General features: G+C 40.3%; 48 protein-coding genes and 2 pseudogenes. 10 read left to right on the forward strand and 40 right to left on the reverse strand.

The window, feature by feature from the left end; genetic code table 11:
• Window positions 1-85: 85 nt before the first annotated feature.
• From ACOV1R_RS10355 to ACOV1R_RS10395, 9 genes and pseudogenes are all read right to left on the reverse strand, one after another.
• A complete protein-coding gene (locus ACOV1R_RS10355; RefSeq protein WP_015641116.1) occupies window positions 86-1546 on the reverse strand; it encodes a glycoside hydrolase family 1 protein in 1461 nt (486 codons plus the stop codon).
• Window positions 1539-3413, reverse strand: a complete 1875-nt coding sequence (locus tag ACOV1R_RS10360; RefSeq protein WP_003645677.1) for a beta-glucoside-specific PTS transporter subunit IIABC — start codon at window positions 3411-3413, stop codon at window positions 1539-1541. The genes ACOV1R_RS10355 and ACOV1R_RS10360 overlap by 8 nt, the downstream gene beginning before the upstream one ends.
• A 124-nt stretch (window positions 3414-3537) precedes the next feature.
• The gene (licT, locus tag ACOV1R_RS10365) at window positions 3538-4383 is read right to left on the reverse strand and encodes a BglG family transcription antiterminator LicT (RefSeq protein WP_003643570.1); all 846 of its coding nucleotides are present in this window, start codon (window positions 4381-4383) and stop codon (window positions 3538-3540) included.
• A gap of 246 nt (window positions 4384-4629) precedes the next feature.
• A complete protein-coding gene (locus ACOV1R_RS10370; RefSeq protein WP_217203231.1) occupies window positions 4630-6078 on the reverse strand; it encodes a glycoside hydrolase family 1 protein in 1449 nt (482 codons plus the stop codon).
• Window positions 6079-6166: 88 nt separating this feature from the next.
• Entirely contained in the window at window positions 6167-7630 is a 1464-nt protein-coding gene (locus ACOV1R_RS10375) for a glycoside hydrolase family 1 protein (protein WP_003642890.1), read from the reverse strand.
• Between the two features lie 20 nt (window positions 7631-7650).
• Entirely contained in the window at window positions 7651-9648 is a 1998-nt protein-coding gene (locus ACOV1R_RS10380) for a beta-glucoside-specific PTS transporter subunit IIABC (RefSeq protein ID WP_015826132.1), read from the reverse strand.
• 170 nt (window positions 9649-9818) lie between these two features.
• Window positions 9819-10668, reverse strand: a pseudogene (locus ACOV1R_RS10385) (PRD domain-containing protein).
• A 219-nt stretch (window positions 10669-10887) separates the two neighbouring features.
• On the reverse strand, window positions 10888-13092 hold the full coding sequence (locus ACOV1R_RS10390; protein ID WP_064578529.1) for a glycoside hydrolase family 65 protein: 2205 nt from the start codon (window positions 13090-13092) through the stop codon (window positions 10888-10890).
• 247 nt (window positions 13093-13339) lie between these two features.
• Complete coding sequence (locus tag ACOV1R_RS10395; protein WP_003643574.1) at window positions 13340-14317, reverse strand: LacI family DNA-binding transcriptional regulator; 978 nt, start codon at window positions 14315-14317, stop codon at window positions 13340-13342.
• Window positions 14318-14486: 169 nt separating this feature from the next.
• Here ACOV1R_RS10395 and ACOV1R_RS10400 point away from each other — a divergent pair, with 169 nt between their 5' ends.
• The gene (locus ACOV1R_RS10400; RefSeq protein ID WP_003645671.1) at window positions 14487-15908 is read left to right on the forward strand and encodes an SLC45 family MFS transporter; all 1422 of its coding nucleotides are present in this window, start codon (window positions 14487-14489) and stop codon (window positions 15906-15908) included.
• Between the two features lie 30 nt (window positions 15909-15938).
• A complete protein-coding gene (locus ACOV1R_RS10405) occupies window positions 15939-18239 on the forward strand; it encodes a glycoside hydrolase family 31 protein (protein WP_217203229.1) in 2301 nt (766 codons plus the stop codon).
• Window positions 18240-18330: 91 nt separating this feature from the next.
• Here ACOV1R_RS10405 and ACOV1R_RS10410 read toward each other — a convergent pair whose 3' ends face one another.
• The 8 genes and pseudogenes from ACOV1R_RS10410 to ACOV1R_RS10445 all read right to left on the reverse strand — a co-directional run bounded on the left by ACOV1R_RS10410 (window position 18331) and on the right by ACOV1R_RS10445 (window position 25638).
• A complete protein-coding gene (locus ACOV1R_RS10410; protein WP_016511065.1) occupies window positions 18331-18567 on the reverse strand; it encodes a hypothetical protein in 237 nt (78 codons plus the stop codon).
• A gap of 100 nt (window positions 18568-18667) precedes the next feature.
• Window positions 18668-19642 carry a choloylglycine hydrolase gene (gene bsh, locus ACOV1R_RS10415; RefSeq protein WP_015379561.1) on the reverse strand — a complete coding sequence of 325 codons (975 nt, stop codon included), beginning with the start codon at window positions 19640-19642 and terminating at the stop codon, window positions 18668-18670.
• A 207-nt stretch (window positions 19643-19849) separates the two neighbouring features.
• A complete protein-coding gene (gene yidA / locus ACOV1R_RS10420) occupies window positions 19850-20665 on the reverse strand; it encodes a sugar-phosphatase (RefSeq protein WP_003646199.1) in 816 nt (271 codons plus the stop codon).
• A 72-nt stretch (window positions 20666-20737) separates the two neighbouring features.
• A pseudogene (tkt, locus tag ACOV1R_RS10425) lies at window positions 20738-22727 on the reverse strand (transketolase).
• A 29-nt stretch (window positions 22728-22756) separates the two neighbouring features.
• Complete coding sequence (gene fsa, locus ACOV1R_RS10430) at window positions 22757-23410, reverse strand: fructose-6-phosphate aldolase (RefSeq protein WP_016511066.1); 654 nt, start codon at window positions 23408-23410, stop codon at window positions 22757-22759.
• 66 nt (window positions 23411-23476) lie between these two features.
• Window positions 23477-24847, reverse strand: a complete 1371-nt coding sequence (locus ACOV1R_RS10435; protein WP_128484946.1) for a PTS ascorbate transporter subunit IIC — start codon at window positions 24845-24847, stop codon at window positions 23477-23479.
• A gap of 23 nt (window positions 24848-24870) precedes the next feature.
• The gene (locus ACOV1R_RS10440; RefSeq protein WP_003642903.1) at window positions 24871-25167 is read right to left on the reverse strand and encodes a PTS sugar transporter subunit IIB; all 297 of its coding nucleotides are present in this window, start codon (window positions 25165-25167) and stop codon (window positions 24871-24873) included.
• A gap of 12 nt (window positions 25168-25179) precedes the next feature.
• A complete protein-coding gene (locus ACOV1R_RS10445) occupies window positions 25180-25638 on the reverse strand; it encodes a PTS sugar transporter subunit IIA (RefSeq protein ID WP_003646203.1) in 459 nt (152 codons plus the stop codon).
• Between the two features lie 170 nt (window positions 25639-25808).
• On the opposite strand from ACOV1R_RS10445, the gene ACOV1R_RS10450 reads away from it, so the two are divergent.
• Window positions 25809-27860 carry a BglG family transcription antiterminator gene (locus tag ACOV1R_RS10450; RefSeq protein WP_217203227.1) on the forward strand — a complete coding sequence of 684 codons (2052 nt, stop codon included), beginning with the start codon at window positions 25809-25811 and terminating at the stop codon, window positions 27858-27860.
• A 139-nt stretch (window positions 27861-27999) separates the two neighbouring features.
• On the opposite strand, the gene ACOV1R_RS10455 is transcribed toward ACOV1R_RS10450, so the two are convergent.
• The 5 genes from ACOV1R_RS10455 to ACOV1R_RS10475 form a co-directional block, all read right to left on the reverse strand.
• The gene (locus tag ACOV1R_RS10455; protein WP_003646204.1) at window positions 28000-28623 is read right to left on the reverse strand and encodes an HAD family hydrolase; all 624 of its coding nucleotides are present in this window, start codon (window positions 28621-28623) and stop codon (window positions 28000-28002) included.
• Between the two features lie 104 nt (window positions 28624-28727).
• The gene (locus ACOV1R_RS10460) at window positions 28728-29837 is read right to left on the reverse strand and encodes a zinc-binding dehydrogenase (RefSeq protein ID WP_003642907.1); all 1110 of its coding nucleotides are present in this window, start codon (window positions 29835-29837) and stop codon (window positions 28728-28730) included.
• A 29-nt stretch (window positions 29838-29866) separates the two neighbouring features.
• On the reverse strand, window positions 29867-31138 hold the full coding sequence (locus ACOV1R_RS10465) for a PTS galactitol transporter subunit IIC (protein ID WP_003642908.1): 1272 nt from the start codon (window positions 31136-31138) through the stop codon (window positions 29867-29869).
• 34 nt (window positions 31139-31172) lie between these two features.
• On the reverse strand, window positions 31173-31469 hold the full coding sequence (locus ACOV1R_RS10470; RefSeq protein WP_003642909.1) for a PTS sugar transporter subunit IIB: 297 nt from the start codon (window positions 31467-31469) through the stop codon (window positions 31173-31175).
• Window positions 31470-31503: 34 nt separating this feature from the next.
• A complete protein-coding gene (locus tag ACOV1R_RS10475; RefSeq protein WP_003642910.1) occupies window positions 31504-31974 on the reverse strand; it encodes a PTS sugar transporter subunit IIA in 471 nt (156 codons plus the stop codon).
• A gap of 326 nt (window positions 31975-32300) precedes the next feature.
• On the opposite strand from ACOV1R_RS10475, the gene ACOV1R_RS10480 reads away from it, so the two are divergent.
• The 3 genes from ACOV1R_RS10480 to ACOV1R_RS10490 all read left to right on the forward strand — a co-directional run bounded on the left by ACOV1R_RS10480 (window position 32301) and on the right by ACOV1R_RS10490 (window position 36604).
• On the forward strand, window positions 32301-33068 hold the full coding sequence (locus ACOV1R_RS10480; RefSeq protein ID WP_003646205.1) for a DeoR/GlpR family DNA-binding transcription regulator: 768 nt from the start codon (window positions 32301-32303) through the stop codon (window positions 33066-33068).
• A 166-nt stretch (window positions 33069-33234) separates the two neighbouring features.
• The gene (locus ACOV1R_RS10485) at window positions 33235-35625 is read left to right on the forward strand and encodes a phosphoketolase family protein (RefSeq protein WP_015379565.1); all 2391 of its coding nucleotides are present in this window, start codon (window positions 33235-33237) and stop codon (window positions 35623-35625) included.
• 157 nt (window positions 35626-35782) lie between these two features.
• Window positions 35783-36604, forward strand: coding sequence for a MurR/RpiR family transcriptional regulator (locus tag ACOV1R_RS10490; RefSeq protein WP_003646207.1), 822 nt, complete (start codon window positions 35783-35785; stop codon window positions 36602-36604).
• 48 nt (window positions 36605-36652) lie between these two features.
• Here the strand turns inward: ACOV1R_RS10490 and ACOV1R_RS10495 are convergent, their stop codons facing one another.
• The 7 genes from ACOV1R_RS10495 to ACOV1R_RS10525 all read right to left on the reverse strand — a co-directional run bounded on the left by ACOV1R_RS10495 (window position 36653) and on the right by ACOV1R_RS10525 (window position 43450).
• Entirely contained in the window at window positions 36653-37060 is a 408-nt protein-coding gene (locus tag ACOV1R_RS10495) for a YueI family protein (protein ID WP_003646208.1), read from the reverse strand.
• Between the two features lie 9 nt (window positions 37061-37069).
• Complete coding sequence (locus tag ACOV1R_RS10500) at window positions 37070-37948, reverse strand: alpha/beta hydrolase (protein WP_306822925.1); 879 nt, start codon at window positions 37946-37948, stop codon at window positions 37070-37072.
• Window positions 37920-38756, reverse strand: coding sequence for an alpha/beta hydrolase (locus ACOV1R_RS10505; protein WP_003646210.1), 837 nt, complete (start codon window positions 38754-38756; stop codon window positions 37920-37922). The genes ACOV1R_RS10500 and ACOV1R_RS10505 overlap by 29 nt, the downstream gene beginning before the upstream one ends.
• A 177-nt stretch (window positions 38757-38933) precedes the next feature.
• Entirely contained in the window at window positions 38934-40442 is a 1509-nt protein-coding gene (locus tag ACOV1R_RS10510) for a sodium:solute symporter (RefSeq protein WP_003646211.1), read from the reverse strand.
• Window positions 40439-41635 carry a cation:proton antiporter gene (locus ACOV1R_RS10515; protein WP_003646212.1) on the reverse strand — a complete coding sequence of 399 codons (1197 nt, stop codon included), beginning with the start codon at window positions 41633-41635 and terminating at the stop codon, window positions 40439-40441. Before ACOV1R_RS10515 ends, ACOV1R_RS10510 begins: the two co-directional genes overlap by 4 nt.
• 14 nt (window positions 41636-41649) lie before the next feature.
• The gene (locus ACOV1R_RS10520; RefSeq protein ID WP_003646213.1) at window positions 41650-42381 is read right to left on the reverse strand and encodes a sugar phosphate isomerase/epimerase family protein; all 732 of its coding nucleotides are present in this window, start codon (window positions 42379-42381) and stop codon (window positions 41650-41652) included.
• Window positions 42382-42586: 205 nt separating this feature from the next.
• The gene (locus ACOV1R_RS10525; RefSeq protein ID WP_003646214.1) at window positions 42587-43450 is read right to left on the reverse strand and encodes an ROK family protein; all 864 of its coding nucleotides are present in this window, start codon (window positions 43448-43450) and stop codon (window positions 42587-42589) included.
• Between the two features lie 272 nt (window positions 43451-43722).
• Between ACOV1R_RS10525 and ACOV1R_RS10530 the strand changes: the two genes are divergently transcribed.
• Window positions 43723-44601: an N-acetylneuraminate lyase gene (locus tag ACOV1R_RS10530; protein WP_003646215.1), complete on the forward strand. Its 879-nt coding sequence runs from the start codon at window positions 43723-43725 to the stop codon at window positions 44599-44601.
• Between the two features lie 33 nt (window positions 44602-44634).
• On the forward strand, window positions 44635-45321 hold the full coding sequence (locus ACOV1R_RS10535) for an N-acetylmannosamine-6-phosphate 2-epimerase (RefSeq protein ID WP_015641133.1): 687 nt from the start codon (window positions 44635-44637) through the stop codon (window positions 45319-45321).
• 138 nt (window positions 45322-45459) lie between these two features.
• Here ACOV1R_RS10535 and ACOV1R_RS10540 read toward each other — a convergent pair whose 3' ends face one another.
• Window positions 45460-46665 carry an NAD(P)/FAD-dependent oxidoreductase gene (locus ACOV1R_RS10540; protein ID WP_054519201.1) on the reverse strand — a complete coding sequence of 402 codons (1206 nt, stop codon included), beginning with the start codon at window positions 46663-46665 and terminating at the stop codon, window positions 45460-45462.
• Window positions 46666-47131: 466 nt separating this feature from the next.
• Between ACOV1R_RS10540 and ACOV1R_RS10545 the strand changes: the two genes are divergently transcribed.
• Window positions 47132-47503: a TIGR02328 family protein gene (locus tag ACOV1R_RS10545; RefSeq protein ID WP_003642922.1), complete on the forward strand. Its 372-nt coding sequence runs from the start codon at window positions 47132-47134 to the stop codon at window positions 47501-47503.
• Between the two features lie 195 nt (window positions 47504-47698).
• On the opposite strand, the gene ACOV1R_RS10550 is transcribed toward ACOV1R_RS10545, so the two are convergent.
• The 3 genes from ACOV1R_RS10550 to ACOV1R_RS10560 all read right to left on the reverse strand — a co-directional run bounded on the left by ACOV1R_RS10550 (window position 47699) and on the right by ACOV1R_RS10560 (window position 48838).
• Window positions 47699-48247 carry a folate family ECF transporter S component gene (locus ACOV1R_RS10550; protein WP_003646218.1) on the reverse strand — a complete coding sequence of 183 codons (549 nt, stop codon included), beginning with the start codon at window positions 48245-48247 and terminating at the stop codon, window positions 47699-47701.
• Window positions 48248-48441: 194 nt separating this feature from the next.
• Entirely contained in the window at window positions 48442-48576 is a 135-nt protein-coding gene (locus ACOV1R_RS10555; RefSeq protein WP_003643581.1) for a hypothetical protein, read from the reverse strand.
• 16 nt (window positions 48577-48592) lie between these two features.
• Entirely contained in the window at window positions 48593-48838 is a 246-nt protein-coding gene (locus tag ACOV1R_RS10560; RefSeq protein ID WP_003643582.1) for a GlsB/YeaQ/YmgE family stress response membrane protein, read from the reverse strand.
• Between the two features lie 345 nt (window positions 48839-49183).
• On the opposite strand from ACOV1R_RS10560, the gene ACOV1R_RS10565 reads away from it, so the two are divergent.
• Window positions 49184-50638, forward strand: coding sequence for a catalase (locus ACOV1R_RS10565; RefSeq protein ID WP_021357059.1), 1455 nt, complete (start codon window positions 49184-49186; stop codon window positions 50636-50638).
• A gap of 157 nt (window positions 50639-50795) precedes the next feature.
• Here the strand turns inward: ACOV1R_RS10565 and ACOV1R_RS10570 are convergent, their stop codons facing one another.
• The 7 genes from ACOV1R_RS10570 to ACOV1R_RS10600 form a co-directional block, all read right to left on the reverse strand.
• Window positions 50796-51233: a Spx/MgsR family RNA polymerase-binding regulatory protein gene (locus ACOV1R_RS10570; protein WP_003642927.1), complete on the reverse strand. Its 438-nt coding sequence runs from the start codon at window positions 51231-51233 to the stop codon at window positions 50796-50798.
• Between the two features lie 355 nt (window positions 51234-51588).
• Window positions 51589-52332: a LytR/AlgR family response regulator transcription factor gene (locus ACOV1R_RS10575; protein WP_003646220.1), complete on the reverse strand. Its 744-nt coding sequence runs from the start codon at window positions 52330-52332 to the stop codon at window positions 51589-51591.
• A complete protein-coding gene (locus ACOV1R_RS10580; RefSeq protein WP_054519202.1) occupies window positions 52325-53587 on the reverse strand; it encodes a sensor histidine kinase in 1263 nt (420 codons plus the stop codon). The genes ACOV1R_RS10575 and ACOV1R_RS10580 overlap by 8 nt, the downstream gene beginning before the upstream one ends.
• Window positions 53588-53596: 9 nt before the next feature.
• The gene (locus ACOV1R_RS10585; protein ID WP_003643585.1) at window positions 53597-53725 is read right to left on the reverse strand and encodes a cyclic lactone autoinducer peptide; all 129 of its coding nucleotides are present in this window, start codon (window positions 53723-53725) and stop codon (window positions 53597-53599) included.
• The gene (locus ACOV1R_RS10590) at window positions 53706-54302 is read right to left on the reverse strand and encodes an accessory gene regulator AgrB (RefSeq protein WP_003642930.1); all 597 of its coding nucleotides are present in this window, start codon (window positions 54300-54302) and stop codon (window positions 53706-53708) included. Before ACOV1R_RS10590 ends, ACOV1R_RS10585 begins: the two co-directional genes overlap by 20 nt.
• 367 nt (window positions 54303-54669) lie before the next feature.
• Entirely contained in the window at window positions 54670-56784 is a 2115-nt protein-coding gene (gene clpL / locus ACOV1R_RS10595; protein WP_054519203.1) for an ATP-dependent protease ClpL, read from the reverse strand.
• A gap of 390 nt (window positions 56785-57174) precedes the next feature.
• Window positions 57175-57408 carry a hypothetical protein gene (locus tag ACOV1R_RS10600; protein ID WP_003642932.1) on the reverse strand — a complete coding sequence of 78 codons (234 nt, stop codon included), beginning with the start codon at window positions 57406-57408 and terminating at the stop codon, window positions 57175-57177.
• Window positions 57409-57671 lie beyond the last annotated feature (263 nt).

The following is a 57671-nucleotide window of genomic DNA, read 5'->3' on the forward strand; positions in this document are numbered from 1 at the left end:
TATCGTTTAGGTGTTGTCATCGGAATGCCTCGATTCGTTTTTCCTCAGATTATACCTGAATTTTTAGTTTTCAGACAGTCCCTAATTAAGCTAGATCTTCACCGTTAGATTTAATGACCTTCTGGTACCAGTAAAATGAATCTTTCTTATAACGTTTCAGACTTCCTTTACCAGCATCATCCTGGTCAACATAAATAAAACCATATCGCTTGGACATCTCTGAGGTAGAAAAACTAATCAAATCGATTGGCCCCCACATCGTATAGCCCATTAGTTGTACGCCATCCTGAACTGCAGCTTTCATTTGCGCAATATGTTTACGTAAATAGTCAATCCGATACGTATCATGCACTTGTTGATCAGTTGTTAATTGATCTAGAGCGCCTAGCCCATTTTCAACAACAAATAATGGCTTACGATAGCGATCCCACATCTCATTCAGTGTCACTCGCAACCCCACCGGATCAATTTGCCAACCCCAATCGGATTCCTCAAGGTAAGGATTACGACCACCAGTAGCCATATTACCGTTCACTTGTTCAGGCGCATCAGCTTGAGTTACTGTTGTCATATAGTAACTAAAACTAATAAAGTCAACCGGATACTTCGCTAAAATCGTCTGATCATCTGGTGCCATTTGCAGTTGAATATCATTCTCTGCAAAAAAACGGTTCATGAATTCTGGATATTCTCCCCGAGCTTGAACATCCGTGAAAAATAAGTTCTTATCGTCTTCCACTTGAGCAGCCTGAACATCTGCAGGATTAGGTGTGGCTGGGTAAGTTTGCATTCTTGCCAGCATTGACCCAATCTTAGCATCCGGGTCAATAGCATGTAATTGTTTGGTAGCCAGTGCACTAGCGATAAATTGATGGTGCAGCGCTTGGTAACGTAACTGCATCTGATCATGCGCCGAATTCTCAGTATCAACAGCTCCAGTGGCATGAAACCCCCAAGTTCCGGTATTAATTTCATTAAAAGTTAAATAATACGGAACGCGACCTTTAAAATGTTTAAAAACGACTTCAGTAAACCGATTAAAATCGGCAATGGTTGCCCGGCTGGCCCATCCATTTTGCTTAAGCGTTAATCCAATGGGCATTTCATAATGTGACAGCGTAACTAATGGTTGAATGTGATAGCGTCGCAATTCATCAATGACTCGATCATAGAAAGCAAGTCCATCTGAATTTGGCTTGAGTTCATCACCTTTTGGAAATAATCGCGACCAAGCAATAGAGAAACGATAAACTTTAAATCCCATCTCAGCAAATAGTTTGATATCTTCTTTGTAATGATGATAAAAATCAACACCTCGACGCTTAGGATACATTGTATCAGTTTGATCATCTAGCGCCGTTTGAATTGAAGATATCGTTACATCATCCATTGACATATGCTTGCGATCCGTCGTTTTTTTCACTACTTCTGCCGTTGTCAGGCCTTTACCTGCTTCATTCCAGGCACCTTCAACTTGATTAGCTGCTGTCGCTCCGCCCCACAAAAAGTCTTTAGGGAACGTTTTAGGATAAGTTGGTTTATACATTAGCTGGTGCTCCTTCCATGATCTCCTTAGGTTGTAATTCTAAAATCCAATTATCACTAGCCTCCGTCGCATCAGTTGGCTTGACCATTTGATAGTCAGCCGTATTCGTAATAATGACCATGACAGTTGTATCGTAACCAGCCGTTTTGATCTTATCCACATCAAATTTAGTTAATAAATCACCACGTTTGACTACTTGGTTTTGCTTAACCATTGTTTCGAAGTATTGACCATTTAATTGAACCGTATTAATACCAATGTGAATCAGAATTTCAGCACCACTATTGGCCGTAATTCCAATCGCATGACCAGTGGGATATACTGCCGTGATTGTCCCATCAACAGGCGCTGTGACCGTCCCTTTATTTGGAACAATGGCTAATCCTTTGCCCATTGCTTCAGACGCAAATACTTCGTCATGAACGCTAGTCAATGGAATAATTGTCCCTTCAACCGGAGCCATTACTGTGTTATCACTTTGATCACTTACTACTGAGTGATCAGCCTGCTGTTGACGAGCGAATCCAAAGAAGTACGTTAAGATCGCACCACCTAAGAATGCTACAATCAATCCAATGACTTCACCCATAAACCCATGTCCTAGAAAAGTTGGTACCGCTAATAAGCTAGGGAGTGTAAATGAGCTAGCGTGCGTACCAGCGGCGCCAATAATTGCACCACCAAGGGCACCACCCACAACGGCACAATAGAATGGTCGTTTTAACTTAAGCGTTACCCCGTAAATCGTCGGTTCGGTAATTCCAAACAATGCTGTGACAAAAGAAGACCCTGCTAATGCTTTCATTTTTTGATCTCGTGACTTCAAAAAAACAGCTAACGCAGCACCAGCCTGTGATAATACGGCCGCACTAAGAATTGGTAACAACGGGTCATAACCCATCTTAGCAATATTATTCATCATCAATGGTACGAACGTCCAATGTACACCAAAGATAACAAAGACTTGCCAGAAGGCACCCATGATAACACCAGCACCAATTGGCATGAAGTTATAAATTGCCATAACACCACTTGCTAATCCATTACCAATGAGTCCCCCAATTGGGCCGACAACTAACAGCGTCAATGGCACCATAATAATTAATGAAAAGAGGGGCGTGAAAATATTCCGAATTGCCGCTGGAAATAGCTTGTCCAGCACTGGCTCCAAATACGACAATACCCAAACTGCCAGTAGAATTGGGATAACCGTTGACGTGTATGTTGTTGGAACCACCGGAATACCAAAGAAATGTAGTGTTGTTGAATTCGTCATAACAGTTACTAAAGTTGGGTATAGCAGGGCTGCACCAAGTGACACCGCTACAAATTGGTTAACCTTCAACTGCTTAGCAGCAGTAAATGCTAGAAAGACAGGTAAAAAGTAAAAAATAGCATCACCAGCAGAATACCAAATCTTATAAGCCCCACTAGTCGTTGACATCCAATTAAAAGCAACCGCTAAAGCTAGCAACCCTTTCAAAATACCAGCACCAGCCAAAGCACCTAAAAACGGCGTAAAGATTCCGGAGATAAAAGCAATAAACCGATTAATGATGTTTTGCTTTTCACCCGTATCTTCCGTTGTAGTAGCTGCATCAGCCGCCGTATCAGGATTTGCTAATCCTGCTAAATCTGCTAAAACGGCAAAGACCTGCGCCACAGCATTACCAATAACAACTTGATACTGGCCCGCGCTTTGAACAACCGTAATGACACCATCTAAGTTTTCAATCGCCTCAGTATTCGCTTTGTCCGTTGACTTTAAGTTGAAACGTAGTCTGGTCGCACAGTGCCATGCTTTGCTAATATTATCTTTTCCACCAATATTGGTAAGAATTGATTGTGCTAATTCTGAATAATCCATACACTTTTTCCTCCCTTTATAAAACGACAAAAACCCAAGTAGGCCCGTTATCAACACTAAAAACACAGGTTGACTGGTTGCTACTTGGGTTTTGCCTAATCGAATAGTTACAATCCCAAAAATATTATTGATTCTCGTTCAACATCCGCTGAATGTGCATGATTAAGTAAATACGCTCATTCACCGAAACAGTCTGTTCCGTCGACTTCTTCACAAAAACAGCGATTTTTTGGACACAGGCAAAGGCTCGGGGGTATTGCTTAGATAAATGTTCAAATAAGAAATCATCATCTGCCCCTTGGGATTGATCAGGTCGTTTCAGCGTTAAACGCTCCGCAAAAAAGCGTAGATGAACTAAAAATCGTTGCAAACTAACACTCTCATCTGGCATCGTTAATGACAGCTGATACTTAACAATATTCAAGATATCATTAATCAACTTAGTCATTGCAAGTGTTTGATCAGTGTTAGAGTCAGCCATACTATTCTCAACAAACTTCATTGCAATAAATCCAGCTTCATCTTCCAACAACGTCACATCAAAATGCTTTTTAATCAGTGCCAATGCTTGCATGCCGACTTGAAACTCACGGTGATAAATTCGCTTAGTTTCCCACAAGATTTCATTATGAATATCCATCTGATGGTGGTGCCGATAGACAGCAAAGTGAATATGGTCAGTCAATGAAATCAACAAATAAACATTAAAAGTCGTTTGCAATTGTTGTTCTGCCAACTCAATAATTTGCGAAGCAACTTCAAAATATTCCGGTTCAATATCTGCCATCAAGCTTTGGAAATTACTAATCCAATTATCTCCTTCTGGCGTATAAATCTTAGTAATCTGTTGTTGCTCAACATCGTCACCAGTATGCTTTTTGAACCCGATTCCTTTACCAATTAAGACAACTTCCCGTCCATTTTTTTCAGCCAATAGGACGTTATTATTAAAAACCTTTTTGATTCGCATGCGCACGCTCCTCGACTCTCATACCTAAATAAAGAAAAAAACCTAATAACCCACTGCATCCGTGCTATCAATCACGAATACAATCGATTAATTAGGTTTTGCCCACTAGCTAATGTTAGCGGTAACAATCCTTATTTACAATTAGCTAGTATAGCGGTTTCGGAAAACGATTGCAAGCGTTAAATGCCAATTTCTATCATCTCATCAATGATATATTGCTGTCAGATATCACTAATTGCATTTCAACTATTCAGATTTCTCCGCTAACCCATTATGCTTAATCACATCTTGATACCAGTAGAACGACTTCTTGGGATAGCGAGCTAACGTCCCGTGGCCCTGATCATCTAGGTCCACGTAAATAAAGCCATACCGCTTACTCATCTCGCCAGTTGATGCACTAACAAGGTCGATGCAACCCCATGGTGTGTAGCCCATCAAATCGACGCCATCATCAATGGCACCAGCCATCGCTTCAATATGTTGCTTCAAATAATCAATGCGATAATCATCTTCAACATAGAAATTCTTATCAGGTTTATCAATCGCACCTAGGCCATTTTCAACCACAAACAACGGTTTCTGATAGCGATCATATAGCTCATTTAACGCAATCCGTAACCCGGTTGGGTCAATCTGCCAACCCCAGTCACTCGCCTTCAAAAATGGATTCTTGACGCCGCCCATCAGGTTACCAGCAACAGTATCGGTTACACTACCCGTGGTTTCCACCGCGCTCGACATATAATAACTAAACCCAATATAATCAACTGGATATTGTTGTAGTAATGCCAAGTCGCCATCTGTGGTCTCCAGATCATCAAAGGTCAGATTATATTCAGCCAGCAGTCGCTTGGTATAGGTCGGATAAGCTCCACGTACTTGAACATCCGCACAGAAGAAGTTGAAATCTTGATTATGCTGCAAATTAGCCAGCTGGTTAACTGGGTTCGAATCATAAGCATAACTAATGGCATAGAGAATCATACAGCCAACCTGAATATCGTCTCGCAATTCGTGGGCGATTTTGACTGCCTTAGCACTGGCCACAAACTGATTGTGCCATGCCTGAAAAACGTTCTTTTTGTCATTAGCACCCGTCGATGGCACTAATCCTTGGCCCATCACCGGAAAATGTGCCGCACTATTGATTTCGTTGAAGGTCATCCAATACTTAACCTTTGAAGCATAACGCGTTAAGATGGTCCGCGCCAAAGTTTCGTAGAATTCAATCAAATACCGGTTCTTCCAGCCACCATACCGTTTGGCCAAGTTCAATGGCAATTCATAATGTGAGATTGTAATCACTGGTTCAATATTATTGGCCAAGCATTCGTCAATCACATCATCATAAAACTTTAATCCGGCTTCGTTAGGTTGCGTTTCATCACCGTTTGGAAAAATTCGTGACCATGCAATTGAGAAACGATAACACTTGAAACCCATTTCGGCAAACAGTGCAATATCTTCTTTGTAATGATGATAGAAATCAATACCTTCATGGTTCGGATAGGTGTACTTATCTGTATCGATCGTCCAGTCAAAATCTGGTTGACTAACGATTTTAAATCGGTCTTTGCCACCTGGTAACGCATCCGCAATCGATAAGCCACGACCACCTTCTTGGTAGCCACCTTCTAACTGGTTGGCAGCAGTCGCGCCGCCCCATAGAAATCCTTCTGGGAACTCTGACATTTAATCAACACCCTTTCTAGTTAGCTAATAATGATAGCCCTTACAACAAGTATAATCAATCATTGGTCTGAATATCAATTATTAATAACTATCCCAAATCTTCCCCATTCGAAGCAATTACTTTCTTATACCAGTCAAATGAGTCTTTCTTCATCCGCTTCAAACTACCATTACCTTCATCATCTTGATCGACATAGATGAAGCCATACCGCTTAGACATTTCGGATGTACCGGCACTAATGACATCAATGCAACCCCAGGTCGTGTAGCCCATCAAATCAACACCATCCTTGACTGCTTCTTTCATCTGTTCAATATGTTGACGTAAGTAGTCAATCCGATAATCATCATGAATCTTACCATCGGCGCTGATTTCATCTTCGGCACCCAAGCCGTTCTCAACAACGAATAATGGTACCCGATAGCGATCCCAGAACTCGTTCAAGGTAATCCGTAAACCAACTGGGTCAATCTGCCAGCCCCAGGCACTGGATTTCAAGTATGGATTTTTACCACCCATTGATAAGTTACCACTGGCTTGTTCAACATCATCAGTCGCCGAAGTAATCGTCGTCATATAGTAACTAAAACTTAAGTAATCGACCTTGCCTTCAGCTAACAATTGTTCATCGCCAGCTGCCATCGTTAATTCAATCCCGTTTTCTGCAAAGTACCGGTTCATATATTCTGGATATTCACCACGTACCTGTACGTCAGTAAAGAACAAATTCAATTGATCTTGCAATTGGGCCGCCCGAACATCAGCTGGATTAGGCGTATTGGCATAAGTTTGCATCCGCGCAAGCATTGAGCCAATTTGGGCCTCAGGATCAATCTCGTGACACTGCTTAACTGCAATTGCACTTGCAACAAACTCATGATGTAGCGCTTGGTAGCGTAATTGCATTTGATCATGTAAGCTTAGATCACTATCAATTGCACCAGTACCAGTAAATCCCCAAGTTGAAGCGTTAATTTCATTGAAAGTTAGCCAATACTTCACAACACCCTTATAGCGTTTGAATAGCACTTCAGTATAGCGAGTGAAATCTGCAATTGTCTTGCGACTTGCCCAGCCATTATTCGTTAATGTTAGGTTTAATGGCATTTCATAGTGGGAAATGGTCACTAGGGGCTCAATACCATACTTGTGACATTCAGCAAAAACATTGTCATAAAACTTCAAACCAGCTTCATTAGGTTCAGTTTCATCACCTTTAGGAAAGATCCGAGCCCATGCTAAGGATAGGCGGTATACCTTGAAGCCCATTTCCGCGAATAGCTTAATGTCTTCCTTATAGTGATGATAGAAGTCGACGCCACGGCGCTTAGGATAAAGCTTATCCGTTTGATCATCAATGGCAGCTTGGACACTCTCTTTAGTAACCTCGTTCATCGACATTACTTTGCGGTCAGTAGCCTTCTGAACAACTTCAGCAGTTGTTAGGCCCTTCCCATCAACGTTCCAACCCCCTTCAACTTGGTTGGCAGCAGTCGCGCCGCCCCACAAAAAGTTCTTTGGAAAGCCAGTTGGCATTGTTTTTGAATACATAATTGAAAACTCCCTTTTAATTAGTCTAATTGTAATAATGGTTCAGTTGCATTAACTTCCGTAGCAGCTGGAAAGGCCAGTTTAACGTCATGATAGTTCTTAGAATTAGTCACAACCATTGGCGTTGTAACGGGATACCCTGCCGCCTTAATCGCTTCAATATCAAACTTCACTAGCGGCTGACCAGCTTTGACCGTCTCGCCCTTTTGAACTAGCGTTTCAAAACCTTTGCCCTCTAATTCGACAGTATCCATTCCAATATGCATCAAGATTTCAGCACCATCTGTTGTGTTTAAACCAACGGCATGTCCAGTTGGGAATACGAGTGCTACTTCGCCGTCAGCTGGAGCGTATAAGACACCATCAGTTGGTTCGATTGCAACACCTTTGCCCATTGCACCTGATGAGAAGACCTCATCCTTAACTTCACTTAGTGGGATGATTTGGCCCGTTTCGGGGCTACTTAACTTAGTGGCCGCATTGTAAGTGACGCTTGGTTCTACTTTAGTTGCTGCACCAGTTGGTGTCGTTTCTACTGAAACACCACCGACCATGACTGGATCAGCAGTTGCCGCAGTTTCTACGACCTTAGTTTGCTTGTCATTACTATCAACACTCTTATAACCAAATAACATTTGTAGGGCAAAACCAAGGACTGCAGCAATGGCCATCGCAATAATTAAGCCATATACAGAGCCGTCTACCCCAGTTTTAGAATTAATCGCAGCTGGGATTGAGAATAATCCCATACCGCCCATCATATACATTTTTGTACCTGCAAAACCAATAATACCGCCACCAATTGAAGCGGCCACACAACTCAGAATAAATGGGCGCTTACGTGGCAATGTTAACCCATAAATGGCAGGCTCCGTAACACCGAAAATACCGGAGATAAAGGCTGGTAAAGCAATACCGCGTGTCTTTTGATTTTTCGTTTGTAATAGAATGCCTAATACAACTCCAGTTTGGGCAAACGAAGCGGCTAATGATAATCCTAAAATAGGGTCAAAGCCTTGTGAGGCTAGGTTGGCCATCATAACAGCTACGAACCCCCAGTGAACACCAAAGATAACGAAAACTTGCCAGAAAGCACCCATCACAAGCCCAGCAACGATCGGACTGAAGTTATAGATTGCAACACATACTGTTGAAATACCATCACTTAACCAACTTGCAACTGGTCCAATAATTAAAAAGGTAATCGGCACTGCGATTAATAACGTAATAAATGGGACTAAGAACGTCTTAACTACCGTTGGCACGATTCGTTTTGCAAATGCCTGAACTTTAGATGCAAACCAAACGGCCAAGATAATTGGAATTACTGAAGAAGTATAGCTCATCATCACAACTGGAATACCTAAGAAAGTCGCGTGAATCTGTGATTCAAAAATACTGCCACTGAACAGCGTGCTTAATACTGTTTTACTGCTGTTCAAAGCGACGATACTTGGATAACAAAGTGCCATCCCAATCGCCATTCCGACAAATTGATCAACATGAAACTTTTTGGCTGCTGTCAATCCCAAAACAATTGGTAGGAAATAGAAGAAACCATCACCGATCGAGTAGAGAATCTTGTATGTTCCTGAATTCTCTGACAACCAATTGAACGCGACAAACATCGCAACGAACCCTTTGATCATCCCAGCCGCACATAAAACACCTAACATCGGAGTAAAAATACCAGAAATCAAATCGATGAACCGGTCAAAGATACTCATCTTTTCTCCGTCTTCATAATCATCAGGTACACTACCACCATCGGCAAAACCACCGACGCGAATGAGCGTTTCATAAACGTCTGCAACTTCATTTCCAATGACTACTTGGTACTGACCACCGGACTGAACAACTGTAATAACACCATCTGTATCTTTTAATTCATCAGTATGGGTAGCGCTTTCATCTTTGAGCTTAAACCGCAACCGGGTTGTGCAGTGAACCACGCTCTTAACATTATCCTTACCGCCAACTCCGGCGATAATCTTTTTACTTAAATCTTCATAAGCCATCATTGTTCCTCCTCATTTATCTATAAATCAATAATTGCAATTTGAGTAAACAAAAACCCAAATGTCCTTTCTTCAAACCATGCCACTAGGGCCCTAGTGACTGCTGCTCTCAAGAAAAGATATTTGGGTTAATGCCTGCATAACCAGTAACACACCGTTAATAATCTTATTTATTCACTTTTTTGTCGGTGGGTGACGCGCCAGATGTGAAGGGTCAAATAGACTTTGTCGTCCGGCTCTAGTCGCCAGCCAGCCTTACTTTGTAAAAATGTATCGATCCGCTCCACTGTTGCATAGGCATGCGCATATTTTACTTGCATCAACTGCAGTAATGACTGATCTAATTCACTCCCAGTTCCATTACTGCGGCTAACGCGTTGCACCATTAGCGCACGTAAATGCGCAATGAAACGATTGTAATTGAAGGACTCTGGGTCCAGATGCATCTGGTATTGATATTGCACGATATCAATGATGCCACTGATCAATTTCGTAATTTTAATCGTTTCCTGCAACTTGGAACCATCTGAACCAGCATTAGATGAAGTGATAAGTCATAAAAACCACTTCACTTTTAGGAAGGATCACGTCCGCCGTCACATTAATTAAATCGACCGCTTGACTGGCTGCGTGAAACTCCTTAGGGAACAATTTTTTAACTTCCCAACGGACTGTACCGTTATCGACATCGATTCCATCATTGGCTCGCTTCAACGCAAAATCAATGTGGTCTGCAAGCACAAAGTACTGATAATCACTAAAACTGACCTTCAACAGCGGCTCCACTAGGTGAACCACCTTTGTTGTAATCACAAAAGACTGAGGTTTCAAATCCTGAAAGTCATCAATATCAACATTCTGTTTCAAAGTTGCCACGAAACGCCGCTGAATTTTCTGATCATCAATCTGATCACCCTGATGCTTACCAAAACCTACACCGTTACCAACTACAATCCATTCAACATCCTGATCATCTACCACTAAAGCGGCATTATTATTGAAGTTCTTTAGAAATTTCACCACTCACGCCTCCTGGATTTCAAACAAAAAACCTACTTAAAAAGTATCACATCTCACCAAAGAGACTATGAATACAGTTATGAGTAGGTTTATGCCTGATCGAGTCAGTAACACGCTTTTATTTATGCTGTATATATTAGCAACAATTGTAAGCGGTGTCAACCGTGTGTAAATATTTTTTGTACTACTTCCATCTGGTCAATTCGCTATAAGTTTTCATCATTCGCTACGGACACCTTGCAATACATCATATTCTTTTCCAGCCACTACCACTGCTAACGGTAAGCCAGTGACAAGCTTAACTTGCGTTTTATCTTGATATAGTTGAACTTCTAGTACTCGACTACGAAAACGCAACCGATAACTAAGATGTGCTATCTGAGTTGGTAAATGATTGGTAATGTGTAACTTGCCGTCAGCGACATACATCCCAGCAAATCCATATGTTAATCCCAACCAACTACCACCAAGATTGGCCTCATGCAAGCCATCCTTGGCATTACCTTGTAAATCAACTAAGTCCATCAACGACGTATCCATATAGTAGCTAAAAGCCTTATCACGATCATCTAACCGACTAGCTAGAATACTAAAAATCGAACGTGACAATGAAGAATCGTGCGTGGTAATTGGTTCATAGTAAGCATAATCCCGACGTAGTTGTTCAAGCGATTGATCTTCTGGGAACAACATTTCTGCTAATAACGTATCTGCCTGCTTGTTGACCCGGTGACGATAAATCATGAGCGGGTGATAATGTAACAACAGTGGATATTGCGTCGCTGCCGTCGTCGCAAAGGGCCACACCGGCATCTTTGGTGAATGATCATCTTGTGCAGTGACTTGTTGTTCTTGATCATACGGTAGGTACATGTTCGTACTTGCCTTTGTGAACTGCACTTGTTCATCAGCATCGCCGTCAATATAATGCTTTTCGAGTAGCCAAGCTGCAAAAGCCATATTTTCCTTAACCATCCGATTCGTATAGTAATTATTATCTACCAAGGCGGTATATTCATCCGGCCCCGTCACCTTGTATAAGCAAAATTGCGACCGGCCATCACGCTGTTGCCAGCTACCAAACTGCAACCAGAAACGTGCGGTTTCCAGGACAACTGCTGCACCTTGTTCCCGCAAGAAGTTCTGATCATTAGTGACATCAAAATATAACTTAACCGTATGCGCAATGTCCGCATTGATGTGATATTGCGCAGTGCCAGCAGGAAAATAGGCACTTGCTTCTTCACCATTAATCGTTCGCCATGCGTACAATGCGCCCCGTGTCACACCCAAGCTCCGCGCCCGCTCTCGAGCTTGCGGCAAAATACTAAACCGATAATGCAACAGTTGCTTGGCAATTTGTGGCTGCGTATAAATGAAGAACGGTAACATATACATCTCGGTATCCCAGAAATAATGGCCCTCATAGCCCGGTCCAGTAATCCCTTTAGCTGCAATGTTCGTTAACCCGTTACGACCAGCTGATTGAAATAACTGGAACAAGTTATATTGAATCCCAGTTTGTAACTTTTTATCACTAATTTGCACTTGCGACTGTTGCCAAAAGTCCGTTAAAATCTGCCGATTACGAGCCACAATATCGTTGGTCCAACCCATTATCTTATCCGGCAACGCTTGATTAATTTCACTGATTTGGCGCGTAAACGACCAGCTCAGCGTTGTCTGTACTTCGATGGTACCACTGCCATGAAAACCGGCATGATCGCCATATACTTCAAAGCCTGTCGGAAAGCTGGTCAACCAATCCCGTTGCGTTATTTGTTGGTGTGTTGAAGCTACCAACGTCTGCCACTCTATTTGCTGCTGACGATCAGCTGGTATAAATTGGTTGGTTAACCCAGATTGTCGTTGCGCCACTCGCGGATCGTCCGCGTCCGCCGTCGTCGCAGTTACATCATGAATAATCGGCCGCGTGAACCGCAACGTCCCCGTATAATCAAGCGAAGTCAGTTCGTAGTTCAAGAATAGTTGATGCGAATTATCCAACGCAATCATTGATTTAACGACCAGTTCAAAATGATGGTGGTCGGAGGTAACAATCTGAAACTTTTCCGTTAGTACGCCCGTATCAAAATCAAGCACGGCATCGTCGACCGTCATATCCCAGTCACCAGGAATCTCAGAACTTGTCTTCTCAGTTGCAAAGTCTAAGTACCGCGGGCTTGTTAATGAAATAATCGTTTGATGATTTTTCGCATATCCATAGGCACTTTCTCCATATGTGATTGGATTCGTCGCATAATAGCCATTGATGAGCATCACTGGTAGTGTTGCTTGTTGATTACCTGTAAACGGTACTGAGTCCCGAACACCCATGTGACCATCACCCAAGGCAAAAATCGTCTCCAGATACTGCCGATTCGTCGTTGCCACATCTTTTAATGTTAACTTATCAATTTGCATAGTCTCCCCCACTTTCGACTTCATTTGCTGTAGTATAGCATCCGAAATAAAGCGGTTTCATCGATTTGAGAATCACTTTGCTGCTTTTCGCATAAAACAATCGCTTAGTACCGACAATATACTAACGTTAATGAGAACGTATTTAAAGTGACGGAATAATCTCGTTGTAACCAAAAAGCTTCGCTGACCTGACAATCAAGTTCTCGATTATCAGGTCAGCGAAGCTAAAATTATTTCTCAGTACGCTTTATATAGTTGCAACACTCTCACGTTCAACCAATGTGACTGGGACTAACCGCGTGGCAGATTTGCCAACCAAACAATTAACACTTTCAATACCAATCTGGACAAAATTCTGGGTAACACTTGTCAACGCAGGAGTCGCAATATCGCAGATGAGCGTTCCATCAATGCTGACAACAGAAAGCGCCCCAGGTAGCTTCACATTACTCTCCTGAGCAGCCTTTTGTAGTCCGGCCGCCGTCATATCACTAGCTGCAACAACCCCAGTAATGCCCAGCTCTTGATAAGCATTAAAAACATTATAACCAGCCTGATAACTATAATCTCCGGGTTGCACCCATTCAGCTTGCCCATGAATCGAATAATTTTTTAACGCCGCTTGATACCCAGCAAGCCGTTGACTACCTGTATGATAATGGTCGATTCCGGCTAGGCCAATTGTCCGATGACCATGCGAAATTAAATACTTTGTCGCCAAATAGGCCGCCTGATAATTGTCAGAGCTAACGGATTTGACGCGTTCATCTGCTAGATTGATCGAAACAAAACAAAACGGTGTCTTTGATTCTGTTAATAATTGTAAGTCTGCTTTATCTGGTTCAATCGCCATTAACAAAATACCTGAAACAGTACGTTCCAAGGCGGTCACAATTGCTTGATGTTGTAACTCGGTATTCCGATTACCAGCATATAGAATAATAACCTGTAACCCGATCTCAGTCGCGCGCTGTTGAATACCATCAATAATTCCACTTGAAAAATTCGTCGGCGTGACGTTGACAATAACGGCAATCACGTCCGTCTTCTTTTTAACCAATTCCATGGCTAGTGTATTCTTCCGATAGCCGAGATCCTTAGCAACTTTTAAAATACGCTCCTGAGTCTTGTCGCTATATGTACCCTGTTTTTTCGCCAACACTCGTGACACTGTAGCAATTGAAAAGCCAGTTTTAGCGGCAATATCTTTGATTGTTGGCTTCATTTTTCCAGCTCCCCTCCGATTTAAATTAATTATAGCGCTAAAAGCCGGTTAAATCATTGCCAAAAGCGTAAACGTTTACTTTATTATTAAAACGGTATTGTAAACGTTTACGTTAAGTGCTAGTATTGCCCTGTTGAAAAGTGATTAACTTTTAAGGAGATGGATTCTCATGAACCAACCTGCAGTACACCCGAATAAACCAATCGCTGATGTTTCCAGTAAGCCTAAGACATCTATTATTGCTAATTCGCTGCCCAACCTCCCATTAAAAACCATCTTTGCAATTACCTTTGGTTTTTGTGGGGTTAATATGGCCTTCTCATTACAATCATCACAGATGAGCCGGATTTTCCAGACCATTGGCGCTGATCCCACCAAACTAGGACTCTTCTTCATTCTGCCGCCATTGGCTGGATTATTCGTCCAACCACTAGTCGGTAAATACTCTGATCGAACTTGGACGCGCTTTGGTCGTAGAATGCCCTACTTACTATTCAGCGCACCATTAGCGGCGTTGGTCATGGTGTTATTACCAAATGCTGGTTCATTCGGCTTTGGCTACGCTTCAACTGCTGCATTACTATTTGGTGCTATTGCTATTTTATTTATGGATTTATCAAGTAATGTTTGCATGCAACCATTCCGCATGATTATTGGAGATATGGTTAATGAAAATCAGAAGGACAAAGCATGGTCTTGGCAACAAGCTTTCAGTAACCTAGGAGGCGTACTTGCTACTATTCTACCGTTCGTCCTAACTTACTTTGGTGTTGCAAACACGGCGCAAAAAGGCGTTGTCCCTCTTTCTGTAAGAATTGCGTTTTATATTGGTGCCATTATTTTATTAGGCATCTCAGCATATACTATTCATACGGTTAAGGAATATGATCCTGACACGTACGCACTTTATCATCATATCGATCCTGAACAACATAAGCACACCAAGCCTATTTGGCAATTAGTAAAAGAAGCCCCGAAAGCTTTCTGGGAAGTTGCCCTCGTTCAACTATTTGCCTGGATTGGTATTCAATATATGTGGACTTATACTACTGGTGCTATCGCCGAAAACGTTTGGCACACAACTAATGCTGCTTCGGCTGGCTATCAAGCTGCCGGTAATTGGTATGGAATCTTGACCTTCATTCAATCAATGGCCGCCGTTCTATATGGTTTCTTAGTTCTTTCACGGACTAATCCATACAAGCGAAAGTTTTGGTATCGCTTTGGCTTAGCTAGCTTCGCAGTTGGCCTCGTTTGGGTATTCTTCATTCACAACCAGTACCTATTAATTGCCCCATTCTGTTTAATCGGTATCGGCTTCTTTACGGTGCATGTCGAGCCCTTTAATATCTTTACTTCTTCACTAGATGGTGCCAATGAAGGCTCATATATTGGAATTTTTAACGGTACGATTTGCTTGCCACAAATTCTCGCATCCGTTGCCAGCTTTATGGTCTTTAAATTCGTTGGTAATTCGATGCCTGGAATGATGCTTATTGCTGGTATCTCAATGTTCATCGCAGTACTTGCCATTAGTATTATTAAGCAAGACAAGCCTCAAGAAGATTTGTCAGAGAATCCAACTAAATAAAAGTCATTTTACTAAGGAGTGTTTTTTAATATGAGTGCATTACCAAGTTACACACAGAACGGCCAAACGATCACGTTTGCTTTCGCCCAACCATTACAATTAACTATTGTTACGCCGGAAATCATCCGCGTCTTTATTAATCGCGGTGAGCAAGGTGGATCCTATGCAATTGCGGGTCATAAAATTCAGGCGACTGATTTCACTATTGAAAGTGCTGGTGATCATTACATTATCCGGACATCAGCTTTAACGATTCACCTCGATTCCGAACGGCATCTTGATACCTTTGATAAAGATGGCAATGCCTTGATTACCGATTATCGTGGTGAACGCATTCACTTGAAAGGCGTCGACAAAGTCCATGAACGATTAGTTGAGGCAGAAGGCCATTCAGTGACTAAGGCACCTACTAAATCTGATCAAGGTTACTACGAAATCATTAAATCGCTAGCACCTGATGAATATCTTTATGGACTTGGTGACAAGACCGGATATCTGAACAAACGTGGTTTTGCCTATGATAATTGGAACGTTGATAACCCCGCTCCCCAGCTGGAGATCCTACCTAATATTTACAAGTCAATCCCAGTGATGTTGGGGCTAAAAAATGGACATCCTTACGGTATCTTCTTCGACAATACCTACCAGAGCCATTTAGATATGGGTAAGGAAAGCAACCATTACTACTTTTATTCAGCTGTCCAAGGTAACCTCGACTACTACATTATTGGTGGTACCACGTTAAAAGACATTGTCACCAATTACACCTATTTAACTGGTCGAACGCCACTACCTCAAAAGTGGACGCTCGGTTACCAACAATCACGGTGGGGCTACAGTGCTAGTCAAGAAGAAGTGCAAGCAATTGCAGATAACCTTGCAAAGTACGACTTACCATGCGATGCGATTCACTTTGACGTCGATTACATGGATGGTTATCGGGTCTTCACCTGGGACAAGGATAAATACCAGGGTAATCCCAAGAAGTTTATTACCAAGTTGAACCAACAGGGTCTCAAGGTCATCCCAATCATCGATCCCGGTGTTAAACAAGATTCTGACTATCACATTTATGCCGAGGGTCTTAAAAAAGGCTATTTCGTTAAATCTGCTGACGGTGATGTCTATATTAACAAAGTATGGCCAGGTAACGCTGCTTTTCCAGACTTCGGTCGTCCAGAAGTTCGTCAGTGGTGGGCTAACAACGGTAAATTTTTAACTGATTTAGGTGTCGCTGGTATTTGGATCGATATGAACGAACCCGCTACGTTCGAAGGTCCGATTCCAGATGACGTGGTCTTTAATGATCAAGACACGCCTTCAACACATAAGAAGATGCATAACGTTTATGGCCATAATATGGCTAAAGCAACCTATGCTGGACTAAAAGAGCAAAATGGCAACCGACCATTTGTCATCACACGGGCAGCTTACGCCGGAACTCAGAAATACTCGACTGTTTGGACCGGTGACAACCGCAGTATGTGGCCACATATCCAAATGATGATCCCACAACTCTGCAATCTAGGATTAAGTGGCTTTAGTTTTACTGGAACTGACATTGGTGGCTTTGCCTCAGACACGACATCTGAATTACTGACACGGTGGATTGAAGGGGCAATTTTCAGTCCACTGTTACGGAACCATGCAGCATTAGGGACTCGCCAACAAGAACCATGGGCATTTGGCGAGCCAACGTTAAACATTTATCGCAAGTATCTCAAATTGCGTTATCGTCTGATTCCTTATCTATACGATTTATTTGCTAAGGAAACCAAAACTGGCTTACCAATCATGCGTCCCGTTGTCTTAAACTACGATCAGGACCCTCGTGTACGCGACTTGAATGACGAATACATGGTTGGTGACGACATACTAGTTGCCCCCGTTGTTCAAAAATCTCAATTTAAGCGGTTAGTTTATTTACCAGCTGGGAACTGGGTTGATTTTTGGAACGGTGCTGAGTATGCCGGTAATCAGGATATTGTAGTCGATACCCCACTCGATAAACTACCATTATTTGTAAAACAAAACACCATTTTGCCATGGGGACCCGCTGTTAGCCACATTAGCGATGAACCGTTGAAAGCGATGACGTTTAGAGTATTTGGTACTCAAGGGACCTACCAACACTATCAAGATAATGGACGTGACTTTAAGTATCAGTCAGGTGAATGGAACAATTACACAATTACCGTTGATCATAACAAGGTTAATGTGCAACTCACTCATCACGGTTATCAACCAGTTTATCAGCAGATCACAGTTGAATTGTCTGATCATGTTGTTAAACTCACTTACGATAATGACAGTAGCTGTTATCGAGAATAGTAGCTTAATATTTTAATCCTTAACTTTAATAAACACCTTAGGATACCAATCACTCCTAAGGTGTTTATTATTTCAATTACTATTGGATATATTAACGTGCTCTTTTCCTAAATAAACTTGTCATTAATATCTTAATGTCTATCCAGTCGCTCAAATTAATCCCCTTATTCAAAACATGATCATATAAAATTTGGTGAAAATGTATTTTAGTAGGTATTTCAAGCATCTCATAACTATTATGTTTTCTATCAATTAAACCCAACTTACCATCGAGCTTAACATGATAACTTATATCATCTAGTGTCATATTAACAGCAATGCCAGCCATTGGAACTTACTCTGAAAACAGTGATACATAAAAGAGGAAATCAACTGATAACAAACTGATTTCCTCTTTTAAACAATTTTAACTATTACAGTAGTGGCTTTTAGTTAACTGCATAGTATTGTGCTTCTGATCGTAATGGATAAGAAATTAATTCAGTCGTATCCAAGTGCTCATGGTTTAAATTGACACTGTTAATTTGACTATTGTCATAAGTTCTATAGTAATAAACTCCCTTGTTCATATCACAACAAGAAGAATAGATTGTATATTCGTACTTTCCGTCAGTAACTTCACATAGCCCTTTTTGTTGTTCTACAGACCCTAGTATATGGAAAAACTGACTAACACTGCCACTCTCTGTCTGCATCGGCAACGAGTTTAATTTAGTAAAAGCGGCTCTGACAAATCTAGACATTGAGGACAAGTCTCCAGGTAATCCTAGTCCGCCCATTCCTCTACTATAACTATCTAAATCCACTTTTTCCGAAAAACTATTTTGGGGTGTGCTATTTGATAAGGCACGATAGTTGTTCAAATTAAATAATTGGTAGTCAAAATTAGGATTGTTTGTTAACACACCTACTGGATTGTCGTAAATTTTTAGTCCTTCTTTAACACTTTCAATAACTATCGATTCCTGTTTATCAGCAACCAACCAATGTAGCGGTGATAATGGTAATTGTTCACTAAAATTAATATTAACCAAGTTTAGTTTTTGTATGTTCTTTTTCACTTCTCTAACACTTGAAAATTGTCCCAATAACCAAGGAATTAATTCAAATGGTGTGATATTAACTTTATCAGCATCATATTTTTTATAATCAGCATAACCTGCAAAATTTAATCCCGCAATACACAAGCCTTTTTCATTCATCGCATCGTAGTAAAGTGGATAGCTTTCTACATCAGCAGTAATTCCAATTATTGCATAATGGTGATCTAAGTTCTCCACCTTACGAAATACTAGTGGATATTTTCTAGGCGTAATCGTAACCATTTCATTGTATGAAATTTCATAATCGAAATTTCTACCGAAGTAATTATTATAAGATTGATAAGTTATGGCAGTACACATAAATAGTAATCCTCCTCGAAAATAATATTTAGATTTGATAAGCCAATAAGCTTACATCTTTTTAGTATAAGATCATTGCTGAAAAAATAAAGTTTTTTTCATGAAATCATCTCTAAAATAATTTAATCTATTCCAAACACTTTAAGAGTCAATAATCAATTGTAACCCTTATAGCCGATATAACAATGCTGTTATACCTACTTATCCTTATCTCGTGATTTCTTCAATAGCCTTTGCAACCCCATCATGTTCATTATCGACAGTTATTTCATCAGCCACTTGCTTCACTTCAGGAATAGCGTTGCCCATCGCTACTCCATGTCCTGCAAACTTAATCATGCTCAAATCATTAGCTTCATCACCAATTGCCATCACATTGGCAGCAGTCAAACTTAACTTTTCACAGAGTACTTGCAAAGCGTTGCCCTTACTAACACCATTAGTGTTGGCCTCGTAATAAAATGGTGTACTTTTCGTGAAAGTAACCTGCTTTTTCAACGGTTCAAATAGTTTTTGCTGTTTAATGGCAGCGTCTAAAACTTCGGGTTCATCAACGTACATCGATTTAATCAGTTTAATATTCCGCATCTCTTCTGGCGTCCGATATGAGATACCCATTGAAACGAGATTAGCTTCATAGAGTGTATAATCACCAATATTACGGTCGGCCGTATACAGCCGATCCTCAGATACCGCGTGAAAATGCAAGCGTAACTTACGTGCTAGGGCTTCCAAGTCAATATAATCTTCATAACTAATCGGTCGTTCATCAATCAGTTCGCCACTAGTTGTGTAGGTTGCAGCACCGCCAAAACAAACAACGTATTGATCATCTTGAGCATCGAGTTCCAACTCCTGCAACAATGCTTTAACACCTGTTAATGGCCGTCCCGTGCAGATAACCACTTTAATCTTCTTTTCCTTCGCCATTTTAATCGCTTGCTTGACTCGCAATGTCACCTGCTTTTTTGAATTAACTAGTGTGCCATCGATATCAATCGCAATCATCTTAATATTTTCCATCATAGCCATCCTCATTCTTTATCGAACACGAAATAGAAACCGAGCAACGCCCCGTTTCTATTTCTTCAATAATTATTTTAATTTCAGATAAGTATTCACAACATTAGTTACATTAAAGCCATACTTATCAAGTACCAAGTCACCAGGTGCCGAAGCGATCCACACCTATCTTAGCACCATGATCGCCAGCATACTGATCCCAGCCAAATGTTGATCCAGCTTCAATTGTCACCCTTCTTGTTACCGCACTCGGAAGCACACTAGCGCGATATTTTGGTGATTGTTGCGCAAACCGATCAAAGCTCGGAATTGAAACGACCGCGACATCTTGATTATGCTTTGCTAACTGGGCTTTGGCCTCCAATGCTAAGTTAACTTCAGAACCAGTCGCAATTAGTAAACCATCTGGTATTTCTTTTTGAGCAGCACTGACCACATAGCCACCCTTTTCAACGCCAGCAAAGGCCGTATCAACTGATACAGGTAATGTCTTCAAGGCTTGTCGACTCAATACCAGAACGGTTGGTTTATCAGTTGTTTTCAGTGCTTGCTCCCACGCAGCTGAAGTCTCATTACCATCAGCTGGCCGAATCACTTGTACGTTCGGCATGCATCGTAAACTAGCTAATTGTTCAATCGGTTCGTGGGTCGGCCCATCCTCGCCGACCGCAATTGAATCATGCGTTAAGACGTAGATAACCGGTGCGTGTTGTAGTGCGGACAACCGGACTGCCGCACGTAAGTAATCAGTGAAGACAAAGAATGTTCCCCCGAATACCCGAGTGCCGCCATGTAATACAATTCCGTTCATCGCAGCCGCCATGCCAAATTCACGTACACCAAACCAGATATTACGACCATCGTAGGATTCTGGCTGAAAGTCTGATGTTTCCGCAATCATTGTTTTGTTCGAACTCGACAAATCGGCTGCGCCACCCCATAAGCTAGGTATTACTTTGGCAGCAGCGTTAATCGCCTTAGCGCTTGCCGCCCGACTAGCCAATGCATCTGTTAATTGATAGTGCGGTAAAGTAGATTTCAAGTCATCAGAAAATTGTCCGTTGAACGCTTGCTTAAAAGACTGCGCCTGATCTGGATACTTCGCCTCATATTCTTCAAATAGCCGTTTCCATTGCTGCTCAGCACGCGCACCATTTTCCTGAATAGTTACTTCAAACCGGTCTGAAACAGCTGACGGCACTTCAAAATCCGAGTAATTCCAGCCATATACTTTTTCAGCTGCTTTAATGCCATCCGCACCAATTGGGTTACCATGAACAGCATTAGTCCCTTGTTTAGGTGCGCCATAACCAATCACCGTTTTCACTTCAATCAAAGAAGGACGGTCAGTTGTCTTTTTTGCAAGTTCGATTGCCGCGTCAATTGCATCAAGATCATTCCCATCTTCAACCACCAGATGCTGCCAGCCATAAGCAGTGAACCTGTCACCAACATTTTCAGTAAACGCTTGCGACGTCTTACCATCTAATGAAATGCCGTTCGAATCGTAAAGTGCAATTAACTTTCCCAGCTTAAGATGCCCAGCTAGTGAACCAGCTTCGTGCGAAATTCCTTCCATTAAGTCGCCATCACCGACAATTGTATAAGTGTACTGATCAACAATTGGAAAATTAGGTCGGTTATATTGGGCAGCTAGATGTGCCTCCGCCATTGCCATTCCAACGGCCATACCGAAGCCTTGTCCCAACGGACCAGTAGTTACTTCAACGCCATCGGTATGTCCATACTCTGGATGCCCCGGAGTCCGACTGTCCCACTGCCGAAAATGCTTGAGATCATCAATCGAAACATCATACCCGGCTAAATGTAACAGGCTGTATAACATAGCTGAACCATGTCCAGCTGAAAGAATGAAACGATCACGATTAACCCAATTCATGTGTGTTTGTGGGTTGACTTTTAGATGTTTTGTCCATAACACATAGGCCATTGGTGCGGCTCCCATCGGTAACCCTGGATGTCCGGAATTTGCTTTTTGAATTGCTTCGATACTTAACGTCCGAATAGTATTAACACCCAGCTCGTCAACTTTATCAAACATTATACTTACCTCCTAAGCTGCTATTATGATTACTTTTGCGTTGCTTGAAATGCTTTCCAATCCGAAGCAAAACTGGCCAAACCTTTGTCCGTTAATGGATGAGACCATAACTTACCGAAAACTGCGGCTGGAATTGTGGCAATATCAGCGCCAGCCAACGCAGCTTCTTGAACATGTTGTGGCCCCCGAACACTGGCAGCGATAATTTCCGTCTTGAATCCATAAGTATCCAAAACTTGACGTAAATCCTTAACTAGCTGAATTCCATTGCCACCAATATCATCAAGACGTCCTAAGAATGGTGAAATGTAAGTAGCACCGGCCTTTGCCGCTAATAAGCCTTGCGAAACTGAGAATACAAGGGTCACATTTGTTTTAATGCCCTCACCACTTAATACTTTGACCGCCTTAAGTCCTTCTTCAGTCATCGGAATCTTCACCACAATATTTGAAGCCCACTTAACTTCATTGCGAGCCTGGGCAATCATCTCTTCGGCCTTGGTTGCCGTTACCTCAGCGGATACTGGACCTGATACAATCTGCGTAATTTCTTTGATAACGGTTTCAAAATCACGACCTTCACGTGACACCAACGTTGGATTTGTTGTTACCCCATCTACTAAACCAAGTTCCGCGAAATGTTTAATATCTTCAGTATTCGCAGTATCTAAGAAAAATTTCATGATTAGATTTATCTCCTTTATTATTAGTTTTCGTAAATTATTGAAAGTAGTACTCATAATTACTGATTACTTAGTTCCATCAGTCATACGTTTAGCACGCCGGGTAAGAAAAATACTGCAAAGAATCACAATAATTGTAAACAAGATAATTCCTGTAATAACTGCTACACTTCCGTAACTCCCTAATTTTCCTAACAAGATTCCTGGAACCAAATAGTCGGTATCTGCAAACGTTGAAGCTGCTAATTTCAAGCTTCCCAAAACTGGTAAAATAAACAATGGCAACCAACTAATCAACAAACTATTTACTGTAGCGCCAATGATTGCACCACGCCGACCACCAGTAGAATTACCATAAATTGCTGCTGCAGCACCACAGAAGAAGTGCCCCACTACACCTGGAATAATAACAGTAGTTCCTAGCGCAATCATGATAAACATACTTAGCGTCCCAACAATGAAACTGACAAAGAATCCTAATAAAACTGCATTTGGTGCGTATGGGAAAATAATTGGAACGTCTAATGCAGGCTTAGAATTAGGAACCAACTTGGTCGCAATACCTTGAAAAGCTGGCACAATTTCGGCCAAAATCATCCGAACACCTTGTAAAACAACCACGAAACCGGCAGCAAATGTTCCTGCTTGTACTAATGCATAAACAATATAATTAGTCCCACCACTCAGTTTCGATTCAATGTAAGCTGGACCTGTCACAATCGCCAAAATAATGTAGACAATACTCATCAAAATCGTAATTGAAACTGTCGAATCACGCAGAAAGCCCAAACTCTTAGGGATTTCTAGATCCTCTGTAGACTTTTCTGCATTACCAAACCATTTACCCATCAATCCTGAGAGCGCATAGCCAATGTTACCCGTGTGTCCCATAGCAACATCATCGCCACCCGTGATTTTACGCATAAATGGTTGTGTCAATGCTGGTGTTACCGTTAATAATGTCCCTTCAAATAGACCACCAAGTACAATCGTTTGCCAACCCGTGCCAATGTTAGCGCTTACCAATATAACTGCAGTTAAACAAGAAACATATAACATTGCTTGCCCTGTCAAGAAGATATACCTAAAGCGAGTAAAACGAGCTAATAAAATATTAACAATCATCCCAACTAACATAATTAGTGCTGTTGTTGAGCCGTATTTAACCAGGGCAATTGCAACAACTGCTTCATTACTAGGAACAACTCCTTGCACATGTAACGCAAACTTAAACATGGAAGCAAAGGGTGACAATGCATTTTGAAGAATTCCGGCACCACCAGTTAAGACTAAGAAACCGGCAAAGGTCTTAATAGTTCCTTGAACAACTTCCGTACTTTTCTTTTTTTGAAGTAGTAGCCCTAACATCGCAATTAGCGCTACTAAAATAGACGGTTGGGTCACAATACCAACAAATAAGTTCAAAACAGTCTTCATGTGATTCTCCTCCTTTTCAGCGGCTAATCATGTTCAATATTTTCTTGATCCAGAATTGTATTGACATGGTTCCGGACTTCTTGCTTATCAATCAAGCTTTTTAGTAACACAACCTTATTCTCAGGAATACTTCCTAATGCACTTTGAAGCGTTGATTCAACAAAGAAGTAATCTGCTGAATCAGCGCCAACGCTCCCAACATCAGAATGATCCACTTGGATATCTTCTTTAACATTCTCGTCCTTTAAAATACTCTGAATGTTCATCTGAACCATAAAACTACTTCCCAGACCACTTTGACATACAGCTAAAAATTTCATAATAGTATCCTCCTATTTTTGTAATTCTTGCTCATGTGCAATAACTTCTAAAATATCAACTTCACTAGTTGCATTTAACATAGCTGTCACCGCCGACTCATCGGTTAACAACTCCATTAACTCTTTAATAACGGCTAAATGGCTGTTATTATCTACCGCGGCCAATACGAACCATAAATTGATGGGGTGTTCATCATTGACTAGACTAATGCTATGATTTGTTTTTAAGATAGATAATCCGATTTCATGGACGTTACCCGCTGGTCTAGAATGTGCGAGTGCGATTTGTGGTCCGATATTGATGTACGGGCCTTCTGATTCCACCACATTGAGCATTTCCTTGATGTATCCATCTTCAATCGTCTTATTATTAATCAATGGTTCCGCAGCTAATTCAATTGCTTGCTTCCAATCTAGCCCTGTGCCTTCTGATACTTGCACAGTCTGTTTATTCAATAAATCCAACAGCATTTTTATTCATCCTCCTTTCTTGATATCGCTATTTATCTGACAATGACCAGTATAAACTTGAATAATAGCGCCACAAGTGCAACAATGTTTTTGAGAATAGTGCAACTTTGGCACTTTGGTGCCTTAATGCTTTAATTTTTTAGTAGACTTAATACAGGGAGGATACTGAATTGCGTGTAAATTTCAGCAAACGAAAACATGGTAATGAATTATTAGAAATTCTATTAACGTCATCGGGCTACACCACAGCTAACTTCTTACAACAACATCTACATATCTCACGTCGTAGCCTATTCTATCTAATAAATAAAGTAAACGATGAGCTTGATCAGCATGCAGAATTTCCGATTACTAATGTTAAAAAACTAGGATATTACCTTCCAACTGACACGATCAAATTTCTGCATAAAATGACAGAAAAAGAAACTTCTAGCAAGATCATGACCAACAATGCTAAGCAACGCCAACTACTAATTGCATTTAGTATCCTCAACACTAGTGGTTGCTCGTTAGCGGACCTAACTTACCAATTTAATATTTCTAAGAACACAGTTATTAGAGATATCAAAGTACTACACTCACAACTAGCGCTATATCATTTACAAATCACCAATACAGAATCCGGTAAAATAATCACGGGTTCCCCGACAGCAGTTCGCAAATGGGTGTACGATCATGCTACTCAACTGAAGACACTCATTGAACAAACTAGGCGGGCTACCATTAAGCCCACTACCATAAACGACCAGATTAAACTCTTTGAAAGAATAACTGGAAAATATTTAACCGACGATGCAAGTATCACAATTCGACTATTTTTATATTGGTACTTAACTAACATTAGAGACTGTAATAACCAACTAAGTGATGTTATATCCGCACAAACTGACTTAACACTGGATCACATTTGGGCTAAAAGTTTTTTGAACGATTATCATATCGATAACTCTAATGAGGTTGACTACTTAGTCAAGTTGATCAATTCTAGTCAATTTGCTCATGTCAATTGGAATGACGACTTGATTCAAAAGTTAAAATCATTCTCAGTTCGAATGATTTCTAATTTTAACCACCTCTCCGGCGCACATGTTTCAATCAAGTCGATTAGTGACAGTTTAACGGTTCACTTGCTTTCAACCTACTATCGTGCTCAATATAATATGCCATTTGAATACCCCGACTTAAAAAGTATTCAACAGCATTATCACCACACTTTTGAAATCACTCGTAAAGTTGTCGTACCATTTGAACAATATATTCATCACACACTTTCTGATGATGAAATCGCATTAATTGCCATTTACTTTGGTGGTGCTATTCGTGAGCAAAAAACAAGCACCCCAACACAAAATGAAGTACTTGTCGTTTGTTCTAGTGACATCGGTACCAGTCGTCTATTACTTCAACAACTAGAAAGCCGTTACCGCGGTATTCATTTTTCTAGTCCAATGAATGTGCTTCAATACGAAAATTCAGATCTAAGTAATGTTCAGCTTGTCATCAGTACAATCAAATTAAACACCCAGCGCAACATACCAATAACTACCGTATCTGCTTTTCCTTCCGAGTTGGAGTGGAAGATCATCGATAATGCTATTATTAAGGCTGGGTTGGCAACTTCTGACACACTCAAGTTATTTAATGTGGATACACTATTGGATATTGTAGGCAACTACGCTATGATAAGAAATCCTATGGGTCTGAAACTCGCACTCAACGACTATTTGACCCAGCTAACTCAGGAACCACTATTAGCCGCACCCCAAGAAAATTTATCAGAATTAATCAAACTACTGCCGCCAGAACATGTTGGTTTTCTAAATCATCAAAAATCTTGGAAGCAGGCGGTGCGTACAGCACTGTCCCCCCTACTTGAAGACTATAGTGTTGAAAAAAATTATATCGATCAGATCATTCATTTAACTGAAAGTAACGGACCATACATGGTTATTGGGTCAGGCGTTATGTTGGCGCACGCTGCTCCACGTGATGGCGTTAATAATCTCGGTGCTACTTTCTTTTTACTTGATAAGCCGCTACCTGTTATGACAAATCAAAAAATGGTCCATGTAATTATTGGTCTAGCCCCCATAGATTACGAGAAGCATCTATCATTCATCAGTGACTTGATGACACAATTACAACAAAAGGATTGGTTAACTAATCTGTATCATTTGAATAATAAAAGGGACTTATTCAGATATTTGTATAAAGATAACTAGCTCGTCTTCATTTCATTTATTAATGTATCTAAAAGCAGAAGCCAAGAAACGAAAGTTGCTATCTTGGCCTCTGCTTTTAGAGTTAAAAAGGATTTTTTATTATTAAATAATGCGCTCTTTCCAGTCTAATCTCATTTACTTACTGAACTATTCCAACGATATCATTCGGGGTCTTAGCTTGATATTTCGCATTATTAAAATCGACATTCGGTAATGCTCCCCATTTAGCAACTACAAAATCAACGCCTGCATTCTTTGAAGCCTGCATATCAAAGATACTATCACCAACATACAACGTCCTTTCACGTGCTAAGTTAAATCTCTCTAATGTGTAGGTAATCGGCTCTCCACTTGGCTTTGGATTTTTAGTTAAATCAGCAGTAGTCACAATTGGCATCTTTGCGATAATCGGAAAATGACTGACTTCTTTATCAAATTGAACACGATCCTTAGATGTAACCACTCCCACTGTGAGATTCATTGCCAATAAATCATCTAACATTTGTTCAACTCCCACAAAATACGTTATTTCATTCATATTCTCGTTAAATTCAATTAGATATCTGGCTAATACATTCTGCCAATTTTGAACACCAAATTCTCTCAGGATCATCTCACCGGGCTGGCCAATTCTCTTACGATATTCTTCAATTGGCATATCAACACCCTCGCGAACTGCCCCCTCCTTCAATAACTTAGCAATTAAGTCTGCTGAATTAATCAAGGTATTATCAATATCGAACAAGATATTTTGATACTTCATAAAGAACCCCCCTGCTCCCAAAAAAGAGCACCAAGACAAATATCTCAGCGCTCTAAATTAAGGAGGTTATAATTTTAATATTCTGTCATTCAACTACAATTAGTTTAGTCTGCTAAATCTGGATCATCAGGATTAGAGGCAATCATAACTTTGAGCTCTTTACCGGCCATCATTGCATCAAAAGCGTCACGCCAGTGTTCAAGATCAAAGACCTTCGTAATCATTGCATCTTGGTTAATAGCACCCTTGCTTTCAAGATGTAAAGCAATCGCCCAATCATACGGGTTTTGTGACCGTGAGCCACGATACGTAATTTCATGCTGAATAATTGAACGTTCATCTAATTCATTCATCGGCTTTGCAAAAAGACCAACCTGTTGGAAAGTTCCACCCTTACGGATCAATGGTAATGCAGAGTTAACCGCTGGTGTTGCACCTGAACAGTCATAAACCTTGGTAACACCAACGCCATCTGTCGCATCCATCACGACCTTGGCCAAGTCTTCTTTTTGGGTATCTACAATAATGTCAGCACCTAACTCTTTAGCAATTTGTAAACGATCAGCATCCTTAGTGATCCCAGAAACAATAACAAAGGCACCAATTTCTTTGGCAATCTGCAATGAGAGTAGCCCCATTGGTCCTGGTCCCATAATTAATAAAGTGTCATGTAACGTGAATGGTGTCTTTTGATACATAGCATGAACACAAGATGCTAAAGGTTCCGACATTGCAGCCATCTTGTAGGAAACGTTATCTGGTAAAATGTGAGCACTTTCCTCACGAGTTAGAACATAATTTGCCATTGAACCATTAGCTTTAGTTCCGATTCCTACACGGTTAGGACATAAATTATATTCTTTATCTTGGCAGTAAACACATGTGCCATCCGTTGCAAAAGTCGTTTCACTAGTCACCCGATCGCCAGGCTTTAGCGTTTTAACATCTGGTCCCACTTCAACAACTTCACCTGAAAATTCATGGCCCAAAACAAGTGGTGTCACCGCATTGGCATACTGACCCTTAAATGTATGAATATCAGTACCGCAGATCCCAGTGTAGGCCACTTTTAATAAAACTTTGTCTCCTGTTACTTCAGGGATTGGAATTTGCTTCAGTTCCATATTGTCGTAACCAGATTCCGTCTTAACGACAGCCTCCATAGTTTTAGCGCCCTTTAATTCGTCAGTTTTAGTTGTTTTTACAGTATCCATAATCCATTTTCCTTTCTACGGATAATCCTTTAATTAAATAATGGTTGTACTAACTGTGATAGTTTCAAAATTAACCAGTTCAAGATGTTACCACCCGTATCCAAGTTAGTGACCTCTGATGCGCCCTTTGGAAAGGCAACAATACCGTGCATCATTGATGTCAACGTTGGCCCAAAGTCAGTTGCCATCAACAATGCAAATACCATTACGATAGTAGCAGAGAGTACAGAGTGGACGATATTTCCTTTACGACTAGGAACAATCAAGGCAGCAAAGAACGGAATTGTTGCTAAATCACCGAATGGCAATACCCGGTTACCAGGTAAAATAATGGCTAAGAATAACGTAATTGGTACCATTAATAGTCCAGTTGCCAAAGTAGCTGGTGACCCGGTTGAAAGAGCAGCATCCATTCCTAAGTAAATCTTCCGGTTCCCGTACTTCTCTTGAAGTAACTTTTGAGCACCTTCTTGAATTGGAATTAACCCTTCCATTAAGATCTTAACCATACGCGGCATTAAGAACATCACACCACCCATGGACATTCCAAGCTTCAAAATGTTCGGTACGCTGTAACCACCTAAGGCAGCTAGTAACATCCCAATGACAATCCCCATGACCATGGGTTCACCAAAGACCCCAAACCGTTTTTGAATTGTTTGTGGATCCACATCCCATTTTCTGATTCCAGGAATTTTGCTGACAACCCATCCAATTGGAATACCAAGTAGGCCATAAGCCGCAGCAGAACCAGTTGGAAAGCTAATGCCATCCAAGCCATAAAACTCAGCGACTTTTGGCGCAGTTTTATCAGCAATAATTAAGACAGCGATTTCATAGATAATCCCGCAAAGAATTGCAAACCACCAGTTTTTCGTCACCACATAAGCCGTAGCCGCGGCCGCAATCATATGCCAGTAATTCCAAATATCGATATCAAGTGTTTTAGTAAGATTTAACAAAATTAAGCCAACGTTAACGACTAAAATAATTGGAATCATGATAGCTGAGATCGGCTGTGCCCATGTCCCAGCAGAAACGGCAGGCCATCCAGCATCAATAATCGTTAAATGAAACCCAAACCGTTTAACCATCGCCTGCGCAGCAGGACCAACACTAGTTGTCAACAAATTGATGACTAGGTTAATCCCAATCATACCGATACCAACAGTAATCCCAGATGTGAGTGCCTTACCCGGTTTAACCCTAAAGATTAACCCAACAATAAAGATAATAATGGGAAGCATAACGCTGGGGCCGACATTAATGATGCTTTGTACAACATCAGATAATACTTTCATAATGCATCCTCCTGCTTAAAACCCTAGCTCTTAATTATTGTGCTTGAATTTCGCGTGCTTTAGTCAAGATTTCATCCTGCAATTTATCAACACCAAGACCAGTTAAAAAGCCCATTGCTTTAATCGCTGGAATCTTATATTCAGTTGGTAGTACAGTTGTTGAAATCAACATATCCGCGTCATCCTGCTTAGAAGCAGCTTCAGCAATCTTAATTTGAATCAAATTAGCGTCAATATTATTTTCGGCAAACAAATCTTCAACTTTTTTCATAACAACCGTTGAAGTGGCAATTCCGGCACCGCAAGCTACTAATACATTTAATTTTTTCATAATAATCTCTCCTCGTATTTCTTCTATTTATCTTTTATTTGCTTAACAACTGATGAATTTGGTTAAAGTTCTCGGCATTTTCCAATGAATTTACTAATGAATCATCTTGAATAATTCCCATTAATGCTTGCAGCATCTCTAACTGAGCATGTGGTTTATTCAGACCAAGCACAAAAACTAATTTTGCATCAACCTTTTGCTCTGGATCATCCATCCGACTAAAAGCAATTGGAGCATCATTAACAACCACGGCAACAAATTCTTTGTTGATTGTATCCGCGTCAGTATGTGGAATTGCAACACCTCGATGTTCCAGTTGCAAGCCAGTTGGAAAAGTTGATTCTCGCTTGATTATTTTCGGTAAAAATTGATCAGTTACAAACCCATTTTCCTGTGCCTTCGCGTTAATCGCTGTAAATAATTCCTTCGACGTTTTAAAAGAGGTGTGTAGAAAAATAAGTTGGTCTCTCAAATAATCACTTACTTCAACAAGGTTCTCACTCAAAATAAGACGCTCCCTTCGTATTTATATAAATGTAATCGCTTTCAACAGTTTAAATTGTATCATTTTGCAAATCTTTTGCAATACTTTTCTTTAAAAAAGTTTTTAACACCCGTTTGCAAAGAGTGCTTTGCAACGACATAAGCGTTCGCAAAAGCAAGTTAATTATCTCACAAAGTTCGACATAGCGCTCTATTAAGCGCTTACATGTAAAGGATTTAGATAGAGATTTCAATCACTTTACAAAATTAGATTGCAAACAATTGCCAAATATGTGCTATGATTACTACCGAAAAATAAATTTTATTTTTACAAGGAGGCCACCTCATATGGAAGTTATGCAGCGTCAAAAGTATATTTTAGATCAATTAAACCAACGTGGTACCATTAGAATCGCTGAAATTAGCAAGGAAATTAATGTTTCTCGTGAGACTATCCGTAAAGATATTTACAACCTTGATAAACAAGGACTAGTGCAGGCAATTCGCGGTGGTGCTACTACCCCGCAAAGTGTCAACGAGACAAAGTATGGTAAGCGTAGACACGAAGCAGTTGCTGAAAAAAATGAAATTGCCACCAATGCACTACGCTTAATTCATGATGGGGAGTCAATTTTTCTTGATTACGGTACAACTGCTTTTCAAATCGCCGAAGAAATTAAACATAGCCATCTAACCAATCTAACCGTTATCACTAACTCTACTTTCGTTCTCAACTCGCTACAGTTTGTTAAAAATATTCAAATTGTACTCTTGGGCGGAACAATGCGGACTAGTGAAGGTTCTTTGTCCGGGCCAATCACACTTGCCAATATCAATAATATCTATGCCGACATTGGTTTCTTTGGCTGTGGCGGCGTCAACCTTCAAGCAGGAATCACCAACCACTATATAGAAGAAGTGGAAGTTTCCAAAAAGATGATGTCTCATTGTCGAATGAAAGTTATCTTAGCTGATCACACTAAATTCGAAAAAAATGCACTTTACAAGACAGCCGACGTTAATGATGTGGATGTTATCATCACCGATGAACAATTGGACACTCAGATTGCCAAACAAATTCGCTTAGCCGACATCTCATTAATTAGTGGCAAATAAAAAAAGACGATTGGGGGAAAACCATGCCCCTAACCGTCTTTCTTACTTTTAAATGCCAGGTTCTTAAATTATTTTGCCAATTTCACCTTGACTTTATGATTGAAACCGTTATCATAATAACCGTAATGATAAATAAAACAAAAGTTTGCAAAGGAGTTGCAAAATAATGAGTGAAGCAATTAAATCCAAAACAGTTGATTATTCTTCTGATGACTATCTAAAACGCGTCGATGCCTATTGGCGCGCTGCTAACTACATCTCAGTTGGTCAACTCTATCTATTAAATAATCCGTTACTTCGGGAACCATTAAAGGCGACCGATGTAAAAGTCCATCCAATCGGTCATTGGGGCACAATTGCCGGCCAAAACTTTATTTATGCCCATTTGAACCGTGCTATTAACAAGTATGGGCTCAACATGTTCTACATCGAAGGTCCTGGTCATGGTGGCCAAGTAATGGTTTCTAACTCCTACTTAGATGGTACTTATACGGAAACGTATCCTAAAATCACCCAAGACAAGGCCGGAATGAAGCGCTTATTCAAGCAATTCTCATTCCCAGGTGGTGTTGCCTCCCACGCCGACCCTAAGACACCAGGCTCAATCCACGAAGGTGGCGAACTTGGCTACTCAATCTTGCATGGTGCTGGTGCGGTCTTAGATAACCCTGGTTTAATTGCTGCTACTGTTGTTGGTGATGGTGAATCTGAAACTGGCCCATTGGCAACTTCTTGGCAAGTTAACAAGTTCCTCAACCCAATTACAGACGGGACAGTCTTACCAATCTTGAACTTAAACGGCTTCAAGATTTCTAACCCAACAGTTCTTTCACGTGAATCACATGAAGAACTTGAAGACTACTTTAAAGGTCTAGGCTGGGATCCACACTTTGTTGAAGGTACAGACCCTGCCAAGATGCACAAAATCATGGCTGAAGAATTGGATAAAGTCATTGAAGAAATCCACGCAATTCGTAAGAACGCCAAGGATAACAATGATGAATCTCGTCCTAAGTGGCCAATGATTGTTTTCCGGGCACCTAAGGGCTGGACCGGTCCTAAGAGTTGGGACGGCGAACCAATTGAAGGTTCATTCCGGGCTCACCAAATTCCAATTCCTGTCGATCGCAATCACATGGAACACGCCGACAAATTAGTTGACTGGCTCAAATCATACAAACCAGAAGAATTATTTGATGAAAATGGTACTTTAAAACCAGAAATTGCCGCAATCATCCCTGAAGGCCAAGCTCGTATGGCTGCTAATCCCGTCACTAACGGCGGCAAGTTAACTAAAGACTTAATTACACCAAATATCGATGATTATGCTTTGGACAACAAGGATCACGGTAAGGAAGACGGTTCAGACATGACTGAACTTGGTAAGTATATCCGTGATTTAATCGAATTAAACAAAGATAACAAGAACTTCCGCGGTTGGGGTCCTGATGAAACTTTATCTAACAAATTAGGAGCTGCGTTTGAAGATACCAAGCGTCAATGGATGGAACCAATCCACGAACCTAACGATGCTTTGTTAGCACCTCAAGGCCGGATTATTGACTCCATGTTGTCAGAACATATGGATGAAGGCATGTTGGAAGCTTACAACTTAACTGGTCGTTACGGCTTCTTTGCAAGTTATGAATCATTCCTACGCGTTGTGGATTCAATGTTAACCCAACATTTCAAGTGGTTACGGAATTCTCACGAAGAAACACCTTGGCGGGTTGATGTCCCTTCATTAAACGTGATTGCATCATCAACTGCCTTCCAGCAAGATCACAATGGTTACTCTCACCAAGATCCAGGTATCATCTCACACTTGGCTGAAAAGAAGACCGAATATGTTCGGGCCTATCTCCCAGGTGACGCTAACACCTTGATTGCAACTTTTGATAAGGCGATCCAAAGTAAACAATTGATTAACTTGATCATCGCCAGCAAGCATCCCCGTCCACAATGGTTTACGATGGACGAAGCTAAGCATTTAGTTCGTGATGGCTTAGGTGTGGTTGATTGGGCAAGTACTGATAATGGTGAAGAACCCGACGTTGTCTTCGCAACTGCCGGCTCTGAACCAACGACTGAAAGTTTAGCGGCCGTATCAATCTTGCACGCTCGCTTCCCTGAAATGAAGATTCGCTTCATTAACGTTGTCGATCTTCTGAAGTTGAAGAAGGACGACCCACGGGGCTTATCAGATGCTGAATTTGATGCCTTCTTCACTAAAGACAAGCCAGTTATCTTTGCATACCATGCTTACGATGACTTAGTAAAGACCATCTTCTTCGACCGTCATAACCATAACTTACACGTTCATGGCTACCGCGAAGAAGGCGACATTACCACGCCATTCGACATGCGTGTTCGCAACGAACTCGATCGTTTCCACTTAGTTAAAGCTGCCTTATTAGCAACGCCAGCCTATGCCGAAAAAGGTGCCCATGTCATCCAAGAGATGAACAGCATCTTAAACAAGCATCATGACTATATCCGTGCTGAAGGTACTGATCTTCCAGAAGTTGAAAACTGGAAATGGACTGCATTGAAGTAGAACGATAACCATGTCTAAATCGTATTCATAAGAAATGAAAGAAGCTATACCAACAGTTGTGTTGGTATAGCTTCTTTCATTTCTGATCTATTTCTATTTGGCAAAAACTATGCTATTGTAGCGTTAACATAAGGAAACCATGATGGGAGCCAAATCTATGAGTATTGTAACTACTGTCGAGGAGTCGTATCCGACACTCTCACGACAAGAACGCAAAGTCGCCTTAAAGGTCATTCAAGAGCCGAAAGAAGTCCAAAAAATGACGATTTCTAGTCTGGCTAAGAACGTTCACGTTAGTAATGCGACCATTACCCGTTTTGTCAAAAAAATGGGCTGTGAAAACTTTTACGCCTTCAAAATTCAATTAGCCGAAGGGCCAGTTGTCCCTGCAACAACCACTGACAAAAAAGATACCGTTGCGGACCAGGTCTATAGTTACTACAAGAAAATACTGAGTGGAACGTGGGAACGATTATCCCCCGACGATCTCCATGCCGCCGTTAATTTAATCTCCAAGGCTCGCCGAGTCTATCTGTACGGTCTGGGTAGCTCGGGCTATACCGCACAAGAGATGACCCAGCGCTTAATTCGAATGGGGATTGCCGCTTTCTCGATGACCGACACCCATATCATGTACATCAGCGGTGGCATCATGCAACCTGGTGATATTATCTTGGCCATTTCTCTTACTGGTGCTACAGCAGAAGTCAACGACTCAGTTGCGTTAGCCAAAAAGAAGCAAGCCAAAGTTATTGCCATTACGTCTGATGAACGCAGTCGCTTAGCAGAACTAAGTGATCTTACGATTCTCGTAAAAAACAGCAAATTCGTCAACAACTCGCGCTTTGTTAACTCGCAATTTGCCATAACCTACGCTCTTGATATTATCGCCGCCATGCTATTAGAGAATGCGAAGTATCGTGATCGAATGAATCATACGATCGATTTAATTACAGATAATAAATTCGGTAAACGCTAAAAAACTACCATCAAGATTTCAGCTAATCTTGATGGTAGTCTTTCCGATTTATCTCTGAGCAATTTGTGGGTATCGCTGCAATATGTCAACTTCAGTTCGATTAAGTGCATGGTCAGCGCACAGGATAATCGCTGCACTATCTAGATTGTGATGATAAAAGTGACTATTTTTGACAGTAAACAAAATGCTATACTGATTCGCTAGCCGCATATAGCGCCCCATGATATCCATATCTAATTGACCGTTCAACAAAAGCTGATAGTCTCTTGGTTGCCGCAATACCGGCACTAGTACTGACGTAAAGTCATACCTCAGAGCCTGCTTAAATGAAATTTGAAGTTCAACTCGTTCGTAAAAGGTCCCTAAATAACGGTGTTGTTCATCTGGATGTAGATCCGGTACACCAAACATTCCATTTTGCAAACGAGTACCCAATACTTCCTCATTATCTTGCATTCGTCACTCCTATTTAAAGTCCACTTGCGTCAAATCTAACATTTCACTCAACCAACTTAGCACTAACGGAACCCAGTTCGCCGCACGTGGCTCAATATCTTCTGGGTAATTATATCGACTAGTTTCAACTGTACTCAAGCACAGACCGTGTTTTCCATGTGTAAATGTATGAATATCATACTCGACATGATGCCTAGCTAGTGCTTCTGCGTACAATAAACTATTCATTGTTGGCACTACCGCATCCGCACAAGTATTCCATAAAAACGTTGGCGGTGTCTGATCAGTAACTAGGTTCTGACTAGCCCAATATTGTTCATCTGGACTAATTTTAAAGGCCTCTTCTCGACTTTTCGGAAAACCTGCCGCCAAGTCGATAACCGGGTAACCTAAGACCTGCAAGCGTGACGTCAATGGGCTATCACCAAAGCCGTGAGTTTTGAGGTACTCGGTGTTATTCCCCATCGCGTTAGTTAATGCTGCGACGTGACTGCCCGCCGAGAAGCCCATCAAAATCGTCTTATTCGCATCACCATAATGTGGTGGCCCTTGAGTTTTAGCATACTTTAAGGCAGTCAAACCGACATCAATTGCGTTGGGATAAACTGGCCCGCGATCCAATAGATTGTATTCCACTACCATTGTCTGATAGCCCTGTGCACTAAAAGCCAAAGCAATCGGTTCTGCTTCACGCTCTGTCATTTGAATAAATCCACTGCCCGGAAAAATTAGAAGGATTGGCCATCTCCGAGGATCATAATCCATTTTAAGTTGGTCTTTCCAATAGCAGGTTAATTTAAATTCAAAATGTTGCGGCGTCATTAATCTCAATTGCTCATATTTCATTTTCACACCCCCCCTAAATTTCAGTACTATTCTTGCTAGCATATAATGTACGTAACCAGCCCAATGCCATTGGAAACCAGTTTTGAACCCGTGGGACCACATCTTCAGGGTGATGATAGCGAGAATCAGCTAAATCACCAAATGCCAATCCGTGGACACCGGCTGCATAGATATGGCTCTCAAATGGAACATTATGCTCACCTAGCGCTGCTAAATAGACCAGACTATTCACAACTGGAACAAGCTCATCAGTCCGCGTTGCCCAAATGAAAGTCGGCGGTGTTTGACTCGTGACTAACTCTTGCGCATGCCAGTAAGATTCATCCGTAGTCACAGCCATCATCTCATGATGACTAGTTGGAAAACCCATTGTCAGATCAATCACCGGATAGCTTAAAATTTGCGCAAATGGTACTAGCTTTGTCTCTTCAAAGCCATGATTATTTAAGAATTCTGATTGAGCGCCAAGCGCTGTCATCACGGCTACCAAATGTCCACCCGCCGAAAAGCCACTGACAACAACGTGATCAGAATCAGCATTCAACTCCTGCGCATGCCGTTTAACGTAGCTTAATGCCGCTAATCCAATCGTGGCAGCTGTTGGATAAAACGGGCCATCCGACGTAAGATTATACTTCACTACGGCCGCCTGGTAACCCTTTGCAATAAATTTAAGTGCTACAGCTTCAACTTCCCGCTCAGAGTAGCCCGCAAAGCCACCGCCAGGAAAAATCAACGCTAATGGCCACTGTCGATCATCCGGAAATAGCGTGAATTGATCATGTTGATAGATCCACATCGTAAATGGCTGTCCTTCGGGCGTTTTTAAAGCTAGTGTGCGTATCTCCATTTCCATAACCTCCTTAAAATCTGTGTCAATAACTTGCCTTGAAACAGATTGAGCACAAAATCTCGACTATCCTCATGTGAAGACAATCGAGATTTCAGATTTACGTCTACGTCTTGTCCTAAACATCATGGGTTAGACTAATAACCAAGCGATATTAATACAAGATCGTCGGACATTTTAATTCTTCTTCACGTATGTTTCATTAATTGTTGAAACAGTCAATCCAGTCACATCATGATTACCACCTGGGAAGAGTAGGCTAACAACGTAGCTCAAGACAAAAGCTGAAATGAAGGCAACGCAAGCAACCAATAATGAAGAGATGTTTAATGATTGTACCCAGAAGGACAAGCCGACACTTAACACTAGTCCGGTTAACACCCCAACCGTATTAGCACGCTTCGTAAAGATCCCAACAGCGAAGATTCCGGCAATTGGCACACCAAAGATACCAGTGACCGACAAGAATAAGTTCCAAATCTGTGAAGCGTTACCCATCAACAGATAAATCGCAACGGCTAATCCTAACACGCCTGCAATGATAATGATTCCCCGAGCCAAGGTAACATCATTACTATTTTTGAACTTATCGTTAAAGAAACGTTGTTTAAAGTCTGTAATTACACACGAGGAGATCGCGTTGAGACTAGAAGCAATCGTTGATTGCGCGGCCGCAAAGATTCCAGCAATCACTAATCCTGCAACCCCAGCTGGCATTTGGGTAATGACAAAATATGGTACCACCGCACTCGTATTGAATCCTGCTGGCAAGGCAGCTGTGTGTTGATAGAAACTGTAAAGAATCGTACCCATTCCAAAAAATAATGGAATGGTAATCAATGCTAACCAGCCATTAGTGTACATAGATTTATTAGTATCTTTAATCGTAGCTGTCGTCTGATAACGTTGTACAACATCTTGACTACCAGTATATTGATACAAACTATTAAAGATTTGACCAGCTAAGATCAACGGCACAAACTTAGATAGATTGCCAATATTAAAGTCGTTACCAGAGATAAACTTATGATTGGTAACGACATCGTTAACCACCGTACCGAAACCACCCTTGATATAAAAGATTCCTAAAACACAAATTAACAGAGCACTACCTAGAAGCAAGAATCCTTGAATAACATCGCTCCAAATAACTCCTTCAATCCCCCCTAAGAATGTATAGAGAATGCAAAGGCCACCGACAACACAGGCAATTAGAATTGGATTGATGTTTGAAACCGATGTAATAGCAATAATCGGTAAATAGATGACAATGGCCACCCGGCTGATATGATAAAGTACGAACAGCAAACTACTAATGGCCCGCATGACTGGGCTAAACCGTTCTTCCAAGTATTCATAAGCTGTCGTTACTTTCAATTTGCGGAAAAATGGAATGTAGAATTTAACTAAAATTGGAATAATAATTAGAATCGAAAAACTTCCGATAGCGTATGCCCAGTCACTCAAAAATGCTTGTTCTGGAGTTGACATAAAGGTAATTGCGCTTAAAGTAGTTGCGTAAATACTGAACCCCGCCGCCCAAGCAGGAATATGCCCTTCTGCTTTGAAAAATGAATCCGTGTTTTTACTAGCTTTTCTGGTAAAATAAGCTCCGACACCTAGCATTGCCAATAAGTATGCTCCTAAGACAACCCAATTCAGAACTCCAAATCCAACTTTACTCATGATTTCGCCTCGCTTGTTTTATTTAAACTAATATGTGATACAGCTCGTTTACCATGTTGAATAAATGTTTTAAGCATTGATGGCGCAATAAGTGTCGCCATAACAGTCACCACAATCATTGCCGTATAGTGATTATGATCGATTAAGCCCGCCGAGACAGCGACATTCGCGACAACCAGTGCCATCTCACCTCTTGAAACCATTCCGGCGCCCACAATATTGGCCTCATTCCAGGTCAATCCAAACAATTTACCGCCAATGGCACCACCAATTTGCTTGCCTAAAATCGCAAGCACTAGTAACAATCCGATAAAAACTAGATCGTTTTGCATTCCCTTAAAGGTAATTTCAAGACCAATGCTGACAAAGAATGCTGGAATAAAGACGGCATACCCAATTGGTTCAACCTTAGCAACAAGTTGCGCCTTAAAGCGTGTTTCTGAAATCGCTAACCCCGCAATATATGCACCCAAGACATCGCTCATTCCTAACTTAACGGCTAAGAACGAAAAACCAAAACAGAGCACCATCGCCGCTGTCGTAATATTCTCAGATGCATTAACCTTATTGAATCCTCTCAGAAAGAGTGGGACAAACCACTTAGCAAGTGCGATTACAACGACGAAGAACAGTACTTTCGGCAAAACCATTGCCACAAGCGATTGGTTGTGCGCACTAGCAGTGCCAAACAGGCTTGTACTGATTCCCAATAGCACCACACAGATAATGTCGTCCGCTACGGCTGCGCCTAGAATAATTGCACCTTCACGTGTATTTAAATAATCCATTTCTTTCAATACTTGAACGGTAATGCTTACAGAAGTTGCACTCAAAATAAGCCCGAGAAAAATTGAAGTCGTCAGTGAGAAATCGAACATTCCCACACAAAGTAGGACGGCCGATGCCGTTGGAAAGATGACGCCTAATGTCGCAACAGTTAAAGCTGGCTTCCAGTAGCGAAAAAGCAATTTCAAATCGCCCTCTAGACCAGCAATAAACATTAAAATAATGACCCCGATTTCGGCAAAGTACTGAATAAAAGTACTATACGTTAAGATGTGAAAGACTGCGGGTCCCGCTAAAATTCCGACTAATAGTTCCCCAATCACACTTGGCAAGTTAAAGGTAGCCGCAATATGCGCACCTAACTTTGTCAGTAATAAGATTAAAACTAATTGCAAAAGATAGTTCATATTATTGAACCTCGCTAACTTAATGCTTGTTTAACCAAATCAATCTGTCCCGATAAATCTGCAGCTGCAATATTATATTCCAGAAATACTGGGATTTCGGGTGACAACTGACCTAATAGACTGTGCCAATCCGTTGCCCCTTGTCCCAACATCACCGTTGTTTGATCCTTGATATCCTTCAAATGAAATACGGTGATTGCTGACTTCAATGCTGCAAAGGCTGGTTCAGGCTGTTGATCAATCCAATACCAGTTTCCGGAATCGAAAGTGTACCCTAATGACAACTTTTGTGACTTAACCCAAGCAACATCTGACTCAAATGTCGCCAAATCACCATTCGCATTAGGTTGGTTCTCGATCGTAACTTGTATGGGGGTAGTTGCTAACAGCTGAGTTAGCGCTTCCAAGTCATGTGCTTGCAATGTTGGTTGCACACCAAAGCTATACTTCAATGATTTGATATGATATTTGGTTGCCAGTTCTAGATTTGTCACTAGACTTGCGTTATAGCCATCACTGCTAAACAGTTCCTCTGGAACCGAATAATAGAGATCCCAGTGTTGTTCCTCACAAAGCTGACTGATTGCTAACAGTTCCGCCGATCGCGTCTCGGGTTTGAAGAATTCACCGCGAACTTCAACTGCACTAACATCAAAACGAGTTACTAATGTTTTTAAGCACTCCAGTTGAGTGGCTCCTGCCTGAACTTGTGACTCATAAATTGCGGTGTTAATTCCGATCTTCATGATTTAGTCCACCCTTCACTAATTTCAAAATAAAAAACCGCTACTTAAAATCTTGCAAACATGCTTAGAAAACTGGGCTTTAACACTCAGTAGGCACTGCTTGCACTATTTTTTAGTAGCGGTTGAACTGTTCGAATGATTATTACGTTATCAACTTATCACATAATACGATAATTGTAAACGCTTTCTTTTTAAATAAAAATAATTATCGTATCAACAGCCCTGCCATCGCCCCATATAACTGGGCTTTATCGGCTAATTCAGCCGTGGTAATTTTTGTTTTAATTAAATCTGGCGGTAATAGTGGCTTCAACGCATTGGTCAGTAAATCGACCAAATATTGTCCCTGTAACGATACTGCACCACCAATCAAGAGAATGTCGGGATCAAACAATAATAGGATTGATGCTAATCCCGTCGCAACTTCTGCTGCCCAATCATTAATGATGGCGACATACGGGACCGTACCACGCTTAGCTTCTTCAAACGCATCCTTAACACTCATCTGATATTTTGCTAATTGATACTCAAGCGTTAATGTTGATGCTCGCTGTTCATAATTTGTCTTGGTAAGGGGGGCATACAATGTATAGCCAATCGAATTGGCTGTCGCATGGGCACCCGTCATAAGCCGACCATCTTCGACATACGCACCGCCAATCCCCGTACCCAGTGCCACACAATATGCAGAAGTTGCGCCCTTGGCACCACCTGCTAATTGTTCGCCTAGCAAAGCCGCATCGACATCGTTAACAACAAATACCGGTAGACCAGTTTGCGCCATTAAAGCGGCTTTAATTGGTGTTCCCTGATAATCTGAGATCGTTGGCCCTGCGTATTGAATCGCACCATCTGCACCCACAATTCCCGCTGTACTAACGCCAATCCCAGCTAACGAATACTCTGCTTGGTAGTCCCTGGTTACACGCTGTAGTTGCTTTAAGATCAGGCCATCATGATTATGCTCAGTCAGGCACTTGCCTTCATGACTTAGATGTAATACTTCGTCAATGAGACCGTACTTAATGGTTGTTCCCCCGATATCAAATACTAAATATTGTGTTGTCATAATTATCATCCTTGCATTATTATTTGGTCGAATCGTTAAGATGAACGGCCTAACAATACCACAATAATTATTTTTTTATCAACTAAAAAAGAAATTTAATATCAGGAAAGCAACGATTGCGTAAGCGTTTTCTTTATATAATGATAATAATTACCAAAAAAGCGTGTTGCAATAATTTTTATTAGAAGCTATAGTATTTCCTGTAAGCGGTTGAATTTTGAGATGATTATTACAAATCCATCAAAAAATAAATTTTAAGGAGTTTTATACTTATGAGTAAAAAACTATTATATGCAGCACAAATGACAGCCTTCGACAAAGACGGTAATATTAATTTAGATGGCATCCGTGCTCTCGTTCGCTACAACATTGACGTCAATAAGGTTGATGGCTTGTATGTTTGTGGTAGTACTGGTGAAGCCTTCATGCTGAATACTGACGAAAAGAAACAAGTCATGGAGACCGTCTATGATGAAGCAAACGGTGCGATTGACTTGGTTGCCCAAGTTGGCTCACTAAATCTAAAAGAAGCTAAGGAACTCGCTAAGTTTGCGACTGATCTTGGCTATCCGAAATTATCAGCCGTAACGCCTTTCTATTACAACTTTACTTTTGAACAAATCAAAGACTACTACAACGAAATCCTTAAAGATGTTGACAACAAATTATTAATCTATTCCATCCCTGCTTTAACTGGTGTTGCCTTAACAACCGATCAATTTGCGGAACTCTTTGAAAATCCAAAGATCATCGGAATCAAGTACACCAACGCAGACTTTTACTTACTTGAACGGGTACGCAATGCCTTTCCAGACAAACTCATCTTATCTGGATTTGACGAGATGCTTTTGCCTGCCCTTGCATTGAATGTCGACGGTTGCATCGGCTCAACGTATAACTTAAATGCACCACGTGTTCGTGAGGAAATGGACGCTTTTGAAGCTGGCGATATTGACAAAGCACGTCAACTGCAAAACATCAGTAACGATATGATTACTGATTTAATTGCCAACGACATTTATCCAACGCTTAAATTGGTCATGAAACATATGGGTGTTGATGCCGGTTACGTTAAGAAACCAATGAGCCATCCAACCCCTGAAATGGAAGCAGGAGCTACGGCAATTTACGAAAAATACTTCAAGAACTAATCTAATTTATACTAGTAGAAAGCGGTCTTTTTTATGAAAAATACATTCTTAAATACAGTTAAGGGATCATTAATTATCTCGTGTCAGGCGTTACCTAATGAACCACTGCATAGTTCATTTATTATGTCACGAATGGCCCTTGCCGCTAAGGAAGCTGGGGCCGCGGGTATTCGCGCTAATTCCGTTGTTGATATTCAGGCCATTCAAGACGAAGTTGATCTACCGCTCATTGGTTTAAGCAAAGTCGACTATCCCGACTCACCTGTTTACATCACGCCAACAATCAAAGAGATGCGAGCCGTTGCTGCTACGGGCTGTGCCGTAGTTGCCTGCGATGTCACGGGTCAGCCGCGTCCTAACGGTGAAAAATTGGCGGAGATTGTGGCCACCATGCGAACAGAATTCCCTGATACCCTCTTGATGGCTGATACTGATACCATCGAGAACGTCAAAGTAGCGGATAGGTTAGGGTTTGATATTATTGGGACCACGATGCACGGCTACACACCAGCCACGACTGGTGCCAACATTGCTGATAATGACTTCGCCTACTTAAAGGAAGTCCTCCAAGCCACATCACGCCCTGTTATCGCTGAAGGTAAGGTGGATACGCCCGAGAAGATGAAACGTTGCCTTGACTTAGGGTGCCACGCGGTCGTTGTCGGGGGCGCCATCACCCGGCCACTCGAAATCGCACAACGCTTCATTAGCGCCTTATAATTTTAGACATTAAAAATAAAAGCCAGTCGTAAGCAAAATAACTTACGGCTGACTTTTCATTTGTTACTGAACCATCGTTAATGATGGTCGATTTGTCCTGACGTACATTCACAATAGCGCAAATGTCTCATCCAGATACTATCCCTCTTGCTCTCGAATGGAACCTACCAAATCATCCGTGGCTGGAGCGTTCGCAAGCAATGCGCGAACATCATCAAGGTTCACCTTAACATTCCAAACTAAAACACCAACTAACTTACCGGCATCTATGAAATAAACAAGCGATCCATGCGTTCGCCGATCAAAAATCAATTGCAATTTAGGATCAGTATTACCGATTGCTTGCCAGGAAATATCAAAAATCATGGAATAGAAGTATGGGGTATGTTGATAGCTCATGTGAGCACCTGCCATATTACGGCCAACTAATTCACCAGAAAGTCGGGCGTGGTCCACGTGCTCAATCCGTTGCCGACCCAAGATGTGATCTGGATAAGAGGCAATATCTCCAGCAGACCAGATGGCTGGGTCACTAGTATTGAGATACTCATCAACTTTCACACCACCATCAGCTAAATCCAAACTACTATCTTCAGCCAAACTAATCCGCGGCGTGACACCTAACCCAACAATAATCGTATCGGCTGCGATCGCCGTACCATCCTTTGTCAATAGAGTCAAATGATCACCTTGGCGTTGATATGATTGGACAAACTGACCACTCATCAGTGTGACACCATTACGTTTGAACGTTGCTTCATACTCAGCCCGAATGGACTCAGGAAATTTACCCTCGCCCAGCGCTTTTTCTGGAAAAATCATCGTAACTTTAGTCCCATTTTGAGTCAGTGACGATGCGAGCTCTGTACCAACATATCCACCACCAATGATCACAACTCGCTTGTTCGGACCACTAAATTTACGTAACTTGCGATAATCTGACCACTGTCTAAAGACTAGCACATGTGGATCAGCAGGTCCCTGGATTTGTCGAGGTTCTCCGCCAGTTGCCAGCAATAGCTGTTCATACTTGATTTGCTCACTATCAGTCAATGTAATGACCTTATCTTGCCGATTAATAGCCGTAACCGTTGTCTTGAACTTAAAAGTCACATTAGGATAATCTTCAGCACCAATCCGAATGTTCTCTTCAGTAAACTCATCATCTAGCCATAGCTTTTTACTCAGTGCCGGCCGTTCATACGGAACATCCGCCTCTTGCGAAATAACTAAGATTGCGCCCTCTGGATCTTCCTGTCGAATTCCCTTGATGGCATAGCCAGCAACCATTCCGCCACCAACAATGACGTATCGATAGTTGTTTGTCTGATCCAAATCACTCATTTAATCGCCTCCATAACTTTACTTTTTCTAGGACCATTGTAATATAAAAACGCCATGATTCGAAAAATGACGCTCAAGATTATTAATCATTGATTCCTTTTATCAGAACAATAATTTTATTTGCATACCGTCAAACATCTATCAAACACCGCTGTGATCAAAATTAAGAACTGCTGCTAACACAACATAAAATAATATTATTTTTAATTACTCAACCCAACTTTCAAGGTAAGCATTCTAAGGAATGTTTGATCATATCAGTTGTTGCTATGGCCGTTTTTTTGATCTTGTACTAAACTATTGATCAATTCGCTATGCTATAATAATTGCGAATATTCACTTTAACTATCCGTCGTTTACAATCATCACCCGTTCAAAAGTATCAGTATATTCGGCATCATAATGATGAGTTGGTCCTTTTAATATTCACCTGTTAATTTTAAAATTCGATAAGGGAGTGTGGCCTATGCGTCTATGGCATGAACAATTAATCCATCAATTACCACGACAACAATTACTAGGTCAACACCGTGAGCTTGCCGCATTGAGAGGCAATGGTTGGGGTAAAAATCATGCAACCGTTAATTATGTTTTCAAATATTCCCCTTACAAGTTGTATCAATTTCATGTATTAGTGATGGATGAAATGCAACTTCGCGGCTATCATCCTAATAAAATATGGTATGATCCAAATTATCGTGGGCAGTTTTGCCCGCCTTATGATCACCTCACTCCTATTGCATTAACAACACCAATCTATCCAGAACACAACGCCAGCTACTTAGCAGAATGTGTCCGCAATTTAGCTGCTAAGGGAATTATCATGCCCACCACATAGCCGCTCTTTTATTTTGCTGGGTACCAACTCAACCATCGATACCCAAATTGTTTTTCCGCAGTCATAATAAGGCCAGTTAATATTAAAAAAGGTTGAACTAGACTTGAAGTGCAATAGAAAAGTTAGACTTATTTGTTTAACGATTGTAGCGCGTTTCATACCGTGTTCAACCTCTTTTTGTAGCATCCATCGATATTATCTAAGCCTCATTCTATCAAAAACGTGTCGTTTTTCTAACGCCTTAATGAAGTAAAAAATAGCAATCACCTGTAATGGTATCTGAATGATGACGCGTGCCAATCTTCCCAACAATAACACTTTAAAATTAGTGCCAAATAGCACTGAAATTAGCCATGAGTCCATCATCAAACTAACAAAAATCATTACAAGTATTTGCGTCATCACAACGGATAACCAATTGACTGATTTACGATATAAAAACAAACCGTCAATAAATCCCCCTAAAAATGCAGTTAACAAAAAGGCAATCTGAAACGCGCCGGAACCAAAAATAGTAAAGCTTAATATATCGGAGATCATCTCCAAGAGACCACCCCAAATGGGACCATATAGATAACCAATACAAGCCATAGACAAAAAGCCAAAAGATAATTGAAAATACGCTGGTCCGATAGCAATTTTGTATAAAATAACGTCTAAGGCCAATAAGAAAGCCGATGTAGTCAGCACTAATAAATTCATTTTTGGCAACTGAAAAACATTTTTCGCAATAAGTTTAGACATAGGCCAATCCTCTTTTTTTGATTTTAATCATACCCTCATTCTTAATAAAAGTAAATATTACTTTTATTCGATTGAAGGTAGTTTAAAATCGTCGCTCTTGATTTAGTTCCTTGAACTCAATGATATTACTCATACTAAAAGCCACTAACAGGTCAACTAGTACACCCATCAGTGGCTCATTGTAAAATTAATTTTTATCCATGTAACTTATCTTGTAATTTATCACCCAAGTTATCAATTCCCTTAGCAGTAAGTACGGTCCCACCAATAAGAACACCACTTACGATTAAGGTTGCAGCTAAACAAAACTTTAAAATGCTTTTAATCATCGCAATCATCTCCTTACTAATCCATCCGTGTCAGAACAAATGAGGTTATCGCAACAACAATCACACCACCAATAATTGAAGGAACAATTGCCATTCCGGCTAATTGTGGTCCCCATGATCCCAAAAGAGCTTCCCCAATTGCAGATCCAACCAATCCGGCAATAATATTACTAATCCACCCCATCGATTTACCTTTATTAGTAATAGCACCTGCAATTGCACCAATAATAGCACCAATGATCAAAACCCATAACCAATGCATAAAATCCCTCCTAGACTTATTAAACCGCTTAAATACAATAATAGAATTACACGAATATTTAAGCCGATTCATAAATGATTACTTCTTATAATTATCATTTTACAATTATCGATAATGATAGACAAATATAACACATTATTTAATAAATGGGTCGCTACTATTTCTCATGTGACGATTCCGGGTGGCCTAGAAAATATCAAACAGCTTGATAGCTGATTAAAATTAAACTACGCCACATGAACGATTAACTTAACTGTGCATAATGATTGAAGTCACTCTGTTAAGGTGTTAGCGTTTAAATTGTGCAAGAGCTTTCTTGTAATTTACGTGAAAAGGGCGATTAAAATGACGGAAAAATTAACGACGGAAACCGGCCAACCATGGGCTAACAATGAACATTCCCAAACGGCAGGAGCTCGTGGTCCCGTATTAATGCAAGACTATAATCTTTTGGAAAAACTAGCCCATTTTGATCGTGAACGAATTCCAGAACGGGTCGTTCATGCTAAGGGGGCCGGAGCAAAAGGTTTTTTTGAACTTGAAAACGACATGGGGGAATATACTAAGGCAGACTTATTTAATGGTGTCGGTAAGAAAACTCCCGTAATCTTAAGGTTCTCACAAGTTGCCGGTGAAAAAGGTTATCCTGACACCGTTCGAGACGTGCGCGGTTTTGCCTTAAAATTTTATACTCAGCAAGGCAATTATGATCTCGTTGGAAACAACACACCGGTCTTTTTTGTAAACGACCCTTTAAAATTTCCTGACTTCATCCATTCACAAAAACGGGATCCTAAAACGAACCGTCGTACGCAAAATATGCAATGGGATTTTTGGGCTCATTCTCCAGAATCATTGCACCAGGTCACTTATTTAATGGGCGACCGAGGTCTTCCTGCGTCCTATCGAACCATGAATGGTTACGGTTCCCATACTTTTAAATGGGTTAATCAGAATGGCGAACAGTTTTGGGTTAAGTATCACTTCATCTCAGACCAAGGCGTTAAAAATATGACTGCTCAAGCAGCTGAAAAAGCAATGAGCCAAGATTTAGATTACTTACAAGATGACTTATATGATGCAATTCAAGAAAAAAATTACCCATCATGGACGATGTATGTCCAAATCTTGCCATATGAGGAAGGTCTAAACTATAAATGGGACATTTTTGATGTCACTAAAGTCATCTCCCACAAAGACTATCCACTAATTAAAGTCGGCAAACTAACTTTAAATGAGAATCCCACTAATAACTTTACCGATATTGAAGAGGCGGCCATGTCGCCAGCAAATTTTGTTCCTGGTATCGAACCATCTCCCGACAAATTACTACAAGGTCGCCTATTCTCCTATAAAGATGCACAGCGATATCGGTTAGGTGCCAACTTTGAAGATTTACCCGTGAACAAGCCGGTTGTTCCAGTTCATAATTATGAACGTGATGGTTACATGAAAATTAATAATCAAGGTGCTGAGGTCAACTACGAGCCTAATGCACTGCATGGGCCAGAAGAGGTGCCGGATGCCGCACTTTCACCTGATTCTGTTCGTGGTGAAACACGCGCACAGCCTTATCGCTATCAAGTTGATTACACAACTCAAGCAGGCGACCTATATCGCTTAATGTCAGAACCCGAGCAAGAACGCTTAATTAATACTATCAAAGATGCGTTAGGCCAAGTTACTTTGCCTGGTGTCAAAAAACTCGAAATCAAGCAATTTTATCAGGCCGACAAAAACTACGGTACACGCGTGGCTAATGCTCTGGGAATGAATATTGCTGATATTATCAGTGATTAATATTTTGACCGGATGTTATCCAGCGCGATATTATTTTTGTTATAAAGAATGATGATGCCGTCTCATGGTTATTAACTAAAGAGCGACAGGTTAGACTCATATCGTGTAAGTCTAGCTTGTCGCTCTTTAATTAACAAAAAATCTTAGATATAGCTTACTACTCGACCATCCTTTTATTAATAATGTGATCCCCTGTATTACCATCTAGACGACTCAACAATGCATTGAACTTTAGTCGCCGAACTGGTCGTGGAATAAATTGGCGAATATCATCTTCATTAAAGCCAACTTGAATTTTACTATCACTAATGATGATAGGCCGACGTAACAACTTCGGATGATCACACAACAATTTAAGTGCCTCATTCAATGGCATTTCGGGTAACTTAGGCGCAATTTCAGGATAGTCTTTAGATCGAGCTGAGATAATATCGTCTACACCATGTTCGGTTAAACTCAAAATACGTTTTAGATCTTGCACCGTGGGCGAATCAACACTAAAATTTTTCTCCTTGAACTCAATCCCATGTGCTTCCAACCATTGCCGTGCAACTCTAGAAGAATGACAGCTTGATTGTGTATATAACCTAATCATTCCTAATCTGCCCCTCTCTCGTTAAAATTCATCACAGCGTATTGATCGACATTAACTTCTGCCTGTCACAACATCCTTTAAACTAAACGCATTCGTTACTGTCATGACCAATCCAATACCCCGTGAACACATCTTTATTATAGGCTCTGAACAAGGGACATACCGACCGTTTTAAGACGAATAATCTGAGGATAATCGTTTTAAGTACACTTTTAAACGGTTTAGGAAAGAACGAACCCAGTACACGTAATGCTAACAAATATCACTGCAATTTCTAATCGAATAACGCTGAATTTTCATCGCGTAGCACATAAAAAGTCGCCTACTAATTTAGCAGGCGACTTCCTTGGAACTATTATGACTTTTTAGCAAGCCATTTAGCTAGATAACGATTAGCTTGTGCAGAACAAAGCACTTTTTCACCATTTGTCATGGTTAATCGTCGCAAGTGCTTGTCCAATGACTTAATGCGTTTCAAGTTAACAACATATGACTTATGACACCTATAGAAATTAGGACTCAAATCAGGAACGTCCTTTAACAGTCCATAGTATTCTAATTCACCATCATCCAAATGGACTACGATTTTATGGGGACTGGTTGAACTTTCAAAAAATATAATGCTTTTAACATTAATTGATCTGACCGTCTCACCAATTTTTATTTGAACATAGTCGTCTTGGTCATTTTCATCGGTTTGAAAACGATCTTGCGCCACGTGTAAAACCTTGCTAAATCGCTCATACAAGGAATCTGGAAAATCCTTAAGAATAAAATCTAATGCCTCAACTTGATATTGAAACACCATCAAAGATAACTCCGTGTGTGTCGTGATAAAAATAATCTTGCTGCGACGGCCCATGTCACGAATCTGGCTAGCTAGTTGAATACCATTAATATCTGAATTAAGGGCAATATCTAACACATAGATTGCCTTTTGAGGCTGCTGTGCATTAACCTTGTCTAACAATTCGTGGGGATCTTGGCATGCTAAACAGATACTCATGTCTAGCTGTTGATCGACGATTACCTTAGTAATGATTTGCCGTATTTGTTGTAATTGTTTCGGATCATCTTCGCAAATGTAGACACTAATCATTCTGAGATACTCGCTTCACCGTCAAGCGTTGTAAGAATACCGCTCCTAAGACTCTGGTTTCGAGTGTCATGTTCTCATTGCGATTAACAATCTTACTTAAACTATTCAATCCAATCCCCCGATTCTTGCCCTTAGTGGAATAACCTGCCTCTTTCAGCTTCCATAAGGGTGGTAACTGTTCAAAAACATTGTTTTGAATCAAGAACACCGTACTATTTTTTTCGATAAAAATGGCACTCATAATCTCTCCATCAGCATGTCCTACCGATGCTTCGATTGCATTATCCAACATAATCCCTAATGCAATGTCTAAATCCAATTCATTAACAGTAATGTCAATTAATGGTTCCTTTAAATCAAAATGAACTTCAATCTCTTGCGATTGTGCATAGCTCAACTTACTAAATAGGATACTCTTAATCGACTTCACTTTGACCCGACTCAAATCTTCAAGATTATATTTTTCTTTTAACACCCGATTTGAAACCGGTGCAAGATTCTTTTGATAATATTCTTGTAAACCTTCTAAATCATCAGTTTTCAAATATTCATCTATCGAAATCAACATATTCTGATAGTCATGTCTGAAACGTCGCAACTCATTATAGTGAGCTTCGATTTCATTCATATAGCGAGTATCATTTTGTATTTGTATTCTTTGCTTTTGGACTTCATATTTGGCTCTTACATTTTTTAAATATTCGTTATAAATCACCAATACTAACCCCATTACAACTGACAATATAATTAAATTACTTAATATAACCTGGAACTGATTTTCCAGACCTTCACTCAACATAATATACAAGTATATTATCATTAATAATAGTGCGGTTATGCGATTTAAGCTCTGATTACTAAACGTGGGACTGAAATTCGTGCGATCCATTACAATATTAAGAAAAATTAAGCTTACGACACTCAATATGACAAACACTACCACATACCCATTAGGAACTTTCATTAAACGAGTTAATATATCACAAATATGGTCAACCATAATCGACCATATGAACACTTGAAATGTTATACATAGTGCACCGCTTAGAACTCGTACATACCACCAAGTGAAAAATATAAACATCATTAACATTAAAAAAGAAAAACTAATTCCTAACTTTGCTAAAAAAATATAACTCATCAGCATACAGACGGATAAGAATATAACATCAAAAAGTCTCACAAAAAATATATTTCTCAACAAAGATTTAATTATCAAATAGATAGATAATTCTTGGAAGACAATCATTAACATATATCTACACTAATCCTTGCTTTTTAATTCATCAGGAATTTTAGTTTCGAATAATATCCCATGGCAGCACATAACCAACTGTTTAGTACCTACGTATTGAAAAAGATGGCTAAGTACTTTATACATTTTTTCTTTCATAATTTTCCCTCCTTTCATAGGGCATTAGTAATAAAGCGGCTAATGCCATCGCAATTAAAATGATTGTGCCAAAATAATTATTACTAACTATTTGTAACAAACTCAAAATTAATGACAATCCAATTGCCCGTCGCTTTAATTTTTTTCTCAATGACTTCGATGTAATAGGATTCTTTACCGTATCAGCTGGAGCAAAAATACTTATGATTATTACAAATATTAAACTTAATAACAATCTGTATACTTCAGAAATACCAGTTCCAATCACATACGGCACACCCACAAACACAAAGATAGTTAATATCGTACATAACAAATCCGATTTCAAGTGACGTCCATAGGCAAAGCCACGCAAAACTAAAAAACTACCCATAAAAACTAACACTGGGACCAACTCGTGTAGCAGCAACGCTAAGATAATAGTAATTATCAGCTTAGGAATAACATTTAATACAGTATCAATGCCTAGTTTAACTAGTAATGCCTGCCGTCTTTCTAGTTGAAGATTCTTTTGAATCGCAGCGAATAACCGATCGCTTAATTTATAAAGCAATAGTTTTTGTTCTGGCTTTTCCATATCCCACTCCTATAATGCTCAAATACATACCTGTATCAACAGTTTAAAACAGTATTAATTAATTGAAAAGAATACATAAATATATTAATTATTCAATATTGTTTTAAGACTAGAAATAAACATTTAAAGATACATCAGTTTAATTATTCATACGAAACTAAAGTTTCATGTAAAAAGATCGTTAATATAAATCAGTTTCATCGATACTCCCCCTTAATTTTTCCTTAGATTACAAGTCAAACTAGACTTAATTTCACTAATTCACATTACTCAATAGATTAATATCAAATGGTGAAAACCAACGAAAAGAGGAGATCTATCAAGCAATCTCCTCTTACATAAAGTTATTTATGAACACTGATTTAAGCTAAGCTGCCGATATCACAATCTCACCATCCACTAAATCAGCCTTCAAGTTTTTGACATCTAAGTGGTCAAGGTAGAAATCCGTTACCTTATCACGAATTTGTTGTTCAATTACTCGCCGTAATGGCCGCGCACCCATTGCTTCATCATAGCCTTGTTCCATCAGCCAATCTTTGGCCGCTTTAGTTACCTCAAGTTTGATGGATTTTTTGGCTAACGTTTTTTGTACATCCGCCAACATCAAATCGACAATTTGACTTAAGTCTTGCTTAGTCAGATGTGAAAATTCTACGATTCCATTAAAACGGTTCAGAAATTCTGGGCGGAAAAATGGTGCTAACTTATCCATTAATGACTGATCTCGTTGCTTGTCACCACTTAATGCTTCATTACCAAAGCCAGCATTAGAAGTAGCAATAATAATCGTATTTTTGAAATTAATGACATTGCCTTGTCCATCCGTTAAGCGCCCATCATCCATCACTTGTAATAGTAACGTTAATACTTGTGGATCAGCCTTTTCAATTTCATCTAATAATACAATGGAATATGGATTACGCCGAACCCGTTCAGTTAGAGTATTAGCATTATCTTCATAGCCTACGTATCCAGCCGAGGTACCAATTAATTTCGACACAGCTGTACGATCAGCATATTCACTCATATCTAGCCGAATAATCGCATTTTCATTTCCAAACATATCTAAGGCTAATTGCTTAGCTAATTCAGTCTTTCCTACGCCAGTTGGGCCCACAAACAGAAAACTTCCAATCGGCTGATCACCCTCTGAAAAGCCCGCACGGTTACGCCGAATTGCTTTTGCTACCATTTCAACCGCTTCATCTTGACCGATTACCTTACTTTTCAGACGCTTATCAAGATTTTTCAAATGCTCAATATCATTAGCGCCCATATCAGCAACTGGTATACCAGTTAAACGTTCAACCGATTGTGCCACATCATCAATCGTGGCAGTGATTTTTTCTTTTTGATCCGTTTTTTTAATTTTTTGCTTGGTTTCCTCGATCGACTTCTTGATATCAGCGGCTTTTGTAAAGTCCTCCGATTTAACGGCGGCCTCCTTAGCTGCCTCTAATTTTTTAACGCGTTGATCCAATGTCTCAACATCAGTTTGCGAATTTTTAGCCGCTAAATGAGCCGCAGTCATGTCGATCAAATCGATAGCTTTATCTGGCAAAGTGCGTTGTGGTATATATTGGATTGAATAATCCACAGCCGCCTTCAAAACATCATCTGGTAATACAACATGATGATGCTTTTCGTACAGCTTTTTAACACCTTGTAATATACGTAAAGTGTCAGCGGCCGTCGGTTCATTAATCACAACATCATTGAATCGCCGTGCCAAAGCCGCATTTTTCAAAATAGTATTGCGATATTCATCTTGAGTCGTAGCCCCGATTACAGTCAGCTCGCCACGTGACAAAGCAGGTTTAATGATATCAGCCAATCCTTTGCCACCATCTTCACCACCAGTGGCGCCCGTGCCGATAATCTGATGAATTTCATCGAAGAATAGAATAATATTACCAGCTGCTTTAACTTCCTTTACTAGCTGTTTAATATTTTCTTCAAAAGAACCGCGATATTGAGTTCCTGCTTCCAAAGACGATAAATCAATCGAATAGATTTCTTTATCTTGAATCGTTTCTGGAACTTTACCAGCCACAATTGCTTGTGCCAGACCTTCGACGACTGCAGTTTTACCTACACCAGCATCACCAACTAAGATTGGATTATTTTTCGTCCTACGACTCAAAATTTCTGCAGTTTCTTGAATCTCATTCTCACGTCCAATCACTGGATCTAGTAATCCATCACGAGCCTGTTCCGTCAAATTAGTCCCTAACTTTTCTAAAATCCCCCCTTTTTTAACAGCCTGTTTACCATCTTTAGATACTTCTATTGTTTTATTATTTTGGGGTAGCTTACCAGTTGCTCGGTATTGAGCAAACTCATCCGGTGTCAGCGATTGTCCATTAACTAAATACCGTGCACGCTCCGAATTTTGATTATCCATGCGCCGAAATAATTGATTGAAAACATCATCCATATCATTGTTGAAAAAAGGATCATTTCCGTAGAAATTTGCCATATTACAACACCTCCATAAAAATTTATATGTGTAACTTAGTGACCATAATATCCTTTAAAACTACAACTGAATCGTATCACGATTTTTATGTATCGTTAAGTAAAGTGCTTATAGAATCAATTAGAAATAATTAGAATAATTTTGTTTAAACAAAAGAGAAATCAATTTCATAAAATGAATTGATTTCCCTACAAGGTTCCCTATTTAATAGCCCTTGATAAAGAACTTGAATTAACAAGTTACTTTCCAGACCAATTTTAATTTAAGAGACTGCGACTCAAAAAGCACACCCAGTATCAAGTTAAGGCCAACTAGTTATCGTTAATATTGCCACTTAAATATCAATACTAGCAATCATGATACACGTGTAAAATCATAAACCAAAACATATTACATGACGTAACGGCGGTCTTGGGACTGTAAACTCACAGTAATGATTCTATTGAGTTGGATAAGGTGCCGATGACCAGTAATTGCCATAAATGCAATTGCTTTCGGTACAATAGTAGTGACATAGCCAACTGTCTCGGCCATCTGCCCATTTGTTTTATAAAACCGTAATGAGACTCGACATTTTTGATCATGCGCTTGTTGTAATTTACAATAATTATTTTCAACACTCAAATTAAAGTCTCCCGTTCAAAGAATTCAGGTTTATTTATTCGTCAGTGAATCTATGTGTTTGTTTTTCTCATTGTTGACGGCGTAAGTCCACATTAAGGAGTCAGCTATTCAGTAAAAACTAAATAACTAGTATTCATGTTCAGCTCAGTATAATATGCATTGATGGTTACTAATCAAAAATCGATCTCTAAATATCCTAATTACTATGAAACTTTGAAGTTAATTTATGAGAAAAATAACTCACAACAAAACTCATGATTACA

The sequence above is a fragment of the Lactiplantibacillus sp. YT640 genome (genome assembly GCF_049745435.1).
In the GTDB taxonomy this organism is placed as follows: Bacteria; Bacillota; Bacilli; order Lactobacillales; family Lactobacillaceae; genus Lactiplantibacillus; species Lactiplantibacillus plantarum.

What these genes read in the sequence shown, in the direction of transcription:
- ACOV1R_RS10355 (WP_015641116.1), bottom strand. Translation starts at nt 1,546, where the DNA reads ATGTATAAACCAACTTATCCTAAAACGTTCCCTAAAGACTTTTTGTGG.
- ACOV1R_RS10360 (WP_003645677.1), bottom strand. Translation starts at nt 3,413, where the DNA reads ATGGATTATTCAGAATTAGCACAATCAATTCTTACCAATATTGGTGGA.
- licT (WP_003643570.1), bottom strand. Translation starts at nt 4,383, where the DNA reads ATGCGAATCAAAAAGGTTTTTAATAATAACGTCCTATTGGCTGAAAAA.
- ACOV1R_RS10370 (WP_217203231.1), bottom strand. Translation starts at nt 6,078, where the DNA reads ATGTCAGAGTTCCCAGAAGGATTTCTATGGGGCGGCGCGACTGCTGCC.
- ACOV1R_RS10375 (WP_003642890.1), bottom strand. Translation starts at nt 7,630, where the DNA reads ATGTATTCAAAAACAATGCCAACTGGCTTTCCAAAGAACTTTTTGTGG.
- ACOV1R_RS10380 (WP_015826132.1), bottom strand. Translation starts at nt 9,648, where the DNA reads ATGGCTTATGAAGATTTAAGTAAAAAGATTATCGCCGGAGTTGGCGGT.
- ACOV1R_RS10390 (WP_064578529.1), bottom strand. Translation starts at nt 13,092, where the DNA reads ATGCAAATTGATAAGTTAACATTAAAAGATGTGGCAACGACGAATCGG.
- ACOV1R_RS10395 (WP_003643574.1), bottom strand. Translation starts at nt 14,317, where the DNA reads ATGAAGCCAACAATCAAAGATATTGCCGCTAAAACTGGCTTTTCAATT.
- ACOV1R_RS10400 (WP_003645671.1), top strand. Translation starts at nt 14,487, where the DNA reads ATGAACCAACCTGCAGTACACCCGAATAAACCAATCGCTGATGTTTCC.
- ACOV1R_RS10405 (WP_217203229.1), top strand. Translation starts at nt 15,939, where the DNA reads ATGAGTGCATTACCAAGTTACACACAGAACGGCCAAACGATCACGTTT.
- ACOV1R_RS10410 (WP_016511065.1), bottom strand. Translation starts at nt 18,567, where the DNA reads ATGGCTGGCATTGCTGTTAATATGACACTAGATGATATAAGTTATCAT.
- bsh (WP_015379561.1), bottom strand. Translation starts at nt 19,642, where the DNA reads ATGTGTACTGCCATAACTTATCAATCTTATAATAATTACTTCGGTAGA.
- yidA (WP_003646199.1), bottom strand. Translation starts at nt 20,665, where the DNA reads ATGGAAAATATTAAGATGATTGCGATTGATATCGATGGCACACTAGTT.
- fsa (WP_016511066.1), bottom strand. Translation starts at nt 23,410, where the DNA reads ATGAAATTTTTCTTAGATACTGCGAATACTGAAGATATTAAACATTTC.
- ACOV1R_RS10435 (WP_128484946.1), bottom strand. Translation starts at nt 24,847, where the DNA reads ATGAAGACTGTTTTGAACTTATTTGTTGGTATTGTGACCCAACCGTCT.
- ACOV1R_RS10440 (WP_003642903.1), bottom strand. Translation starts at nt 25,167, where the DNA reads ATGAAATTTTTAGCTGTATGTCAAAGTGGTCTGGGAAGTAGTTTTATG.
- ACOV1R_RS10445 (WP_003646203.1), bottom strand. Translation starts at nt 25,638, where the DNA reads ATGCTGTTGGATTTATTGAATAAACAGACTGTGCAAGTATCAGAAGGC.
- ACOV1R_RS10455 (WP_003646204.1), bottom strand. Translation starts at nt 28,623, where the DNA reads ATGAAGTATCAAAATATCTTGTTCGATATTGATAATACCTTGATTAAT.
- ACOV1R_RS10460 (WP_003642907.1), bottom strand. Translation starts at nt 29,837, where the DNA reads ATGGATACTGTAAAAACAACTAAAACTGACGAATTAAAGGGCGCTAAA.
- ACOV1R_RS10465 (WP_003642908.1), bottom strand. Translation starts at nt 31,138, where the DNA reads ATGAAAGTATTATCTGATGTTGTACAAAGCATCATTAATGTCGGCCCC.
- ACOV1R_RS10470 (WP_003642909.1), bottom strand. Translation starts at nt 31,469, where the DNA reads ATGAAAAAATTAAATGTATTAGTAGCTTGCGGTGCCGGAATTGCCACT.
- ACOV1R_RS10480 (WP_003646205.1), top strand. Translation starts at nt 32,301, where the DNA reads ATGGAAGTTATGCAGCGTCAAAAGTATATTTTAGATCAATTAAACCAA.
- ACOV1R_RS10485 (WP_015379565.1), top strand. Translation starts at nt 33,235, where the DNA reads ATGAGTGAAGCAATTAAATCCAAAACAGTTGATTATTCTTCTGATGAC.
- ACOV1R_RS10490 (WP_003646207.1), top strand. Translation starts at nt 35,783, where the DNA reads ATGAGTATTGTAACTACTGTCGAGGAGTCGTATCCGACACTCTCACGA.
- ACOV1R_RS10495 (WP_003646208.1), bottom strand. Translation starts at nt 37,060, where the DNA reads ATGCAAGATAATGAGGAAGTATTGGGTACTCGTTTGCAAAATGGAATG.
- ACOV1R_RS10500 (WP_306822925.1), bottom strand. Translation starts at nt 37,948, where the DNA reads ATGCTAGCAAGAATAGTACTGAAATTTAGGGGGGGTGTGAAAATGAAA.
- ACOV1R_RS10505 (WP_003646210.1), bottom strand. Translation starts at nt 38,756, where the DNA reads ATGGAGATACGCACACTAGCTTTAAAAACGCCCGAAGGACAGCCATTT.
- ACOV1R_RS10510 (WP_003646211.1), bottom strand. Translation starts at nt 40,442, where the DNA reads ATGAGTAAAGTTGGATTTGGAGTTCTGAATTGGGTTGTCTTAGGAGCA.
- ACOV1R_RS10515 (WP_003646212.1), bottom strand. Translation starts at nt 41,635, where the DNA reads ATGAACTATCTTTTGCAATTAGTTTTAATCTTATTACTGACAAAGTTA.
- ACOV1R_RS10520 (WP_003646213.1), bottom strand. Translation starts at nt 42,381, where the DNA reads ATGAAGATCGGAATTAACACCGCAATTTATGAGTCACAAGTTCAGGCA.
- ACOV1R_RS10525 (WP_003646214.1), bottom strand. Translation starts at nt 43,450, where the DNA reads ATGACAACACAATATTTAGTATTTGATATCGGGGGAACAACCATTAAG.
- ACOV1R_RS10530 (WP_003646215.1), top strand. Translation starts at nt 43,723, where the DNA reads ATGAGTAAAAAACTATTATATGCAGCACAAATGACAGCCTTCGACAAA.
- ACOV1R_RS10535 (WP_015641133.1), top strand. Translation starts at nt 44,635, where the DNA reads ATGAAAAATACATTCTTAAATACAGTTAAGGGATCATTAATTATCTCG.
- ACOV1R_RS10540 (WP_054519201.1), bottom strand. Translation starts at nt 46,665, where the DNA reads ATGAGTGATTTGGATCAGACAAACAACTATCGATACGTCATTGTTGGT.
- ACOV1R_RS10545 (WP_003642922.1), top strand. Translation starts at nt 47,132, where the DNA reads ATGCGTCTATGGCATGAACAATTAATCCATCAATTACCACGACAACAA.
- ACOV1R_RS10550 (WP_003646218.1), bottom strand. Translation starts at nt 48,247, where the DNA reads ATGTCTAAACTTATTGCGAAAAATGTTTTTCAGTTGCCAAAAATGAAT.
- ACOV1R_RS10555 (WP_003643581.1), bottom strand. Translation starts at nt 48,576, where the DNA reads ATGATTAAAAGCATTTTAAAGTTTTGTTTAGCTGCAACCTTAATCGTA.
- ACOV1R_RS10560 (WP_003643582.1), bottom strand. Translation starts at nt 48,838, where the DNA reads ATGCATTGGTTATGGGTTTTGATCATTGGTGCTATTATTGGTGCAATT.
- ACOV1R_RS10565 (WP_021357059.1), top strand. Translation starts at nt 49,184, where the DNA reads ATGACGGAAAAATTAACGACGGAAACCGGCCAACCATGGGCTAACAAT.
- ACOV1R_RS10570 (WP_003642927.1), bottom strand. Translation starts at nt 51,233, where the DNA reads ATGATTAGGTTATATACACAATCAAGCTGTCATTCTTCTAGAGTTGCA.
- ACOV1R_RS10575 (WP_003646220.1), bottom strand. Translation starts at nt 52,332, where the DNA reads ATGATTAGTGTCTACATTTGCGAAGATGATCCGAAACAATTACAACAA.
- ACOV1R_RS10580 (WP_054519202.1), bottom strand. Translation starts at nt 53,587, where the DNA reads ATGTTAATGATTGTCTTCCAAGAATTATCTATCTATTTGATAATTAAA.
- ACOV1R_RS10585 (WP_003643585.1), bottom strand. Translation starts at nt 53,725, where the DNA reads ATGAAAGAAAAAATGTATAAAGTACTTAGCCATCTTTTTCAATACGTA.
- ACOV1R_RS10590 (WP_003642930.1), bottom strand. Translation starts at nt 54,302, where the DNA reads ATGGAAAAGCCAGAACAAAAACTATTGCTTTATAAATTAAGCGATCGG.
- clpL (WP_054519203.1), bottom strand. Translation starts at nt 56,784, where the DNA reads ATGGCAAATTTCTACGGAAATGATCCTTTTTTCAACAATGATATGGAT.